Below are 57,671 nucleotides of genomic sequence, written 5' to 3' on the forward strand. Positions count from 1 at the left end.
TAAATTTGTATATTAAGAAAGATGGTAATTTAATACGTGCTCATCGCACAGGATTATATGGTAATAATCAGATTGGATATACTTTCAATATTCCTGAAAAAATAAAAGATTTTTCAACAACCTATGAGGGGTACTCCACTCTTTTCTTAACTGAAATGAATGAATTATATGCGGTGGGAAATAATTGGAATGGAGAGTTGGGCTTTCCGATGGGTACTAGCTTTCCTTATTATAGTAATGAGTGGGTAACTGACTATATATACTCACCAATGAAAGTACCTTTAGCATTTAAGGTACAACAGGTTTCAATGGGGCATCAGTTCACACATGTTGTTGCCGAAAATGGTAATCTATACGCTGTAGGACAAAATAAAAATGCGAATTTAGGTATTGCAACAAAAAATAATGTCCCTCAATTCACAAGAATTGAAGGCTTAAATATTCAATTTAAACGTAGTGCGAAATTTAAACAGCAGCCATCACCTATGTATATGACAACGTTTAGCAATAAGCAATTAAGCACATTTGATTTTGAAGATAAAATTAAAGATACAAAAGGCTATTATGTTGGAATTACAACAGAAGGAAATCGTGGAGCAGTAAATACAGTAGTATCTAATAACAGTAACAAAGGGACATTCATTGATATTGGTACATCACATACAAATGCGAACCTTCAAGCAAAAATAACGGAATTAGCGAACTATATTATTGCAAATCAAAATAACAATGCAGTAGAAGTTGAATTTTTACTTGATTCATCAGTTGGGATAAATGCTGCTACACTGGAAAGTAAAATTAACTCGATTGTAAAATCAAAAGTTGCAGGCAATTCATCAGTTCCGTTTATTAGTCGAGTGCGTATTCTTACAGAGGGCTTCAAATTTAATGAGGTTAGTTTAGAAACCAAAAACAAGTTTGTGGTAGCTGTAAAAAATAACTCGTATTCAGCAGAGTTAGAAAAACAGGTAACAGCGTCAAACCTTGTGAACAATGCACATTTCTTAGGAATGGGTACTGGTATCAATAAAGGACAGATTGACCGTATAATTGCTAAATCACTTAAAAAAGGCGCATATATTGATAATTCAAATATTGATGGAGCATTAAATGGAGTAGCGGATTATATTTTAGGTGAAATTGAAAATAGTCGAGGGAAAACAGAAGTATTTATTACTACAGATGAAAGTGTAGACTATGTTGCAAATTATTCTGATTATGAAAACGATCCTTTAATTGATAGTTATTGGAAATTCGATCATCAGTTAAATTTCTTTGAAAGCGAGAATGGGATTATTGCTGATAATCTACAGCAAAGACAAAGTCCATATCGTCATTTCGGATTGACAGGGCGTTATCAGGTATTTTATGCAGCACAGGATGATCCATTAACGCGTTATTTTGCACCAAATGCGTTTGCCCCATTTGTTGATTATCGCAAATGGTCAAACGAAGCAGATAATTTAAAGATTTATGTGCATAAAATGCCATCTGCTGACTTTACATTTACAGTGGATGAAATGACAGGAAAGGTCGACATACTATCTATTGCACATGACGAGGATAAAGCAAGTATTAATGTAGGTTTTGGGAATGGATTACAGTCGCAACAATTTGATTATCGTATAGAAGGTGGCGATTGGACAGATGGTGTACCAAGTCACCTAGAAGTAGGGGTAATAGTAGATGTACGAAATCGAGTCATCGATTTTCAAGGGAAGGCTGCTGAGGTGATCAAAACGTTATCGTTAGATAATTTGCCTCCTGTAGCAAAATTCGAAACAGACAAACCGATTTATGAGGTAGGTGACTATATTGTTCTTAAAAACACTTCCTACGATCCCAACAATGATAATCTAGTTGCTGAATGGTCCTATAAATTAAGAGAAGAATCAACTTATAAGCCATTGGGAACAGGGAAGTTCACTTCAGGTACAGCTGAAGAGGGGTGGCATACGATGATCCCTCGTATTGCATGTGAGAAGCCTATCGATGAATCTTGTTTTTACGATATACATCTCAAAGTAACAGATACACATGGCTTATTTGATGAAGCTGTACAAACAATTGAAGTGCAAAATGTAGAGAAAACAATCCCACCAGCAGAGGGGGCTGTTTATTGGGAATTACAACGTTTAAAGCCAAACGAAGATAGTTATGTTGTAATGTTCATGAACTTTGAAATACCTGAAGACAAGCATTATGCAATACAAAAACCATTACACACTTTGTTGTATGGCTCAAATAAAATTTCGCAGGAAAAAGCAATTAAAATTTCTGTACCAGGTGTAAGTGTTAAAGGACAAACGATGGCATATGAATTCACTTATGAATATGCTGAAGAACCAATTGGCTGGAAGGAAACCAGCTGTGTTAATGGCATTTGCGAATGGGAATTTGATTATATGCCTGATTGGGAAAAGGTGCAGGTAGTATCATTAAAAGGCTCTTTAGCGATTGACCATTCTATGAAAGATATAATTCAGGCTGATACATTTTCAGAAATTTTGACGAAACAATGGATTGTGGGGCGTCAAGCTGAATGGGACGTAGTAACTGAAGAACTTGTTCGTTCCGATGTATATCACGAAAGTTACAAGCAGGCTGTAGACAGTGTATATGAAGATCATATTCAATTAAAAACGCAAACAATGATGCCAATGACACCAGGTACATTACGTTATCAAGTAACATTACCTTCAGCGGCACACCAAGCAGATACGTTTTATCCATTAAAAAATACACAAAGCTATGGAACATATGTCGCAGCAGAATTGGATGATAGCCTTCAGGCGGAATTTGCAGATGGGGTAAAACTACAACAATTACCTTTTGAGGATAAAGGATTAACAGGTTCAAATCGTATCTTTGAAGCGAATTATGTATCTGATTTATTCTTTATTACAAAATCACTAGGCTTTATGTCAGGTTATCCGTATGCGGAACAAGTACAACAAGCGATTGTAAATAATCAACCGCTCCCAACTTATGAGCATGTTATGCGAGAAGGAATGGAAAAGGGCGAGGCAGATTTTGCGCGTTATACTGAAGGCACAGTACCGTTCAAGGATGATTGGATGTATACAGAGGATGAGTCGCAATTAGCTTCTTTACAGCGTTATGCGATTCCTGTTACACCGCTCTCTGAGCTTCATCCACATGAAGTGTATGAAAATACGTTTGAGCTAGTCGATATGGGCCTAAATGATGTGCGTTTCAAGTTTAATCAAACATTTACTTTTGAGCATTATTTGTTTGGGTCTGGCTATGATGATGCCTGGATTATTGCACAAATGGAATCACTTGGGCGTGTGGAAAAGGAGCAAATCGCCGGTACATTTATTATGACACGCCAACAAGTTCACGAGTTGGCCAAGCTTTATTATGAGCGTATGGAGAAACCATACTATAAAATTCATAATTTCCGCTATTTCGATCGTACTTACCCTGATCAAGTAAAGGAGATTTTAAATAATTAATTAGTTTAAACATAGGGATTCACCAAAAATGGTGAGTCCTTTTTCTTTTCATAAATAAGCAGAGAGAGGAGAGCTTTGGCTGTGAACGATCAAGAAATAATTGAAAAACATAAAATGTTAGATTCTATTTTGCATGTTAACGATGGCTTCATGTGGCAAGATGTGTTACGAACATTGGGCAGCGGTATTGTAATATCGCTTAGCTGGTTTAATCGAATGCTAGAAACGATAGTAACCAAAATCATAACATTAAATGACTTTTATAGTTCAGGAGCAGTTGGGGAGTTTATGGATAAGGCGCGACCTTTTATTTGGGTCGTGTTTTTTATTGCAATTTTAATACTTGGTTTTCAATTTATGATGAACAAGGTTGAAAAACGCAATGAAGTTCTATTGAATATTGTGTTGGCACTATGCTTTATCGTTATTATCCCTGATTTAATGTCTAATATGAAGGAAATTATCGGAGCTGGAATAGAACAAATTAAACCTGAGAAAGAATCGTTAGCAAGCAACATGATTAAAAGTAATGTAGCAGATGTTCTCTATTATGCAGAGAATGATTTTCAATTTTCTAATGGCAGGGGAGATGCCAATACACTACCTCGACCAGAGAATAAAGAAGATGGCTCAGGCACTTCGGATTATACGTATGCCAACAGGTTTTCAGCGAGTTCAGCGCTTTATATACCATTCACACAAAAGCTAGATTTTCATGAGGATGATGGATGGTTATTTAAAGCCGATTGGGTAAGGGGATTAAGTAACTCTACAAAAGAGGTGTTAAAAACAAAATCTGTGCCAACTGGCGTTGGTAATAGTTATCAAGTAGAAGAACTCGCAAAAAATAAGATTAGAGGAACTGAAATTGGGAGAGAAACATACTATCGCTATCACGTCAATTGGTTTACTTTAATTATTTCATTACTTGTAACAAGCTTTGCATTAGCTGTTACAGCGATTAAAATTGGTCGGTCAATTTTTGATTTAGCATTTCATCAGATTTTTGGGGTGTTTATAGCAGCTAGTGATTTGACAGGAGGACAACGGACAAAAAAAGTGCTTGTTGAAATTGTTAATACCTTTGTAGTAATGGTTGTGATGATTGCTTTACTGCAATTGTTTATTCTTTTTGCGAATTGGGCGAATAGTTGGCGTTATGAAATTGGTACATGGGGTGTAATCATTCTGTTAATTGCAGGAGCATGGGCATTAATTGATGCGCCAGATATTGTACAACGTCAACTAGGTATTGATGCGGGACTTCGTAATGGATGGCAAGCGATGATGGGTGCATATGCAGCGAGTAAAGTAGCTTCAGGAGGCGCAAAAGCTTTAGGGAATGCAGCAAAGAAAACAGCATCTGCGACTGGTGGAGGAATGAATTTTATGCGTAGAATGGCTGAAGGAATGCGGACACCTACGCCAAAAGAAAACCACCAACGAAATGGAGCAAGTATAACAAATATGCCAGGTAGTCAAAGTGGGAAGGGGTTACAACAAGCTGAAAGTCCAAATCAAGAAAATCAAGCGACGATGGCTACTCCAACAGAAATACCGTCGTCTGCCGAGATTGCATCCGAAGGAGCAATGAATGTTCCAAGAGATAATACCTATACACCATTACCATCTCAGAGTCCTACAACATCTGGAGAGACTAAACAACAAGGTGAAATAGCCCAAAGCCAGAATACGCAACAGAGAAAAAATACTTTATCAAATGAAGCATCATTAAAGGATCATGCGAGAATTCAGCCAAATACAAATATGCAAAATTCGAATAAAGTCCCCCTAAAACAAGTACCAAATGGTGAACAGCAAGGGATTGCGAAACAAAATGAAACGACAGCAATTCCTATAAATGAAGGTACTGCACCACTTAATAAAATAGGTATAAAAGAAATGCCACCGCAAGAAATAAGCTCGCAAGGTATGGCACATCAAGGAGTGACATCGATACCAGCGAGTGAAGTTGGTATTTTAGGAAAACAAAATGAAAGCAGTACTTCAGCAAATCAAGAAACAGCGGCTTCGCTCGCAAACGTACAACAAAAGGTCGCTGATATTTCTTCAAATAATACGGAAGGTAAAGCAGGTGCTATATCAAAACCACCACAAGATATAGGAAGCAAAGGACAACAAGGTATTCCATTATCAGAAGGAACTAAAGGCGTTAAACCAAAAAATCAAGCGGATAGGACAATGCCAGCTGCGCCACCAATCAATCTAGGGACAAGTTCTGACATTCAACAAGCTCCAACTGTACCAATAAACAATGAAACAGCACCATCTACACCTATTTCAGTTGAAGCAGGTTCAGGAATTCCATATCAGGATCAAGGTCAAAGTGGCCATCAACAGCATGTTGCACAGCGTGCTGATCAGCAAAGTACAGCGCAAAAACAAGTGAATGAGCAATCAAAGTCGAAACAAGCACCTTTTGGGCATCGTCAAGCTGTGCATACGAATACCATCATTGGTGGCAATCGACATATGCAGGAATTAAAAGAAAGTGTAACGAGAGCGGGGAATAGTGGCTTTAGTCTTGGCCAAAACATTCGACGAGCTACAAAATTTGTTTCACCAAAGAAGAAAAATAATGATGGAGGTAATAAATAATGTACGAAATTCCAAAGGAAATTAAAGCGAAACCTAAATTAATGGGTCTAGAATTAAAGGAGCTAATCATTGTCGGGGTTAGCTTCTTTTTATTTTTAACGATTTTTCGTGATTTAGTACATGGTGTACTAGTAATTCCATATTTAATAATAGCAAGTGGTACATTGTTTTGGCTTGTTTTACCTTCTGGTAATAACCCAAGGTTGAAAAATTATCAATCGATTCGTTTGTTTTTTCAGCATAAGCAATCTACTTATCATGCGTTAGCTGTTCAAAAGGTGTTAAATGACCAGCAGTTTGGAGAGGATGGGATGCTGGATGAGCAATGAGGAAGTAAAGCCAATTATTGTCCCTACTTATGCAGAAGAGAAGAAGGCTAAAAAGAAGTATTTTAAATTTTCATCGGGTAGTAAGAAAAAGAAGAAACCTGTTAAAAAAGAGTATGTGTTGCGTAAAACACCTGCTCTTTTGCCTTTTCTTGATATAACAGAGGATTATATATTACTGAAAAACGATATTTATATGGATATTTTGCAAATTACATCGACTGATTTACAGACGTTGACAGAGGATGAATTAAACAGGAATTTATTACTCGAAGCACGCTCTTATCGCAGTTTTGCCCCTAGTTATAAAATTATTGCGTTGAACTTTCCTTCCAACACAGGGCGTCAGCAGCAGTATTGGATACGTAAAAAAGAACGTGTAACAAACCCGCTATTATTACGTTTTATTAATCGTAAATTATTTGAATTGCGATTTTTAGAACAAGAACGTCCGAATCGAGAGTTTTTTGTCTTTTTGTATGCCCCATCATTGCAGCTATTAGAAGATGTCAAAAATCAGCTAAATAGAGGGATGCGTCAAACTTTTCCGTTACAGTCACTTTCTATCGAAAAACGGCAGGACGTGCTATTTCTATTGAATAATCAGAACTCTAAACTGTGAGAGGAGAGAAATGAATGCTATTAACGAAATCTAAGGAACTTGTATCAAAATTAAAGGGACAGCCTAAACAAAGTGTTGAAGAAACAGAAAAAATAGCAGCGCGTAATAAAAACTATAATTCAGCTTTTCTAGCGGCGATTCAGCCGCAGGGGGGTGTTCAATTTAAGGATAAGTACATTCAAAAAGGTGATGGATACGAGGCCTGTGTGCACCTTTGGGATTATCCTACGATGGTATCGCCACTTTGGTTAGAGAAATTGTTTTCGATGCGCGATGTTATTGTCACGATGGACGTTGCAACAATGCCGAAGGATGAAACGGTAAGTGCAATTAATAAAAGTATGCTGGAACAGACAATGCGTTTCTCCAACAGTAAGCAGCAGTCCGAGAAAATGGATGCGCAAAATAGTTATCAGGAATTGGAGCGACTTTATAATGAAATTGCACAGATGGGCGAAGTTGTTAAATTAGTAGATATTCGTTTATTTGTCCATGCGAAAAGTATCCATGAGCTAGAGCTGAAAATTCAAGCAGTCGAAACAGATTTACGCTCTTTCGGTTTTAAAGGAAGCATTTTCTTAAATGAAACAAGCTGGGAATGGCAATCGCTTTTTGCATCTTATGAGGAGCAACAGACATATCCAAATCGCAGAGAGGGAAAAGGGATGCAGGGGCTAACATTAGCTGCAGGGCTTCCCTATCATTTTGCTGAATTGAATGATCCTACAGGGAGTTATTTAGGAACCACATTTTCGGGAGGGAATGTGGTTTTTGATCTTTTCCATAAAGACAAACAAAGACGCTATTATAATGCGGTTGTTGCTGGAACGATGGGGGCAGGAAAATCAACGCTCTTAAAAAAATTAACAACCGATAATGCTTGTCGCCAAAATATCATCAGAGGGTTGGATGTAGTAGGTGAATTTGAAACGATTGTCAAAGAGTTAGGGGGGCATTTAATTAGCTTGGATGGCAGTCAAGGGATTATCAACCCCTTACAAATTTACAGACAAGAGGATGTTAGTGGAGAAAAAACAATCCAAAAAAGCGAAGAATTATGCTTCATGCAACACCTTTCAAAAGTGGCCAAGTTTTATCAATTTTTAGCTGGTCAATCTTTAGAAGATATTGAGGAGTTTAAGAAAGTATTACGGGCTTTTTATGCCTCTCTTGGTTTTTTAGAGCGCATTCAACAGGGCGAAAGTGTTTCACTGTTACCAAATGAATCCTATCCTATTTTCAGCGATCTGCTAAGCTATGTGCAGCAGGAGCTTTATGAGGACATTGGTAGACGTGTTATTCGTACAGAGTTGTCCATAGCACGTGCCAATCGTTTAGAGCGTATTGAGCTGATTTTGGATAATGTTGTGAATACCTATGGCTATTTATTTAATGGGCATACGTCCATTCCTGACTTTACGGATGAGCAAATTATGTTCTTTTCTGTACGTCAGTTAACAAACCTAGAAAAGAATATTTTTAATGCACAAATGCATAATGCACTAACACTTATTTGGGACAATTTGATTCAAATTGGTACACCACAAATGCGCGCCATGTATGAGGATGAAAACTTCAATATAGATGATGCGGTGCGATTTTTTACTGTTATTGATGAATCACATCGCTTTGTTCATGCGGATAATCCACTTGCGGTTGATTTTGTCCTTGATTACGAACGAGAAGCGCGAAAGTATCTAGGAGGAATTGTATTAGCGAGTCAATCGATTCGAGATTACGCGCCTGATCACGCAGATAATGAAGTTGTTTCTAAAATTCGTAAACTATTTGAGCTAACACAATATAAATTCATCATGCAGCAGGATGCCAATGCATTAGACGCTATGCGTACTATTTTTGAAGGACAAATATCCGAGAGTGAGTTAGCACAAATACCACAATTGCAGCAAGGGGAATGCTTGTTACTTATTAATGGTGTAGGGAATTTATTGTTTACGGTGGAAGCATCTGATGAAGAAATTGCCCTATTCAGAGGAGGTATGTAACATGAATCGCCCTACGATAGTTAAATTTACTTTACTATTCTGTATTGCACTAGTGATACTAGGACTTCTAATTTATACGCAACTTTTAAAAAAAGATGATGAAAATTTAGAATTGGAAAGCGGATATATCTATACAGATTCTGGATTTCCTGAAGAAAAAGAAGATGAGACAGTATTGACAGAGGAGATTAAAGAATCAGATCAAAAAGAAGTCTTACAAATGACTGACGTCAAAATAGTTGCTGGAGAAGTAGGTAAAGAGAAATTTAAAGAGCTTGATTTTGAAACAATTATTCAACAACGCGTCGGAAAAGAAGCGTATAAAATGATTTTACAACAGGCGGAGCAAGCGATAAACCTACTTGCTAGTGGTGAAAAGGAGGGATGGGAAGAAATCGCAACACCTTCATTCATTAATCGTATTTATTCAGATGAGGTTCAACTGCTCAGTTACTCAAAAGTCGATTCACTGGAAGTATTTGCGACAAAACAAGTCAATGAAAAAGACATCATTATCGGTTCAATTATTGAGGCGAGAGATGATGTAATGTCGTATCAGCTTATTTTTAGTGAGCAGCAAGGTGTTTATTTAATAGATGAGATTGTTCTTATGTGGAGCAATTAAACAAAGAAGTCTATGTACAAAACAAAGGCTTCTTTTTGTGAGGTGAAAGGATGTTTTTGAAGCATGTTGGAAACTTAATTAAAAAGAAGTTGCTATTGTGGATAGCTGGCACAATAGGCATAAGTGGAGCTGTTTTCATAGGTATTGCATTTTGCATTATGATGGTCATTTTAGCAATCATGGTAGGCGGTGGTGGGAAGTTTGCATGTGCAGAATTTCAAATCGGGAACATATCACCCCATGTAAAAAAATACGAGTATCTTGTATCGAAATATGCAGAAGAGCTAAACATCGAGGAGTATACACCTCTCATACTTGCTATTATGGAACAAGAATCTGGAGGTAATCCAGATGAGCGTGATCCCATGCAGGCATCTGAAAGTTTATGTGGTTTTATAGGATGTATTACTAATCCAAAGAAGTCAATTCAGCAAGGTGTTGAACACTTTAATTATATGCTACAAAGCGCAAATGGAGATGTTTTTCTAGCCCTTCAAAGTTATAACTTTGGTTCAGATTTTATTAAATTTGTTCGTACTGAAATGGGGGTAGATGCTGTCTATGAATTTAACATAAAATTCGAAGACGGAAAAGAAACATATGATATGGCAATTAAGTATTCACAAATAGAATATCAATTTCAAGTTTTAATTGGGAATGGTCATTTATATAAATGTTCACGAGAAGAAGCCAAAATGTACGGTGCATGTTTTGGAGATATCCTTTACGTATGGGCAGTGTTAAATTACGTAGAACGTGGAGTGGGATGTGGAGATGACTCATTTGGTACTGGCGGAAGAGGGACAGGTGTTCCGAATGCACAAGGATGGATTAAGCCACTAACAGGTAACTATCCAATTACTTCAGGATTCGGTTGGCGTGATTTAGGATATGGCCCAGAATTTCATAATGGTGTTGATTTTGGAGCACCTACAGGCACACCTGTTTATGCAGCGAAGGAAGGTGTTGTTATTTATGTTGTGCCAGCAACAGGGAATTACCCTGATTCATTCGGAAGTGTTATTTTCATCGATCACGGTGGAGGAGTTGTTTCGATATATGCACATTTAAGTGCAACTCATGTACGTGTAGGACAAAATGTTGAACAAAATCAGCCAATTGGCAATGTAGGTAGCACAGGACGTTCAACAGGGCCACATTTACATTTTGAAGTGAGGGTAAACAATCAACCAACAAATCCATTACCACTAATTCAGTAAATATAGAAGGGAGATATGTTGTTGAAAAGTAAATTAAATCGAGGATTTGAAAACTTCTTTTATAGAGCGTTTATCATCGTAATCACTCTAGGTTTTCTTCTTTTTTTTACATCTAAATTGTGGCTCTATGATGATAACCCAATCAAGCAAACGCCATTTAATAGAGATATTGCAGGGCTAGAACAAACAACACTTGTACTAAAGAAGTGGCATTACAATCCTGACAAACTCTTAATGGAAGTAATGCTTGAAACAAAACATACAGGTGCAGATCAAGTAAAGCCTACATTTGCTTTTGCTGCAAAAGCATCTCAGACACTGGAGGTTTATCCAGTAAAAATTGTCTATCAACAAAATAATCAATATGTTTTGCACATTTCGCAAGTCCCAGAAGATTACAAAGTAATCGGTGTATTTGTGAAAGAATTACGAGATCCTAAAATACTTGAGAGTGCCGCAAGAGATCAGCTTTTAGCAGAGAAAGGTTCAATAGATGAATCGATTGAATTAGAATTACCGAAGCCAAAAGAAAAAATTATTGTAGGTGATTATCGTGAAATACAGCTAGATAAGACCCTAGATGTTAAAACAGAATCAGCATATCAAGTAGAGTTTATTTCACTTGAAATCGCACAAATTGACCGACAAATTACAACACTTGAAACACAACAATTACCATTACAAGATGAAATTATCTCATCGATAAAAAATGAAATTACTCAACTTGAAAGTGAATTAGTTTATAAAACAGATGATGAAAAAGATGGGGTACAGCAGCAGATTGCAAAGAAAAAAGTAGCGATTGAAAATGTATTGGAGAAGCAAGAGCAATATGAACAACGCATAGAAGAACTGCAACAAAAACGTGTGAAATTGCTAGAGAAAATCGAAAAGATTCATGAAGGAAAGCAGTTTTAAGCAAGGAAAAGGAATATAGAAAGTATATAGAATAGAAAGTATGTTCGTATAGAAAGTATATAGAAATGCATTTTATCATGGGGACACCGAAATACTAGGCTCTGCCTAGTCTAGCACCCCAAGTGCTAGCAGATTTCCCTTATGCTCTTTCTCTCAATCCCCTGTTTTCACAGGGGATTTTCAATTATTGCTACAACACTCATATTTTTAGGAGGATGACGAGTGGCTGAAATCAAAGCAAGAGGGATTGATCCCTCCGTTAAAAAGAAAATAAGTAGCATGGCAAAACAAAAAAATATGTCTGAAAATGCATTTGTTTGTGCACATCTTGAGCGAATTGCGTTACAGGAAAATGTGTTTCAAGAAGAAAAGAATCGAATTGAAAAAATGTTGCTTACACATACAAATGCATTCGCTGCATTTGCAAAATCAAATGAAGAGTTGAAACAAAAAGTTGATGCTATTGAAAGTTTATTAATCAAAATTATAAGTGAGGAAGGAGTGCTTTAGTTGGGGATATATTAATTCGTGATGTTGATGAAATTGCTATAAGTAAATTAGATCAGGCTGCTAAAAAAGCGAAGGTTTCTAGACAAGTACTATTAAAAAATGCACTTGAACGTTATGCATATCACGAAGCATTTATTGAGGAGCAGTTGCATGTTGGAAAGGTGGTACGTGAGTCACAACAACAAATGACACATTTCTTACACCAGCAGCGTGATCTCTATCAAAAAATTATACGTATCGAATCGATTTTACATGCGTTATTTAATGTGGATGAGGATGAATTTAATAATCACCTAGATAAAATAATCGGAAAGGATCTGAAGGGTAGTGAAGAATGAGCAGCAAAAAAAGAAGCAAAAAAACTTGTCATTACGACCAGACACAATAAGCAAAATTTCGCAAATTGCAAGGGAAAGAAACTTAAAATATGATGCTGAAGTAGTGGAGTATTTAGTGACATCATATTTTGAGAATCGAACGGATGAAAGACAGACTTTATTAGCTGAAATAGATGGTCTATTGCAGAATCGATTACTGGAAGCAGTTGTTGAAGATTTAAGACGTATGCGCGTCATACTAAATGTTGTAGATCGTAACAGTAAAATGATGATGGAGTTTTGGAACCATTATTTCATTATGACAGGTGCGAAATCGTTAGGATCAACGGAGAAGTTTATCAGTGTACCAATACAAGAAGCTGAGCAGCTTGTGCGCGAACGAATTTCTCATAATCGACAAAAGAAGTTAGATAAAGAAATGCAGCGAACTGTTTCTAATCAGCCTAATAATTAATCAGAGCTTACCAGTTAGGTAAGCTTTTCATTTGGCAAGGAGTGAGTGCAATGACACCAGCTGTTGTTTTAAAAAGTCGTTTCGCCATGCCAAGTAGTGAGGAGTTTAAAGAATATATCAACTACATTGATCGCGAAGCTGCGAAGGTAAAAGAAGTATTAGTGATTAACGATGAAAATGAAACGTTTTCAGTTTTTTATCGCTACATGGATTATATGGATGATGAAGAAAAACAAGGCGCTCTTTTTACAAGGGAGGAAGACTTTACAAATGAACAGCAAAAGAATAGCTTAAAAAGATTATTCCAAATAGCACAGCAAAATGGCTCTCCACTTTGGCAAGATGTCATTAGTTTTGACAATAGTTGGCTAATAAAATGTAATATGATAGATGCAACTGGACAAGTCGATGAAGCAAAAATGAAAAATATTGTGCGAGTGGCGGTTGAAGAAATGCTAAAAGCAGAGCACATGGAAGATAGCGCTATATGGACTGCATCGATTCATTACAACACAGATAACATACATGTCCATATTGCGACTGTGGAGCCTGTACCTACTCGCAAAAAAGCATGGATTAAAGATAAAGAGACAGGGAGATGGGAAGAGCAATATAGAGCGAAGCGTAAACAAAGTACGTTGGATAAAATGAAATCAAGAGTAGCAAATTTGTTAATGGATCGAACAGAAGAACATAATTTAATTACTGATTTAATTCGCGGTAGTGTGAATCTAAAAAAGGAACAAGAAATTGATTTATCGAGCTTTCGTAAAACAAAAAGTTTATTTCAAAAGGCGCTTATGAATTTACCTGAAGATCGTTCACAATGGCGATATGGGTATCATTCCATTGATAAGGCAAGACCGTATATTGATAAAATTGTTGATCTCTATTTAGAGCATTACTATAAAAATGAAATGCAGGAGTTGCATATTTTATTAGATGAAGAAGCTGACGTATTGAGAGAGAAATATGGCGAGGGTAGCCGATACCAAAATTATAAACAAACAAAGTTAGATGATTTGAAAAAACGTATGGGTAATGCTGTTTTAACTGAATTGCGGGTGTATGATAAAGAAAAGACCAAACAACTTTATGGCAGCAGGAAATCATATAACAGACCTTCTCTTAAACAACATTATGAAAAAGCATCTACATTAAATTATGCATTAAACAATTTGAAATATCGTTTGCGAAAGACTTATCATGATTACCAGAGAGAGCGCAATTTAGCAGAGTTTGACCGTATGTTAGATGGATATGAACATTGATTGACAAAGTGCTTATCTTATGTGAGGTAGGTTCTTTCTTTATATAAGGGAAGTAGGCTTGAATACAATATTCAAGCCTACAAATGAAGCGGAGAAACATACGTTCCCCCTAAATAATTATATTATATTAGGAGGAAAAAAGATATGAAAAACATCTGTAAGAACACAATTTATAATATGGATTGTTTGGAGGGCATGAAACACATAACTGATAAATCGGTCGATATGATTTTGTGTGATTTGCCTTATGGTACGACTCAGTGTAAATGGGACTCAATTATTCCGTTCGATTTGTTGTGGAAGCAGTATGAAAGAATAATTAAAGACAATGGAGCAATTGTTTTAACAGCAAGTCAACCTTTCACAAGCAAATTAGTGATGTCTAACTTGAAATTATTTCGCTACGAGTGGATTTGGAAAAAGGGCAACCATACAACAGGCTTCCAGAATGCAAACCGTATGCCGCTAAAAAATCATGAAGCTGTTTGTGTTTTTTATAAAAAACTGCCTACGTACAACCCTCAAGGTGTACAACATATTAAGCCCATCTTGAGGAAAAATTCCCCCAAAATGAAAGTTTTGGGGGATAGTAATGAGACATTGAGTAAGCCGCATGTAGTTAAGAAAAAGAACTTCCCTAAATCAGTAATAGATTTCCCACGTGATAGTAAAACATTTCACCCAACACAAAAGCCTTTGAGTTTGTGGGAGTATCTCATTTTAACTTATACAAATGAAGGGGACACAGTGCTCGATACTTGCGCAGGAGGTTTAACGACAGCAGTAGGTTGCGATAATACAAAACGAAATTGGATTTGCTTTGAAACAGAAACTTCATTTTGTTTAAAAGGTAAAGAACGTGTTAATGAAAATAGACTAAATTTGGGCTTGCCACCTGTAGAAGTTTATTCAAATTTATATTTATAAACAATCTACATTTTTATAAAAGAATCCATTTCATCTGGAGTGGATTCTTTTTTTGTTGGTAAGAGAGAATTAAAACAAAAAAGATGAGAGGAAGGATATAACAATGAACAAGACAGTATTTGCATTTATTAAAGAACTAGATAGAGATTGCGCAATACTTCAAGCGAATAACCAGGAGGTAAAAGTAACATTAGACGAAGAAAATCGACAACTACTCTTTGAAGCAATTGATCAAGGGACGTATATTGTACCTTTCAATACAGGAAGCCAAAAAATAGTGTTGGATATTTCTTCTCTGCATTATTTTCCAGAAACGGGGCGACCAGAATTAAAAGATGCTGATTTTGTACCAGTAGAGTAGAAAATTGAACCTAAGGAGGACGTGTTATGACTGCTACAAGTAAAAAATATATAGTCAAGACAACAGAGGAAAAACAAAAAGAAATTGAAGAACTATCATCCCGAATGATGAACCAAATAAGCTCTTATTTTGTATCGGAAGAAGCATTAAAAGAGCATTTAGTCTTTATGTCAAGATTCTATTCGTATTCTTTGCGTAATATGGCACTTATTCAAGAGCAGTTTTTAGGTGCGCAATATGTGGGTTCTTTTAACTTCTGGAAAGACAAAGGGGTGTCAGTTAAAAAAGGAGAGAAAGGGATTCAATTATTTGTTCCAACGCCTGTTACGTATTTTATGCGAGCGGACGAATGGGTACAGGTTCGAAATGCGAATTCGACAGAAAAACAACAAATACAAAGTGGTGCAATAGAAACACAGCAAAAATTATTTTTTAAAATTGGTCATGTGTTTGAGTATACACAAACGAATGCAAGAGAAAAGGGAATGCCTGTTTCTGAAATTTTTAGTCAATACCATCAAGATGGTGTGATTCATAATGAAAAAGAAATGATGGAAGCATTGCGTATCATTTCAAAAAAATTAGATTTTGAAATACTCCAAGAACCTTTTGAAGAATTAGGAGTAGCCAAAGGAGCTGCATATCCGTATCTAAAGCAGATTGCGCTCAATCCTCGGAATACGGCTTATGAAAATGTAACAACGTTACTTCATGAATTAGCCCATGCAAAATTACACACGCCTGATGTGCGGGACAGTTTTACAAAGGCAGAACGCGAATTTCAAGCGGAAATGGTGGCTTATGTGGTGGCAAGCAGATATGGTGTTGATACAGAAGATTTTAGTCTATCCTATTTAGCTGGATGGACGCAGCAAGGAAAAAAACTAGAGGATAAAGAAATGCTGTTAAATGGTGTGAGAGAAGCAGCGTCCGAATTTATTGAAATAATTGATACTCATCTTCAGCTTTCAAAAGAAAATGAGCAAGATACCGTATTTGAACATGAAAAAAGCATTGTAAAAAATAAACGAAATAAACAGAGTAAATACGAAAGATAGGAAAACGCAGTCTATGGCTAGCGTTATTTTTATTGCCTCTTAATGAAGTAAACATAAACTTTTAGAGAGGAAAGACTTTTGATATAATAGCTATAGAGAAGCAGAATCCTATGGAGGTGTTTTGTGATGACAAAGCATAAACGATATGAGGATATGAGTATTGAAGAATTGAAGCAAGCAATTAAGGAAATGGAAAATAAAATGGGCTATATACCGAGGAAACTTAAAACAGGAGAAGACGGTGCTCTGTTACTTGACCCGAATAATCCACATGACCGAGAATGGTATGAAAACGATGAGGATTATAGCCTCTAAATAAAATAAAACAATAAACAGAGAATTCATCTTTAATAGATGGGTTCTTTTTTTGTTGGAAAGGAAAGTTTTTATGAATGAAGAAAAGCAGATGTTAGGGGAGAACAATACAGGCTTTCAAGAAGGTGATATTTTCTATGCATACGTTCATTTTATCGATGATATTGAACAAGGAAAAGAGAGACCTATTGTAGCCATGAAAGACCAAGATACAGATACTTGGAAAGCTTTTAAAATAACGAGTCGCATTGAAAAGAAGTTAAATCATAAATATGGTTATTTAATGGAGGACTGGGCAGAGTCAGGTCTAACAAAGCCTTCCATCATTAAATGTGACTTACAAAGTGTATATGATATTGACCCTAATAATATTATTCGAAAAATTGGTGATTTAACAGAGCTTGATTTAAAGGGGCTTCTTATGAAAATTGTAACAGTGCGTGAAATTGAATATCGTCGCGAACGGCAAAAAATACATGAAGCCGAACGATAGGACAAGCCAAAAGTGGAGAGTCTTTTTAACAATTAGAGGGGGTATAAGGATGTCAATTGAGACACAATCTGTAAAACATAAATTAATTATAAAAAACGCCGAGAAACCTTTGACAGAACGCGATGAATATGAACTGGCAGAAATCGTGGTTACAAATGGGTTTAATCAAAAGGAACATATCTATACTGTTTGGTGTGACGAATCGACATTTGTAGATCCGATTGAACTAGGCGCTTCTTATATATTTTTATATGAAATGGAAAGTTTTCAAGGTCATTTAAACCTATTAAAAGAGAGTAGAGAAGAGCTAGCAGAAACATTCCCTTCAACTCCCTATGCTATTGAAGATTTCATGGTAATAACAAAGCCACTTGAGCGAGCAATAAGAAGCAATCAATCATTTTTAATGGAAATTCCAGATGAACACATCAAACATAGCTTTCTACATCTTTTGCTTGTAGAGAGTGAGGCAGTGGACATAACATATAAAGCGCATAGCGGTGAGTTAACAAAGAAAGATTTAATCGATTTAGGAAAGCTGGTTGATCAAGAAGAAAATCAATACCAATTAGGTTTTTATGAAGATGCTTTTTGCTATTTACAACAGCCTATTGAAGAAATTCTGAAAAAGGAGAAAGTCAAAATATCTGAAAGAGCCTATCTGAAGCAAGCTTTTTCTACTTTACAGTTAGATTCCTTAATTCATCAAATCAGAAAAGATACAAATTTTGAAAGATAAACATGAAGGGGATTCACCAAAAATGGTGAGTCCTTTTCTATTCAAATAATGAAAGGATTGAGCTAATATGACGAAATTTAATATACTTTGCAGCATTGATGGATGGGTAACAACAAATAATATGAACAAAGTGGAAAGTTTTTTTGAGCCTTTAACTATACTTGCAAACTCAGATACTCATTTTACAGAAGAGCCTCCCTGTCAATTAGATACTTTCTGCGTATCTGTAAGAGCTACTAATTTAGAAAAGGCAGAAGAATTGGTAAGGGAAAAGCTCTTGCTTCTAAATGACGAACTCTTAAAAAAATTCCATAAATATGGAGTATTGAAGTTTAATAGTTATGAAGCTGAAGGAGGAGTTCTTGATATTGCAAAAGGAACTATTGATATTAAAAAGCTATCGTTACCAGCTGTCATTGAAAAATCGAAACTGCTACTGCTTGGAGAAATGAGATAATCAGTCAGCACAAAATACATCTTATTTTACTGAAGAAATTCATTAATAAAAGGAGCGATAACACATGAAAATAGTTATTTTAGCAGAGAAGCCAAGTCAAGCGAAGGCGTATGCAGAAGCATTTGAAGTTGTTAGCCATGAAGGTACACATATTACATTAAAGCCGAGTAATACGTTCCCTGCAGGAGCTATCATTACATGGGGAATTGGGCATTTAGTGAGCTTAAAAATGCCAAACGAGTATAAAGAAGAGTGGAAAACATGGAATCTAAAGCATCTACCAATTTTTCCAGAGGAGTTTGCGTATAAAGTAGATAATAGTAAAAAAGCACAGTTTAATGCTGTGAAAAAATTATTTAAAGAAGCAGATTTATTAATCAATGCTTGTGATGTGGATCGTGAAGGCAGCAATATATTTTATAGCATCTATGATATGGTAGGTGTGAAAAAGCCTGTCAAACGTTTATGGATTAATTCATTAGAAGTAGAAGAGGTACGCAAAGGCTTTGCAAACCTACAAAATAATGAAAAGGATTTGTTAATGTACCAGGAAGCAAAAGGACGGCAAATTAGTGATTGGCTTGTTGGGATGAATGCAAGTCAATTATATAGTTTATTGCTGCAGGAAAAAGGCTTGCAGATTGCTTTATCAGTCGGACGTGTACAAAGCCCACTATGCTATTTAATCTATCAACGACAAAAGGAAATTGCTAATTTTGTATCAAAACCATTTTTTGAGTTAATCGGTGAATTTAAAGCTGCAAATGGTGTATATAAAGGAAAAGCAAAAAATATAAAATTTGATACATTGGAGCAGCTGCACATGCTTTTAGCAGAAAAAGCAGCTGTTTTAAATAGTGAAATACCAGGTCTTATTTCATCGGTAGAGAAGGAAGAAAAACGTACAAAATCACCCAAACTTCATTCTTTGTCTACGCTACAAACTGTTGCGAATAAAAAATGGAAATACAGTCCTGCAAAGGTTTTAGAAGTGATGCAGTCGCTTTATGAAAAAAAGATTGTCACATATCCACGTACTGATACGAATTTTATTACAGAAAATGAATTTGCTTATTTGGTTACGAACCTTGATGCATACCAAAAGCTTGCTCGTGTAGAGTTTGAAGGAAAAACAGCACCAAGTAAACGCTTTGTAGACAATACAAAGGTACAGGAGCATTATGCCATTATTCCAACCAAAACTGTGCCAACTGAATCACAGCTTCATGCTTTAACAACAGAAGAGAAAAATGTTTATCAGGAAGTGCTACTCACAACGTTAGCAATGTTTCACAGTGATTATGTCTATGAAGAAACGAAGATTACCACGCTTGTGCAAGATATAGAATTTGAAACGGTTGGAAAAGTTGAAAAAAGCAAAGGGTGGAAAGCATTATTTTCTAGTTTGCATGAAGCGACAGAAAAAGCAACCGAAGATATAATTCTTCCAGGTGTTTTCGTAGATGAGGAAGTATCAAGTATGTTAACGGAAAAAGAAGGTCGTACAAGCCCACCGAAACCATATACCGAAGGGGCATTGATTAACTTGATGAAAGCGGCAGGGAAAATGGTAGAGGATGAGGCAGATTCTGAGATTTTAAAGGAAGTGGAAGGAATCGGAACAGAAGCCACACGTGCCAGCATTATCGAAACAATCAAAAAGAATGGCTACATTGACATTCAGAAAAACATCGTACACATCACTAAAAAAGGTGAGCTTCTTTGTGACGCGATTGAAGGAACCTTGCTTGCCAGCCCAACGATGACAGCTAAATGGGAAAGCCACTTGAAGAAGACTGGTAAAGGGGAAGCAACCACAGCTAAATTTGTTGAAAATACAAAGCAATTTATTCAGGAGTTATTACAAGCTGCGCCACAGAAAGTAGCTCAATTAAAAATTGAAGCCCCTGTAGCCACGCAACCTACAGGGCTGGGTACATGTCCAAGCTGTGGGAAAGGTAACATGATGGATCGTAAAACCTTCTTAGGATGTAGTGAGTATCGGAATGGCTGTAAGTTTTCAATTAACAAGGAAATCGCAAAGAAAAAATTAACGGAGAAGCAGCTAACGGATTTGATTACAAAAGGCTCTACAGGGATTATTAAAGGATTTACAAGTAAGGTTGGGAAGAAATTTGATGCGAAGTTGGTAATTAGTGAAGGGAAAATATCTTTTAAATTTAAGTAGTAGATTAATTTGGGTATTATGATAATCCATTTAATTAAATTTTTTGTATGAAATGATTTTGAATCTGATTGAAAGCTAAGTGTGGGAGAATATTTGAGGGATAAAAATATAGAGTAGAGGCTAGCTGCTACTCTATATTTACTCTACCGAATTTGCAATCTTTAAAAGTAATTCAATGGCTTGGTGAGAAACTCTTTGGTCAAGTGATAGAATGTATTGCCATTCATTTTCTTCAAAAATCAGGATGTGGAACCCTTGAATCTTTGTGCTGTAAATTGCATTGCTACCATTATTTAATTTTAATAGTTGAGTGATGTGAGTATCGTTTGTAGGAATCTTATGTATTATTGGTCTCATCTCAATTTTAAAATGATTTTCCGGTAAATCCTGGTTTATATATTTAATTTCAAGATAGGTGTTTGGACTTTCGTCTAAACTAATAAATCTACCAAAACAGTGTGTAAACTCTATCGGTGGAACTTCTCTCGGGAGTGTAATGGATTGTTGAAAGTATATTTCAGCTTCAGCAATAGCTTTGTCAATTTCCTTGTATCCTGTATCTAGAATGTTTTTCTCGAATTTGTATTCATTCGCAAGTGAAGAATTAATAAATAAAAGACAAATTGAAAATAATAATCCAATTTTTTTTATTTTAAACATCTCCTTCGAAATTAGAGGGTTTTTTAAAACATATACAATCTATATTTAAAACTATTAAAGATTTGGAGGCTAATTTACCAGAAGCTAATGCGTATTTTGCTTGTAGGGGGACACCACGTTGTGCTGATGCTAAATTACTATATGGACAAGTCGTATGTTCGTCCTCTACTGCTGTTTATTTTACGCAAGGAGAAACGATATATTATTCCTGGGAAAATGATAAACCAGGAATAATGCGTGTAACCTTTTATATTTCTAAAGGTGGTGTACAAGTTGGTGAGATGAAATTTGCAGCTAGAGAAGGAATGGACTATGGCTTTTATACTGTAAAAGAAAGTGGTTACTATTATTTAACAGGCGCGTGTAAGGTGGAAATGATACAAGATGCCAAGGGGGAGGCACTATTCAGCTTTGGTAATAGTGTAAAAAGTTTAATAAAGCTATTGTTTTTAAAATCCCTAAAATTTCCTTTAAGGGGTTTTCTATATTTATATACACTTTATGCTTGTCTAATACTTAAAAATGAATGGAATATTTTAAATCAAGTTATGTTGGTTGTAATAAAGTTGCACTGCTTCGCACTTGGAACAGATTAGACTTTATTTCAAGGTTACAATTTAGGATTTTAAGAACGATGATGCCGTTGGTCTTTTTATTGCTTATTAAAACTAAATAGATTATTCCATTTACATGCCGCCAAGTATTTATTTTGATAGATTAAAGCAGCCCCAAAACAGCCCCAATTGAATACCTTAACATACTTCATCATGCACAATTCTAAAATATGGAGTTTACGAAAAAGCTTGATATAATCGCATTTGCAACTACAAAATGCAATATTATGCATCTTGAAAATATTAGTATCTATAGTATATCATTGCGAACTAAAGCGCACGCATTTGCTGTATAAGTGAAAAAGGAAGAGGGTTTTTCGCGTTGCTCGAATATATGCTAACGATGCTATAATTAATAATAAATGAACTTCAAGTGAGGGGGGCTTGTCATGGAGCGATTACAGCAAATTAGCGAATGGTTAAAGGCATCTCAGCATACGGTCGTATTGACAGGGGCGGGGATGTCTACAGAGAGTGGGTTAGCAGATTTCCGCTCTAAAAGTGGCTGGTGGCAGCAGATTGACCCACGCACTGTCGCCACAACTGAGGCATTGGCACATAATTATGACCTTTTTCATCGATTTTATTCAGCGCGAATGAACGCGTTAGATGAAATTGCACCACATGAGGGACACTATATTTTAGCGGATTGGCAGAAGCGAGGACTCGTTCAGCATATTGCGACACAAAATGTTGACGGCTTACATACATTGGCAGGGGGCGCTAATGTAGATGAGTTGCACGGCTCTATTCGCTCGGTACGCTGTCAAAAGTGCGCGGCTATTGCTGAGAGTAGCCACTTTTTAGCAAAGGAGATTTGTTCATGTGGTGGTAAGCTACGACCGAATGTCGTACTATTTGGGGAAAGCTTACCGCAACGAGCATGGGATAATACATTATCTCATATGAAGGCAGCACAGCTTGTAATTGTTATCGGTACAAGCCTGGAAGTTTATCCGGTTAGCCAGCTACCACTGATGACAAATGGAAAAACAGTTTATATCAATTTAGAAATTGAGCATGGCCATTTCGATATGATGATTTCAGGCAAGGCTGGCGCAATGCTGAATGCCATTGATAAGCTCTTATAGCTTGCGTAAGTTGGATGTATTAACATAAAATGTAGAAAGAAAAGGAGCGATTAATGATGTTAAAAACAATTGTTTTTGAACAATTAAAAGTAGCAATGAGAGAAAAGGATGTAGTAGCGAAAGGCGTACTAACACTTGTTAAATCTGCGTTAGACCTTGCAGAGAAGGAAAAGGGAAACGAATTAACACAAGAAGAGGAAATTGCTATTGTTAACCGTGAAATAAAGCAAACGAATCAAGCTTTAGAAGGTGCAAAGTCAGCAGGTAGAGAAGACTTAATAGAGAAAGAGCAAACAAAGTTGGAAATTTTAAAACGTTTCTTGCCTAAGCAATTAACGGAAGAGGAAATCATTGCGGAGTTAACTGCGGCAGGGATTGTCAAAGGCATGAATATGGGGGAGGCAATGAAAATTGCTAAGCCACTTTTAGCAGGAAAAGCTGATGGTGCATTAATGTCGAAAGTTGTTAAAAGCTTAATATAATTTGAAGGCTGTTTAGAAAGCATGGCGAGTGCAGTGCTTTTTAAACAGCCGATTTTTTTCATTAATAGAAATCAGATTTTCAATATGAAAATTTGCTCAAAATATTTTTGAGTTCCTTGCTTAATGATTGTAGCTCATCCGCAGAGTGGGCAACGCTTTCGATTGCTCTATTTTGTTCATCAGCAGAAGCCGAAATTTCCTCTGTTGTGGCAGCAGTTTGTTCTGTAATGGCTGTCATGCTTTCGATAGCAGTAGCTGTATCATTTTGCAAGGATGAAATATTGCGCATGCCTTGTGATACTTCTGAAATAGAATGCTGTATCGTTTCAATCGCTTGATAAATTGTTTTAAAAGCGTGTTCTGTTTCGCTTGTTACTTGCTCCTGTTTGCTTGTAATCATTTGAGTTTGCTTTAAAGCATTGGAAGCATTTGTTGATTCCTTTAGCATAAGCTGAATCGTTTCGCGAATTTGTGTAGCTGCACTTGCGGATTCTTCAGCTAATTTTCTTACTTCATCTGCAACAACTGCAAAGCCTTTACCATGCTCACCAGCACGAGCCGCTTCAATACTAGCGTTTAATGCAAGTAGATTTGTTTGGTCTGCGATGCTAGAAATGACATCAATTACAGTGTCAATACTCGTTACCTTTGTAAGCAATTCACTCATTACCTCATGCACTTCAGATAACACTTTTGTGGAAGCGTTTGCAGTTTCACGTAGCTGTGCTACTTGCTTCATTCCTTCTTCGCTAGCAGTCGTCGCTTCATGTGATTGCTCCAGCATGCTGCTAGTCACGTCGGAAACAAGTTCAACCTGATAGGAGACCTCTTGTACTTTTTCGTTTGTCGTTTCTGCATCAATAGCCCCTTGAGAAGCCCCCTTTGCCATATCATGAATCGCATTTGAAATATTTTCAATCGAAACGGTTGTTTCTTCAACGACGGCACTAACAACATTGGACGTTTCGACAACATCTTCTGCTGCACGGTCAACTGACAGTACGAGTGTACGTAAATATTCCTTCATTGTATTGACAGAATCGGCAAGCTTGCCTAATTCATCACGACGGTTAAACTGTACGGTCTCTTCCGAAAGATGACCCTTCGCAATTTCCTCTGTTTCGCGCATAATTGTTGAAATAACATGGACAATTTTTGAGATTAAATTCACACCAATGAAAATAATGACGCCCATTATAATGACTAAAGTAGCGATAATAATTAGATTGTTTTGCTTGTTTATAGCATTTAAGCTATCCATTGATTGCTGTGCGTTAATGTTTATTAATTGCTCAATTTCATCCAAATTGCTACGTGCTGCTTCAAAAGTTACATCAATTTGCTCAATTGCTGCATATATACTGTTACGCGCGAAGCTATTCATTGATTGCATTTGCTGTATAGAAGGGGCAAGCTGACTTTGCCAAAGGGTGAAGCTTTCATGAAAATCATTAAAGCTCTGTTCCATTGTTTGTCCAGACTGCTCATGTATTAATGTAGTAAAAGCCTCTGTTTCCTGTAAAAGCTGGAATGCCGTTTGCACTCGACTTGATACTTGCTCAATATTTTCCTCATAGCTAGCATATTCGGTCTCATAATTTTGAGTGCTTGTACTTTCTAGCATGCGAATAATAGCTAAATGGGCTTGATATAAATCACGATCTGCCTCAATTAAGCTTGTTTCAGCAGTATACACTTTGTCATATAATAGTGTTTTTAATGCATTAAAGTTCTGTTGGTTTAAAAGCATGTTTAGAATGAGTATCGTGGTAAGAATGATGATAGGAATAAAAAATAATAAACCTATTTTGATACGAATTGACCAATGCTGCATAAAAGTTCGCTCCTTTAAGTTAGGCTTTATATTTTGATAGTAACATACTCATTCTATTTTTAGCGAAGTGTTTTTTTGATTGAGTAAATGTTTTTAAAGGTTGAGAAGAGCCTGTAGCTCAAGCGAAGAATTGCGTTCATATTTTTTTAGCTGTTTACTGGAAGTTAACCTAAAGCCGTCACGACAAATTGACCTGCGTCGCGCAGACCTCCCTTCAAAATTTATGACATCCGCAGGGAACATGGTGTTGCTACTCTGTTGTTATCTTAGCATGTACTTGTTTTAGACTGAGTGCCTCTTTATCAAGGCTGAATCAACACTTATAGAGGTGGCGAGAAGTCATCTTGCTATCGGTACAAAAGGAATTTGCTCCTGCGGTTACTCGTCGCCGCAAAAATTGCTGAAAGAAGTTAAAATTAGGTGCACAAACGTTTTTCATTATGCTATACTGTTACTACTTTGAATGAGAAAGGAAGATGGGTGGCCGATGTTAAACTAACCTGATTTTTTAATCATGATGAATAATTCAACATGAAAAAAACAGGATTAGTCTGCCCATTTTCAAATAAACATGCTGGAAACTAATGTTTTCACATAGGTGACAAGCTTATTAGCTTTACAATTATGTAAAGCAAGAGCAGCCCTATGGATTTTGATGCAAGCCTGCTTTAAAATCTATAGAGCGATGTTGGCAGCATCAGCGATTGGCGACTAATCCTTCCAAAATTATGGGAGGATTTTTTTCGTATACATTCAGACTGATTTTGAAAAATCAGCTATAGTAATTTTAGGATTGCTGGAATCGCAACGAAATTGATTCTCCCTATATTAAAGGGGGAGTTTCTATTATGGAACTATTGAAAATACATGATGTAACGATTGAATTAGAGCAGGCTATTTTACTGCAAAATGTAAGCCTATCACTTATTGAAGGGGAAATTGTCGGCATCGTAGGAAAAAACGGTGCTGGTAAATCTACCCTGCTGCATTTATTAAATGGAGAGCTTCGGCAAAGTGCAGGTGTACTACAATGGCAACGCCCTGTTGAGCCTGTATATATCGTGCAGGAGCAAGAAACGTATGATGAACAGTATAGCGGGGAGGCGGAGCTATTAGCAAAATGGCACGTACCTTCTAATGAGTATGCAACATTAAGCGGTGGAGAGAAGCTGAAATTACGCTTAGCCTATGGTTTTTCGAAGGCAAAGGATGTGCTGCTATTAGATGAACCAACGAACCATTTAGATAAAGAAAGTATCGAGCTATTAATTGAGCAAATAAAGGCATATAAAGGGACGATTTTAGTCGCTTCACATGACCGTGCATTTTTAGATCAAGTGGCAACAACAATTTGGGCAATTGAAAATACTAAAATTACGACTTATAACGGCAACTATACGCATTATAAAAAAGTGAGAGCAGATGAGCGAAAGGCGCAGCGGCATGCATATGAGCAGCAGCAAAAAAAGATTGAGCGCATTGAAGGGCAATTAACGAATTTAACCAATTGGTCAAATAAGGCACATGCTGCATCCACTAAGCAGGAAGGCTTTAAAGAATATCATCGAGTGAAAGCCAAGCGTACAGATGCCCAAATAAAATCGAAAAGAAAGCGTTTAGAGCAGGAGCTAAGGGTAGCGAAGGTGGAGCAGATAGCTAAGCCATATGAGGTGCAATTTGAAATAAATGCAACAACGAAGCGTGGCAAGCGATTTTTAGAGGTGACAGGAATCGAAAAATGTCTAGCGAACAAGCTACTATTTAGCAGTCAACATTTTACAGTTATGCATGGTGAAAAAGTAGCGTTAGTTGGCAGGAATGGTGCGGGCAAAACGACCTTTTTACAAATGATCATGGGCAAGGAGACTTATAGGGGCAAGCTTTGGTTATCACCAACTGCATCTATTGGCTATTTATCACAAAATGTTTTTGATTTACCTTTAGAGCAAACACCTGCACAAGTTTTCTATCGTGAAACATTTGAAGCAAGAAGTGAAGTCCAGCATTTAATGAAGCAGCTTGGCTTTACAGCGATGCACTGGCAAAATCCAATTGCCACAATGAGTATGGGGGAACGGGTCAAACTCAAGCTCATGCAATTTATTTTGCAAAATAAAGATGTTTTACTATTAGATGAGCCGACAAACCATTTAGATATTGAATCGCGAGAACAGCTAGAAGCAACATTGCAGCAATTTTCAGGAACCATTATTGCGGTCTCGCATGACCATTATTTCTTACAGCAAATTACGAGCGAGCAGCTAGTCATTCAAGATGGCGTACTAAGTAAAAATACAATAAAACAAGAAATTCAACAAAATACGAGTGTCTCATTATTGGCACTTGAGACAGAGCGGCAGGCGATACTAGGAAAACTAAGTCTTGCTAAACCGAATTCTACACAGTATATGGAGCTCGACAAGCGCTTCAACGCGCTAACAAAGGAAATAAATGCATTGAAAAAGAGTTAATATAGTCAATTATACCTTGGCTAACTTTAGCCTAGCTTCGACTTTGTACCGCCATAATATTAGTCACTCAGCCGTTGCTACAGAACGCGGTGTTCTAAGATTGAATCGCGAGGGCGTGTCTTAAAATAACTTTCTAGACACGCCCTTTTTTCTATTTCATTACAGCTTGTACTTTAAGAATATCGTTTTTTTGTGTAACATAAAGTGTTAGTTGAACCTATCAATTTTAGCAAGCACCAGCAACAAAGTATGTAAACGATTGAGAAGGAGTGTATTATGGAAAATTTCGATTTTATTGTTTTGATTAAGCACATTATTATTGGTTTAGTACAAGGATTTACGGAGCCAATTCCGGTTTCATCAAGCGGTCATGTTATGATTGCTAGTGAGCTACTTGGGATGGGGGAGCAAGGCTTTACATTTGCGATTTTAACAAATACTGCATCACTCATCGCCATTTGTTATATTTTTCGTGAAGATATTGCACGTCTTATCACGCATTCATTGCAGTATTTAAAAACGAAAGAGAAACGTTACCTATCAGATTTTAAATTTTCAATGTTTGTTATCGTCGGTACGATTCCAGCGGGCGTGCTTGGTGTGCTTTTAAGTGATGTTATCGCAGAAAATTCGAGCATGACGACGATTGCGATTACGCTTTTTATTACGGGGATCGCCCTTTGGTTAATCCGAAATTTACGTGGAACTAAGCGCGATGGTGATTTAAAATTAAAAGATGCCATTATTGTTGGATGTGGGCAGGCGGTTGCTTTAATGCCAGGGATAAGCCGTTCTGGGGCAACGATTATTTCCTCGTTAGCTGTAGGGATGAAGCAGGATACAGCTTTGCGTTTTTCATTTATGCTATATATTCCAATTAGCTTAGGTGGTGTTGTATTAGGCGTAAAGGATTTTATCGAACACCCTGCTGAACAAGCGCTTATTATTCCTTATGTTGCGACATTTATTGCAACAATGCTCATGACTTATTTTGCAATGCGATGGTTTATGGGCATTATGAAAAATGGAAAACTAGCTTACTTTTCATATTATTGCTTCATTGTCGGTGCATTGTTGTTAATTTTTTATTAAAGTATGAGCATACATAATTGTCTGCATATTTTTTTATTATTTCGAAACTTTAATGGAAGTTATTCGTAAATAAGGTAATACATAAGGAAGGAGGAGAATTTAGTTGTTTGGATTTTCACTCACAGCAGTTTATTTGACAGTGTTAATTGTCATCGGGAGTTGTACATTGCTCTATTTGGTATTTGCTGATTTAGCGGATGGCGTAGCTGAAGGTATCCCTTATTTTGATCCAGCCGTGATTCTTACCTTTATTTCGGTAACGGCAGCGGGCGGTTATTTACTTGAGCGCTTTACATCTTTAGCGAGCATTGTTGCTTTCATCATCGCCTTAATTATTGCGGCTATTTTAACAGCGCTACTGTATTTTTTCCTTCTCGTGCCACTGCGCTCAGCGGAGGTATCGCTCGTTTATACAGATGCCTCATTGGAAGGGCAAACAGCGAAGGTTATTGTACCAATACCAATAGATGGCTTTGGTGAAATTGTTATCGAATCAGTTAATGGTATTATTTCAAAGCGAGCAGCAAGCTACCAAGGTGAAGAAATTCCTTATGACATGAAAGTCTTGATTATCGAAGTAAAAGAAGGAACAGCTTTTGTGACATCTTATGACAAAGGTTTTACGAATGCATAGTTTAAAGGAGGAAAAACAATGATTGAAACTTTAGGTATTATTGGGGTTGTCGTAGTTATTATTCTTATATTTTTAGGAATTTATGTGGCAAAATATCGTACAGCAGGCCCAGACGAAGCATTAATTGTAACAGGGAGCTACTTAGGTTCAAAAAATGTCCACACTGATGAGACTGGAAACCGTATCAAAATTATTCGCGGGGGCGGTACATTCGTATTCCCGGTATTCCAACAAGCAGAGCCATTAAGCCTGTTATCAAGTAAATTAGATGTGACGACACCAGAAGTGTATACAGAGCAAGGTGTACCAGTTATGGCAGATGGTACAGCAATTATCAAAATTGGCGGTTCCATTTCTGAAATTGCTACAGCAGCAGAACAATTTTTAGGCAAGGAAAAGCATGAGCGTGAAATGGAAGCACGTGAAGTATTAGAAGGACATTTACGTTCGATTTTAGGCTCGATGACAGTAGAGGAAATCTATAAAAATCGTGATAAATTCTCACAGGAAGTACAACGTGTGGCATCACAGGACTTAGCGAAAATGGGTCTTGTTATCGTATCTTTTACAATTAAAGATGTACGTGACAAAAATGGTTACCTTGAATCACTGGGTAAACCACGTATTGCACAAGTAAAGCGCGATGCGGATATTGCAACAGCAGAGGCAGATAAAGAAACACGTATTAAACGTGCACAAGCGGATCAAGAGGCACAAAAGGCTGAGCTAGCACGTGCAACAGAAATCGCCGAAGCGGAAAAGGATAATCAATTAAAGGTTGCGGAATATCGCCGCGAGCAAGATATAGCACGAGCGCGAGCAGACCAAGCGTATGAGTTAGAAACAGCTCGCGCGAAGCAGGAAGTTACAGAGCAGGAAATGCAAGTACAAATTATTGAGCGTCAAAAGCAAATTGAGCTTGAGGAACGTGAGATTTTACGTCGTGAGCGTCAATATGATTCGGAAGTGAAGAAAAAGGCGGATGCTGAGCGCTATGCGATTGAGCAGCAAGCAGCAGCAGAGAAAATGAAGCAGCTAACGCAGGCAGATGCGGAGAAATATCGTATTGAAGCACAAGCTCAAGCGGAAGCAGAGCGTATTCGTCTTGACGGTTTAGCAAAGGCAGATGCGGAGCGTGCACAAGGTACGGCTGAAGCTGAAATTATTCGCCTGCGCGGTTTAGCCGAAGCTGAAGCGAAGCAAAAAATCGCCGAAGCATTTGAGCAGTATGGTCAAGCGGCTGTGTTAGATATGATTGTACGCATGATGCCAGAATATGCGAAGCAGGTGGCAAGTCCATTAGCGAATATCGACAAAATTACAGTTGTTGATACTGGCGGTGGAGAAGGCGGAGGAGCAAATAAAGTTACTTCGTACGCAACAAATTTAATGGGTTCCTTGCAGGAAACATTAAAAGCTTCATCAGGCATTGATGTTAAAGAATTAATTGAAGCATATGTGGGCAAAAGCGCTGTCAAACAATACGCACAGCAAATGCCTGTAGCAGTGCCAACATCGGTACAACCAAAAGAAGAGAAATCAGAAACAGTAGTAACAGAAGAGTAAAAAATAAAGAGCTGCTCGAAAAGTATATATCTTTTCGAGCAGCTCTTTGTATCTATATTAAATATTTTTGCGTTAGCCAAAATAAATTGTCACACGACTTCTTTCTATTTGTGTAAATAAAAACGGGGCTGTCCAAAAAGCCGTGCATAGCCGGCATTTTGGACAGTAGCGATGATGTTTCGCAAAATGTTGATTCATATAAGCAGAGAACGCCTCTTTTAAAAATGGGATGAACATTGGCTTTAGCAGCGTTATCCTTTAGTAAAAGGGCAGCGATGAAAACATTGATTTCAATGCAGTGTCAAAACAAAATGGACTTTTCGGACAACTCCGCTATCATTAGCTAGGAAAAATAATAGAAACTTTTCGCAATGTATTATTTTTCTCAAGGCTTAAAAAGTCAAGAAGAATGAATAAAAGCTATTAATTAGTCTTATTAATTGTAGTTTTACTGTACTTCCTGCGCGTTATCTAGTGCTTCTTGAGGAATTGTAATCGTTGTATTATTAAAATCTTCGTATTTTGTTGTTGATTTCTGGTCAATCTTCGCTGTTATGCCTTCCACTTCCATTGTAATAATCATATCCATTTTCATTTCTTTCATATCATACGTCTTTTTATCAATCGTTAATTGATAAGTAGTGTCATCAAAAGATAGATTTTCTAATTGTTCAACAGGCGCATCAGGCATTGTCATTGCTACTTGCTCTTCGATTAATTGTTTAAATTTATCGCCGCTAGCATTTAGTGTTAAAATATATTCATTATTCGTTTGCTCAAATGTAAAGTCATCAGCATATTTTTCTAACAATTTTAGTTGCTCAGAAGCATCTGCTTGTACCCCTGCTTGATTTAGTAATTCCTCTAATGAAGCTTCCTGCTGCAGCTTTAACCATGTTTCTGATGCGCTGTCGTAAGCATAAAAACCATCATTGGCAGTCATATACATTTTGAGTGGCATATCGAATTTTTCACCATTTGTTTGTTCTGTCATGGAAATTGAACCATCAACAAAAAATTGCATAGGTTCTTTTACTGCACCCATTTTTAAATTAGCTGTTGTATCGGCTTTTGAGCCATCTCCAATATCCATTACTTGTGTCATTGTAATTGTTGCATTAAAGCTTTGAATTTCACTTTGTCTCTCAACACTCTTTGTAAATACCTCTTCTAGTGATAAATCGCTTTTTTCAGTCGTATTTTCTTTCGGTGTCGCCGTTGTGCTACAGCCGGCAGCAATAACTGCTACACCGGTTAATGCTAACAACATTTTTTTCTGCATTTGTATTACAGCTCCTTTATACTTGAATACTATTTATACTGTTTTTTCTAGTAAAAGTTTCAAGAAAGCCGTTTTTTGATAGAAAAGTCCTGTTATTTACAAATAAAATAGCACACATCCTACCATACAAGCACAGCCTGCGATAACGAAAAGATGCCAAATTGCATGATTGTAAGGGAGTCGATGCCAAGCGTAGAAAATAGCGCCGAATGTAAAGAACAGTCCACCTGCTAGCAGCAATAAAAAGCCTTCCAATTGTAAAAATGCATAAACCGGCTTTATCACAAAAATGATGAGCCAGCCCATTGCGATATACAGGCCTAAAGAAAATGCCTCGAAGCGATGAATAAATAAACATTTAAAAACGACCCCAAATATCGCAATACCCCAAATAATACATAATAATGTAATGCTTAAAACGCCATCTAAAATAACGACTAAAAACGGTGTGTACGTTCCAGCGATTAAAATATAGATAGCTGAATGGTCAAGAATTGCAAAAAGGCGTTTAAAGCGTAAAGGCATGCTGTGTAGTAGTGTAGAGTTTAAAAATAATATGATAAGCGATGCCCCAAAAATACTGTATGAGACGACTTCGACAACGCCGCCTGTAGCAATAGCTTGTAAAATAAGAACGACACAAACAGGGATGCTGATAAATAAGCCAATACCATGTGTAATTGCATTCCATAGCTCTTCATTTTTTGATTTGTAATCGAAAACGATGTTTTGCATTGAAATCACTCCTTGTTAAATACTATAGTAAAATAGATATTTTTTAGACAGACATATTTGTCATTAGTTGTAACTACAATATGTCATATGGAAAAAAGACAATTATCAATGAATAGTGATTACATTTGTCACCTTTACAGTAGTAATTCAAGTTACTTATAATAGGAAAGAAGAATATAAAGGATGTGTCATTAGTGGGACGAATTCATATTGTAACTGATTCAACGTGTGATTTAACGAAAGAGGAAATTACGAAACATGGCATACATGTTGTGCCATTAACAATTTCAATTGGACAAAATACATATGTAGATGGGATAGATATAGAACCTATCACATTTATGGATATAATGAAACGTTCATCTGAGCTCCCAAAAAGTTCACAGCCTGCACCTGGGAAATTTAAAGAGCTATACGACGAGCTTGGAAAAGATGGCGACCAAGTTTTATCAATTCATATGACAGGTGGTATGAGTGGCACAGTTCAATCTGCTCGACAAGCTGCTGAAATGACGACTTCAGATGTGACAGTTGTGGATTCACGCTTTATTGCATTTGGTCTAGCATTCCAAATCCGTGAAGCGATTCGCTTACGCGATGAAGGCGCTTCAATGGAGGAAATTGTAGCGCGCTTAGATGTAGTGCGTGAGAATACGAACTTATATGTTGTTGTTGATACGCTAGAAAACTTAATTAAAGGTGGCCGTATCGGTAAAGGCAAGGGGATGATTGGTTCATTATTAAATATTAAGCCAATCGCTAGCTTAGAGGGCGGCGAATATACACCTGTATCAAAAGCACGTAGTCATAAACAGGTCGTCAATTATTTATTTAAACAGTTCCAAGAAGATACTGCTGGTAAAACAGTTAAAGGTGTAGGTCTTTCACATGCAGGTGGGTTACAGACGATGGGACAGCCGTTGTTGGATTTAATTAAATCAACAGGCTTTGATAATGCAGAAATTGCATTTACTTCACCAATTATTAGTACACATACAGGTCCAGGGGCAATTGGCTTTATTTATTTTGCGGAATAGGACTAGAAGTGGCGTCCAAAATGCCGTGCAGAAGCCGACATTTTGGACGCTTTCGTTGGTGTTTTGATAAAATGTTTGCTTATGACAATAGAGAGAGCTTTCTTTAGAATTGACAGAAGTACTGACTTTAGTGGTGTTTCTTCTAAGTAAAAAAGAGGAAAAAATCATTCTTTCAATACAATGTCAACATAAAATGACCTTAACGGATGTTTCCATTTAGTGTGTGCAGTGAAAGTTTAATTTCTGCTACTTAGAAGAAAATCCATTAAATCGGCTGTTTATCCTATCTTCAATGAATCCTTTTGCTATTTTCTTCGAGTGGATTTTTGGAAGAAACACCACTGACAGCATCCGATATGACGTCTGCGCACGGCATGTTGGATGCCCTCCCGTGTTTGTTTTCGTCATATCCTTTATAATGAACTATACATAAGTTAAAAATAGTAGTTTTAATATTTAAAGATTGGTAGGGAAGAGGAACGAATGAGGCTGTTTGTTAGTGTGTTATGTTGTTGCTTATTACTAGTTGCTTGCTCAGTGACGGTGGATGAGTCCGATATAACGCAGGAAGAGTATGAGAAATCGCTTGGTACGACGAATGTACCATTACCAATAGATGATGCCCTTTATATTGAACAAGTGAAAAGGGAAAGCATTGTAGATAAGCTCAGTGAAATTTTTCAATTAGACTGGCTGAGCCGAAAGGAAATAGATGCAAGGGATATAGAGTATATTGCACTAGGAGACTCTTTAACGGACGGCGTAGGCGATGAATATAAACGACAAGGATTTACTGAACGTTTGATTGAAAGGCTTGAGAAATGGCCTGCAATTGCATCTGTAACATTAGATAATCGAGGGAAAAGAGGGCGTCGCAGTGAGCAGCTGTTGGCACTTCTTGAAAAAGGGCATTATGATAAGGAATTAGCAACCGCCAATTTGGTTACGATAACAATGGGTGGTAATGATGTCATGAAAGTAGTCAAGACGGATATCTTTTCTTTAAAAAAAGAGATGTTTGATGAGGGAAAGGTAAATTTTAAAAATAATTACGAGCAAATTATTAAAAGAATTCGTGCTAAAAATACAGAAGCCCCCCTCATTTTAATTGGTTTTTATAACCCTTTCTCGATTGTCGTAGATGAAATCACTCCATTTGAAGAAATTATTGTAGAATGGAATCATGAAATTATCCAGTTAGCAGAAGAGGATGGGAACGCGTGCTTTGTCCCTGTAATGGACCTGTTTCATACGAATGAGGATTTAGTGTACCATACAGATTTTTTCCATCCGAATTCTAGAGGTTATGAGCGAATGACAGAGCGCATTGTATCCGCAATGACGGCATGTGGTATTGAAGAAATGACGGATGGCTTGATTGGATTTGAGGAGTGATACAATAGATGAATAAATGGAAAGTCGCCTTTTTTTTACTCGCAGGAGCGGTTATTTTTTCGATTGTTTTTATCGTTTATTTGGCGACTTCGAAAGTAGAAGGAAAAGCAATTCCAGAACAGCAACAAATAACTGGGCATGTGCTAACGGTTCAAACAACGGCAAAAGAATTTGAAGGAATCGCTAAAAAATATATGGGAAAAGGGCCGTTAGAGAAATCACCGGTACCTGTAGAAATAGAAGTAAACGAGCAAGTACAGTTATTTAGTGAGTTAATTGTCTTCGGTATTACAGTTCCTATTTCGATGGATTTTGAGCCTATTGTCAGCGATGGTAACATACGTCTAAAGCAAACAGAGGTAAATGTAGGAAAATTAAATATTCCACCATCGACTGTGCTAAAGCTCATGAAAGATGCGATTGAATTTCCGAGCTGGATGATTGTTAGACCGAATGAGGAGGAAATTTACGTTGATTTATCGCGAATCAATATTGCTTCTGGCTCGAGAGTTCGTGCTAAAGAAATTGATTTGAAAAATGATAAAATATTATTAGAAATCATAATTCCCGCAGAAGAGGTGAAATAAATGTTAGAATATGCAACGTTTGCAGGTGGCTGCTTTTGGTGTATGGTAAAGCCATTTGATGAAGTAGAAGGAATCGAATCCGTTGTTTCAGGTTACACAGGTGGACATGTGGAGAACCCGACATATGAGCAGGTTTGCTCTGAAACGACAGGGCATTTAGAAGCGGTCCAAATTTCCTTCAATCCAGCGTTATTTTCCTATGAAGAGCTTGTGGAGCTATATTGGACGCTTATAGACCCAACTGATGTAGGTGGACAATTTTATGACAGAGGGGAATCGTACACAACTGCGATTTTCTATCATAGTGAGGAGCAGCGTGAAATAGCTGAGCGCTCTAAGGCCGCCTTGCAAGCCTCTAGCAAGTTTGCTGCGCCCATTGCAGTGAAAATTTTACCCGCAAAACCTTTTTATGCAGCAGAGGCATACCACCAGCATTATTATCAGAAAAATCCTGCGCATTATGAGCGCTATGCAGTAGGCTCAGGGCGCGTCGCATTTAGAGAAAAACATTGGGGTGATGGACATGATAAATAAAGAGCAGCGATTGAAGGAATTAAATGAAATGCAATATTATGTAACGCAACAGCAGGGGACAGAGCCACCTTATCGCAATGAATATGACCAGCATTTTGAACAGGGGATTTACGTTGATATCGTTTCTGGTGAGCCGCTATTTTCTTCGCTTGATAAGTTCGATGCAGGCTGCGGTTGGCCAAGCTTTGCAAAACCGTTAGAGGAACAGGAAGTGACAGAGCATTTTGATACGTCGCATGGCATGCGACGTGTAGAAGTTCGGAGTAAAACAGCGGATTCCCATTTAGGACATGTTTTCCCAGATGGACCGAAGGATTTAGGAGGCATGCGCTATTGTATAAATTCGGCGGCATTGCGTTTTATCCCAATCGCGGAGCTGGAGGAGCAGGGCTACGGTAAATATAAAGCTTTGTTTGAGTAGTGATAGTAGACGGTAAAAACGTCCGAAAAGCAGTGCTTTTCGGACGTTTTTTATACTTTGAACTCTCCAACAACATTGCGTAAATCGTCTGCCTGCTTCGCTAATTCAGAAGCGGCTGCGTTAATTTCCTCCATTGATGCAGAGCCTTGCATTGCTGCAGAAGCGCTCGTTTCTGTGCTGAAAGCTGTGTGCTCTGCAATCGCATTTACTTCAACAAAGGAAGTATTCACTGCGTTGCTATAGTCTAATGTCACATTTATTTTCTCTACCATACGAGCAATAATTTCTGTTGTTCGCTCTGTTTGTTTTAAAATTTTATCAAGAGAATCATTCGTTTCATTTGCAACTTCTACGCCTTTAATAACAGATTGCACACCATCATGATTTTGCGCAATAATTGATTTTACTTCTGTTTGGATGGAAGAAATGATACCGGTTACTTCAAGTGCCGCTTTTTGCGATTGTTCCGCTAGTTTACGCACTTCATCTGCTACGACAGCGAAGCCTTTCCCGTGCTCACCAGCTCGTGCGGCTTCGATGGCTGCGTTTAGTGCAAGCAGGTTTGTTTGCTCTGCAATACCTGTAATCGTACTAATAATAGAAGTAATTTCTCCAGATTTTTTGCCAAGTGCTTCAACAGTCATTGTTGTATTGGCCATTGTTTCTTCAATGTCCATCATCACTGTTGAAGAATGGTTAACAGATTTGCTACCGTTATTTGCTACAATACGCATTTCCTCAGAGGCTTGATGAACCTCTGTTGCACCTTCATTTAAGTCACGCATCGATTGCTCAAGCAACTGCATATCTTGGGCAGCTTGTCCCATTCGCTTAATAATTGTATTGCTATCATTTGCAATATCCTGCGTAGAATGCGCAATGGAATCAATCATTCTTGCGTTTTCATCTGCTGCTGCCATTAATTCCTGAGAGCTTGCAGAAACATTTTCTGCTAAGCCAGAAACGCGCTTTACAAGTGTAGAAATTGAATGGATTAATGTGTTTGTTGAGTCAGCAATTTGCGCAAATTCATCATTTGTTTTAACACGTACACGTCGTGTTAAATCGCCACCAGTACTCGCAATATCTAAAATAGATGTATTGATAGAGTGCGTGTTACGTCGAATTGATTTAAACAATATGTAGCCAGATATAATCGTTAAAATCATTGCGATAATTGATAGCGTAAAGAATGATATTTTAGTAGCGCTTGCATATTGCTCAAGCTCTTTAATCAATTCTTCATTTTTACTTTCTAATAAATCGATTAAATTGACCGAATAATCGTCAATATATGCTTTTAATGATTGCCCACCCCCATTATGCATCAGCTTTTGGGCATTTTCAAAGCCGTACTTAGTGCGTGTATCAATCATATTTTGAGAATGTGTTAAATAAACGCTATAAAGCTGTTTGATTGAAGCTAGAATATTAGAAGCTTCTTCAAAATCCTCCAAAATTACTTGTAGCTCAGCAATATTCGTATTAATATTTTCTTTAACCATCTCGTAATGTTGTAAAGTTTCTTCTTTTCCTGTAATGATAAATGTCTGCTCATGACTGGAAAGCTTCGCAATATCGCTTGCTAAATTATTTATTGAAATTTGCTGCTGCAAATTTTCATCAGCAAAATCTCGCAAGCTTGTTTGTAATTTAGTAATATTAGTATACGATAGCACTTCCATGGCGAGAATAATCGCTAATAATAAAGAGAAAACAAGTAATATTCGTCCGCGAATAAGCTGATAAAATCTAGCCTTTTTCTTTTTCTCTACGGGTGCTTTTGGCTGCTTTTCTTTTTTTCGTTTTGCGAAAAGCTTTATTGGTGCAGCCCTTTTCAATTTATTCCTTTTTAATAGCAAATTTGTCACCATCTTTCTATAGGATAAATTATTCATCACTTTAATAAGTTTACCTATATATTAATGCTTTGTGAAGTAGATTTTTGTGAAAAGGAGAGAAATTTTTGAAAAAGTCTTTTTATTCTTACATTTTAACATACCGCGGCGGACTGGCAAATGATGCTAAGTCTCAGTTTGCGGAGGCATGTTTTCGTGACACTAGTTTTCCTAAAATATCGACATCTTTCGAGGAATTATCACAGTATATCGAGATGCAAGGAGACGATATTCTAACTGCGGCAACCTTCGATGAGCTTTGGTCTTTATATTTGGAGATATATGGTGAATAAAAAAACAAAAGCAAGACGTCTAACCTTGCGAAAAAAGCGTAAAACAAGTATGATGTGAAATGACTAATAATGAAACGAGGGACAAAATTATGAGTATTCATATTAATGCAAAACAAGGTGAAATTGCTGACATCGTATTACTTCCCGGGGACCCTTTACGTGCGAAGTATATTGCTGAAACTTTTTTAGAGGATGTTACATGCTACAACGAAGTACGAAATATGTTTGGCTATACAGGTACTTATAAAGGAAAGCGCGTATCTGTTCAAGGGACAGGCATGGGTGTACCATCTATTTCTATTTATATTAATGAGCTAATGGAAGAGTATGGCGTACAAAAATTAATTCGTGTAGGTACTTGCGGTGCGATTCAAAAGGATGTAAAGGTGCGTGACGTTATTTTAGCGCAAGCAGCATCGACAGACTCTAAAATGAATGAAATTATTTTCAATGGCATCGATTATGCTCCAACGGCTAATTTTGATTTATTATTAAAAGCTTACAATGCTGGTCAAGCAGCAGGCTTAAACCTTCAAGTAGGGAATGTTATGACAGCAGATATGTTCTATTCAGAGGAAAATCAAAATGAAAAATTAGCGCGTTACGGTGTATTAGCAGTTGAAATGGAAACAGCTGCACTTTACACATTGGCTGCTAAATATGGTCGCCAAGCACTATCTATTTTAACAGTATCAGACCACATCTTAACAGGTGAAGCAACTTCTTCGGAAGAACGCCAAACGACTTTCAATGACATGATGAAAGTAGCACTTGAGGCTGCGATTCAGGAATAGTTGATATAGCGGCGTTTAAAGTAAACCAAAAAGAGGCGAGTGACCAACTGTAGAAGGTTCATAAACAGGTCACTTGCCTTTTTAAAGTAATAAAGGGGGGAATGATGCTATTTTTTTGCGTTTTTAGGTTTATACTTTATGCCGATATTAGGTATTGTTTTCTGTTTAAATCTAGTGAGCATTATAAAAAAGACTAAACAAGATGATAAGACAGCTGTAAATACTTTTTGGTTAACCATTTCTTTTACATTAATAATTTGGATTATTGCTGTCCTTACTATGATAAGATAAAGTGCATAGCTAGCATTTTGGAAGCTGACGGTAGTGCTTCTGCAATGGGCTCATTTGTTAAAATAACAAGAGAGAGCGCTCCAGTCGTGTGATACAAACGCTATTTTAGTGGTATGTTATATTTTTCCTGTAGTAGTACATAACCGTTTACTTTAATAAGACAATTCAAACTCATAAATCCACCCAGTTTTACTGTCACCTTTGATATAGAACCATCGTCTTCAACGATGTTCCCCTGTAGCTTAACGAATGGAACGATTTGTTTGAACATGCTGTCGCGCTTTTTACAATCCACAATGATATTGTTGATGGCGAGTGTTTCTTCTGTTATTGCATTAACAACGCGTATTGTGTGACCATTATAGTCAATTTGCCAAACTTTAAAAGTATCCTTCGCCAAATCTTCCTGAACGATTTCCAATTCCTTCTTCATGTCTTCACGAAAATTTTTGAACAAAATAAAACCTCCATATTGCTTTCCTTAAAGTGCTATTAAAACTATATAATAGGCTTATATTTGGAACAAGTGAGTATCATAAATGTTAAGAAAAAATTGCTATAATTGTGAAACTAAATAAAAAAATGAACGTCTAATCTTTTCGAAGTGTGTATAAACTGTTAAGATAAGAATAGTGTGCCGTACATAGTGGAAAATGAGAGTGGTGAAAGTAATGGATGAACAACAACGAACTGAGGAACAGGTTCAGCAACAACCTATAAAGCCTGCGGGTAAATACATAAGCATAAAACCTTTTAAATTTATTATGCTGATGTTCCTAACGATTTTAGTAACAGCTGGTTTAACGATTTTCGCTTTAACATTCGGGGAGCAAAAGGTAGTAGAAGTAAAAGTCCCTGTGGAGCGTACAGAATTTAAGCAACTTTATGATGCTTTTGATGAACTGAAAAAAATTACTATGTAGAAATAGATGATGAAAAAGTAATTCATGGTGCAATTAATGGAATGTTTGATGCGCTTGAGGACCCATATTCAGATTATATGAACCGAGAGGAAGCAGCACACTTTAATGAGAGCCTATCGTCTAGCTTCCAGGGTATTGGCGCGGAAATCCAAGAGCGAGATGGCTATATAATGGTCGTGTCACCAATTAAAAATTCACCAGCAGAGAAAGCAGGTATTTTACCAAAGGATTTAATTTTGTCTGTTGATGGTGAGAGCTTGAAAGGTTTAAGTGCCTCAGAGGCAGTTTTACGTATTCGAGGTGAAAAAGGTACATCTGTTACATTAATGATTCAACGTGGTGATGGAGAAGAGCCTATTGAAATGAAGATTGTGCGTGATGATATTCCGATTGAAACTGTGCACGGTGAAATGGGAGAGGATAAAATCGCCCATATTTCAATATCATCATTTAGTGAGCAAACAGCGAAAGAGGTAGCTCAAAATTTAGCTGCATTTGAGAAGCAAGGAATGAAGGGGCTTGTGCTTGATGTACGGCAAAACCCAGGTGGCTATTTAACGGCTGCATTAGAAATTTCAAACTTCTTTGTAGAAGAGGGCAAGCCAATTCTACTTATTCAAAGTCGTACAGGAGAACCTGAAGCAATGGTTGCAGAAGGTGGGAAAAAATATGATATTCCTGTCACAGTGCTAATAGATGAGGGCAGTGCATCTGCCTCTGAGATTTTAGCAGGCGCATTACAAGAGTCTGCAGGAGCAAAAATCGTCGGTAAACCATCGTTTGGTAAAGGAACAGTGCAAACAGTAACCGATTTACCAGACGGCGCAAACTTGAAATTTACAACTAGTAAATGGCTAACACCAAATGGTAATTGGATTAATGAAAAAGGAATTGTACCGGATATTGATGTAGATACAGCAACTTACGCGTCATTACCTTATATTGATCCGAAGCAAGAGTTAAAGTTAGAAACGAATTCAAAGCTTGTCAATGCAGCCGAGCAAATGCTTGAAGTGTTAGGCTACGAGGTAGGAAATGTCGACAATCTGTTTGATGAAGAAACTGAAGAAGCAGTAAAGCAATTCCAAGTAGCAAATAATCTAGAGGATACAGGTGTTTTATCTGGAGAAACAACATATGCATTAATGGATGCATTACGCGAGAAACTTCGTACGGATGACCCACAATTATTGGAAGCGAAAAAGCTTTTAATTGGTGAGGAGCCAGAGACAGAAGCAAGTGATGAATAAGAAAGAGCGTGTCTGAAAAGTCATTTTGAGACACGCTCTTTGTAAATAACGGGCTGTTAGGAAGGGTAAAACCTTTTCTGACAGCCCCTTTCTAGAGGTGAGAAATAATGAAAGATGTCTATTTATTAAGTGGATTTTTAGGAAGCGGTAAAACATCGCTATTAATAGATGTGATTCGACAGTTTAAGGAGCAGGGCTTGAAGCCAGCAGTGATTATGAACGAGCTTGGCAAACTACCTTTCGATTCACAGGCGGTGGAGAAAGATGTTCCATTAAAGGAAATGCTAGAGGGCTGCATTTGCTGTACAGGGGCCGAAAAGACGGAGGCACAAATTCAATCATTATTATTTGATCAGCAATTCGATGTATTGTTAATTGAAACGACAGGAGCAGCTCATCCTGTGGAGGCATTAGATGCAGTGTTTTCTCCTTTATTCGCGGAGCAATTGAATATTAAAGGAATTGTAACTGTAGCAGATAGCAAGCTATGGCTAAATCGTTCCACATTATCACCACAGGCACGCTCTCTATTTATGGAACAAATTCGTCATGCACATATACTACTTGCCAATAAAATTGATTTATTGTCGGAAGAAGAACAAGCGCAAGTAGTTTACGAGTTACAAAGCTTTAATGCGCATGCCGCGCTATTACAAACAACAAATGGTCGAGTACCAATTCAATTTTTACAGCAAATGCAGTCGATGATTCAGCCATCTAAAGATGAGGTTACACCAGCAAAAATCAGCAAAAGCTTTAATTTAGGCTCACGTTTAGTGCAGTTTACGACAAGCTTTAGCGAGGAGGAGTTTGAGGCGTGGGTACGCTCATTGCCTGAAACCGTTTATCGCATGAAAGGCTATGTGCCAATTGCCGGTGCACGTAACCCGATGCTATTCCAATATGCATATGGGATGGTGCAATGGCTACCTGAATACGTAAAAATGGAGCCGAAGCTCGTTATTATTGGAGAAAATATTAACGAGATATCAATAATCGGTAATTAAAAATCTACTAATTTTAAAAAGTGTCAACAGCTTTTAAAGTGTAACTGTTTCATAGAATGGCAAATCGTACCTGATAAACGGAAGAACAAACATTGATTTTTCAATAATTTTTGCTCTCTATGGTTTCATTGGTAAAGTTTGGTCATAAATGGCGTAAATTTTTCTTGTATGCTTACTAGCGTAAAGGAGGAATTGCAAAATGAAAAAAACATTAACAGCCGTTTTTGCAACTTTTTTAATAGCAGCACCAATCCAAATGGCGTCTGCTTCAGCAAATGTTTCTGATGGGCAGCAAGTACAAGTAAAGCAAGTAACAAATTGTAAAGTAATATATAAATGGTCAGATCATAAATGGCAAATAGTTATGCCATTGAAGGACAAGCAAACAGGGAATAAGTGGTCGAACACTGTGCCAACAGCACCGACTACAGAAAAACCATCAGATTCAAACGAGGTTACAGAAAAACCATCAGATTCTAATACGGTGACAGAAAAACCAACTGTACCGTCAACACCAGTTACGGAGAAACCATCTAATACAAATCCAACTACGGAAAAACCATCTACATCGACAAACCAAACAGTCAGTGCTTTTGAGCAAGAGGTTGTAAAGTTAACGAATGTAGAGCGTGTAAACGCTGGTTTAAAACCATTTGAAATGGATGAAAAGTTAATGGCAGCAGCACGTGAAAAATCACAGGATATGCAAAGCAATAAATACTTTTCACATACAAGCCCAACACTTGGTTCACCATTTGAGCGTATGAAAGCACTAGGTATTACGTATAAAAGTGCAGGGGAGAATATTGCACAAGGTCAGCGTACACCACAAGAGGTCGTTCAAGCATGGATGGATTCACCAGGGCACCGTGCGAATATTTTAAATGCTCAATTTACACATATCGGCGTCGGTTATGTTGAAAATGGTAACTATTGGACACAACAATTTATTCAAAAATAAAGCGAAGCTTAGATTAGTGGGAATTTTAGCCGGCACTTGTTCAACGCCGATTAGCTAATGTTCGCAAATTAGAAATAACTTTAAATTAACGCAATATGTTTTACACTATAAGGCCGCCTAGAAGATAATTTATTCTAGGCGGTCTTATTGTTTCAGTTAGGGGGCATAGCCATTTGAACAAATCTAAAAATCACAGATTTTCTTTAAATTTGATGGCTATAGAGGCTCTTGTTTTACTTTTGTTGACCGTATTTACTCCTTGAATTTCCTATATCATCTATATCTTTTCCGCTGCATATAGTACAATAAGGTGTTGTAAATCATTGTACTGGATGAAAAGTGAAGTTAAAGCCTCTGGCAGATGGCAGGAATTCAGTGAGGAGCTCTTAAAAAGAAGGTCAGTCTCTAAAAGTGTCATATCGTGCAATAATGACTGATTGACCTATAACGCATGTCTAAAGCTGAATTCAGAATAGAGCTAGCCAAGGTATAATTGATTCAATATAAGTTTGAAAGAATAGGGGAATTGATGTGAAACAACAAACAATTATTTTAACAGGTGGAGGGACCGCGGGGCATGTGTCGCTTAATGAAGCAATTATTCCTTCGTTAATGAAAGAGGGATATGAAGTTCATTATATTGGTTCTTACGACGGTATAGAAAAAGAGTTAATTGGCAGTAATTTCCCTGAAATAAAGTATCATAGCATTTCAAGTGGGAAATTACGTCGCTATTTTTCCGTCAAAAACTTTACAGACCCATTTCGTGTTTTATATGGTATCACGCAAGCCTTTTCGATTATTCGAAAAGTAAAACCTACTGTTATTTTTTCAAAAGGAGGCTTTGTTTCTGTTCCTGTCGTAATGGCAGCGAAATTAGCAAACATTCCTGTCGTTGTACATGAATCTGATGTAACACCAGGTTTAGCAAATAAGCTAGCTTTACCGTTTGCCTCACATGTTTTTACTGTATTTAAAGAAACGATGCAGCATTTACCAAGCGATAAAGCTACATGCACAGGTTCAATTATTAGACAACAATTGTTTGAAGGGTCTAGAGAAAAAGGGTTAGAGCTCTGTCAATTCGAGCAAACAGCGAAAAAAGTATTGCTCGTTATGGGAGGAAGCTTAGGCTCAGTTGTTTTGAATGATGCATTGCGCATGAATTTATCCAATCTACTAGAGCGCTATCATATTATACATTTATGTGGTAAGGGAAATGTTGATGCATCATTAACATCTCTAAAAGGCTATAAGCAATTCGAATATGTGACAACGGAGTTGCCTAATTTATTGCATGCAGCAGACTATGTTGTTTCTCGTGCAGGTTCAAACTCTATTTTTGAATTTCTAGCACTACAAAAGCCGATGTTACTTATTCCGTTATCCGCAAGTAAAAGTCGTGGTGACCAAATATTAAATGCAAATTTATTTAAAAAACAAAAATTTGCCCATGTGTTGGAGGAAGAGGCTTTAACGAAGCAATCATTTATCGATGCACTAAACTATGTAGTCGAGCATGAAAGTGAAATGATTGATGCGATGGCTGATGCTGAGCGACCTAAAACACCAGATGAAATGGTTGTGCTGATTACACAGTATGAAAAATAATGCAAAGGCTGTAGAGACGCAGGCACAAGCCTGCTTTTTCTACAGCCATTTGCTTATCCTAATTGTATGAGATTATTACACATTGTTGGGGAAATATAAATTAAAAAAGCTGACAAGTTTTGCAAACTATGTCAGCCTTCTATTCACATTGCTTGCTCTTCAGAATCAATTTGTGCATGGGCAGTTGTTAAATAAAATAAATCTTTTGGAATTTTAAATAAATCGAATTGAGCTTCACCGCGATTAATTTGCTCAAAAAGTGCAGGGTGTGATTCCTCTGCACAGGCTACATATGGTAGCTTAAGTGCCGCCGCCTTTGAACGGCTGTTTTCTTTCCGAATACGTAAAAAAACTGTATGGAAATCATATTGGAAAAAAAGCTCTTGTAAAAACAATAATTTGGCTTTTTGATTGTAGCCCATTCCTTGAAATGGCTGCCCAATCCAAGTGCCTAGGAAGCCCGCACCATCTTGAATATCATAAACGCTAATTGTTCCGATTGGCTGCCCCCAATCATCTACTATTGTTCGGGAAATCGTAATACCATTCTGTTCTTCCTCGATAAGCTGCTTTGTCATAAACAAATATTCCTCAGCCGATGCTGCTTTTTGGCGGACATAAGGAAAAACAGATGGATGGCTTAATAGTTGATAGAGTTCAGTTGCTTCATGTACATCACGGGGTTTCAACATGCGAAACGCCTCCTTTAATAGGGGATAGGTAAAAAATCACAAGGCATGCATTTCGAACTTAACTCCTATATAACCTAGACATCGTACTATGTTACAACCTTTAGTTACTCGCTACTTTGCATATGAAATTACGATTAATGTTGCCGCGGCAGAATTTTCAATGTTAAAAAAAGTTGAAAAATAACCGTTATAAAATCACCAACGGTTATGGACATCCCAAATATGTGCCAAAGGCTATCTTTTGCTGCTGCAAGCATATGTATACTTGCTAACAAAAGAGATATTTTCGTGAAAATATCATATAATATTATAGGTTGTTTCTGCAAGCATTTTTCTCGAAAAAATAAAAATAACTTAAGTGAGATTTTCTACTCTGAATATTCAGATATGCGAGAATTGTTAATATTAAATAACAGTAAATTCACACTGTTTTTTCCATAAATAATTATTTTATTAAGGCGATGAAAATTGCTATAATATATAACAAAAATGCATTTTCTATTTATACTTATTGCCTTTTTTATCGATTTTCAAACATTTTTTTAAATGCAAATTTTAGTAAAAAAGGCGTGGGTAAATAGGGATATGATATATTCATTCTAGTTTAACTTCCTTTAGAAAAAGTCTCCCTCAATAGGCGGTCGTATATTAGGCTCAATTCGGCGAACATCAAAATAACCGCTGACAAAGAGGAACTAAGTCGAAGAATACCACATATGTGGTAACGACTCGATGACCAATATTATGTTGGTCTAAGCTTTGGCTGATGTCACAGATTTTGAAAAGCTCTGGACTAGAGTTAGCCAAGGCTTAATTGAAAATAAAATTTCATAAACTCGCTTAGAAAATTAAAGCTTGAATTTTCTATAGCATAATGGATATAGGGCAGGTGTCACGAATGATGGTGCAACCATTTCTTTCAGAAGTGCAATTTAATATAATGTTTAAAGATAGCAAAGATATGGTCTTTTTTATGAAGAAAAAGGACGAGGATTTTGAGTACGTATATACAAATACTGCTGCAAGTCGTCTTTTTGATGTTGCTCCATGCGGAAAAAAAGTTGCTGAAATCATGCCCAAACACTTAGCAAAAACAATTTTGCATTATTATCATTTAGCTGTTGAAACAAAAGTACAGCAAAATTTTCAGGACTATGATTATTACACGAACGAAGTGAGGAAGCATGAAACGACGGTTTTTCCGATTTTTGTTCATGATGAAATCTTCATTTTAGCAATATCAAAGGAAATCGCCTTTGATCGTGATTTGCAAGATAAATACTTATTTATGCGCTCGGTGTTCTTTAAAACATTTTTATCAACTGTTTTAATATCGAATGATTTGATGTTTTTAGAGGCAAATGAGCGTTTTATTGATGATTTTGGCATTTGTGCAAAAAGCATGCAAGGTCAACCATTTCTAAGTCTACCTCTAATTAGAGAGCCTTACGTAGCTGAGTGGCAGAGCTACTTAACAGATGCGCAAAGCGGCGATAATTTTACTTCAAAGATTGTTAAATTCATAGATAAAGAAAATAAAATACGAAGCTTTACTGCGACATTTTCACCGCTAGCAAATGAAAACGGTAGCGTTATTGCGATATTTTTAATTTTGCAAGAAATTACAGATTTTATTGAGCAGCAAAAAGAACTGCGCGAAACATCACATGGCTTAGCAATAATAAAAAATGCTATTAATAATGCTGTAGAATTATCCATTATTGATAGCGATAAAAAAATTATTGATTTAAACGACCGCTTTATTGCTCGTACTGGCTATACAAGAGAGGAGTTAATTGGTCAAACACATGATGTATTAGATTCTGGCTATCACCCACCCGAATTTGGTGAAAAAATGTGGGATACGCTACGCCAAGGTGATATATGGCAAGGTGAAATATGCAATCGTTCAAAGCAAGGTGAATTATATTGGGTAGAAACAACCATTATTCCTTTAGTAAATGCAGATGGTGAGATTGATAGCTATTTTTCGGTTAATTATGATTCCTCTGATAAAAGGCGCTTGATGGCAGAGCTCCAAAACATTGAGCGGACTTTCCGTATGATTACTGAAAATATGAATGATTTCATTGTCATAATGGATGAAAACGGTGTTATTGAATACGCTTCACCATCATATGCTCACACTTTTGAATATGTAGAGGAAGAGTTAATTGGCAAAAGCTATTCTTCCTTTTTAACAAGAGAAAGTGAAGCAACATGGCTATCAGAATTGAAGAATGTGGAATGCAATGAAATGACAATTGAGCTAGCATTGCAGACAAAAAAAGGTCTTATCATTTGGACGGAAGGGAAATATAAGGCTGCAAAAGATGAGCGAAAAGAAAATGCCTATCAAATCATTATGGTATCACGCGAAATTACAGAACGTAAAAAGCTTGAAAATTCTCTGCGTTTTATGGCCTATCATGATAATCTAACACAGCTTCCGAATAGAAGGTATTTAGAAGAGGAATTTCCACGTGTTCTTAATTTTGCAAAGGAAAATGCCCGCTCCATCGCAGTTTTATATATTGATGGTGATAATTTTAAGGCGATTAATGATCGATACGGTCATGATGTTGGGGATGAATTTATTAAATTGACAGGCGAGCGCATTGCAGCAAGTATTAGAGCTAGTGATTTTGCTGTGCGAGTGGGCGGGGATGAATTTGTTGTAATTTTAGCGGATCTATCTATTATAGAAAATGAGCGGAAAAAGGTGATTAATGACATTATCGCCCGCATTCAAGAAAACCTGCTGCTCGGTGCAATTATTCAAGGGAATCATTTTAAGCCAACCGTATCAATTGGTGCTAGCTATTACCCTGACCATGCTACAACATTAGAAATGTTGTTAGAAAATGCTGATAAGGCATTATACAAGGCGAAAATGGTAGAAAAAAATGGCTTCAAAATTTATGATGACGTACAATAAGGTTAGAGGTTGATTCGGGGCTGTCCGAAAAGGGGTAGCCCTTTTTGGACAGCCCTAGCTATTTACTAAAAATGAATTGTCGTTAACTACGGCTTCTGCCAGAGGCTATATTTATCTCATTGGATGAAAATACAACCGCCTTAAAAACTTTTGTAAAGTTATTAGAGCATTTTTAAGGTCTCCGAAGTGAGAACAGTCGAGCATGAATATATATTTCTGTAGAAATAAATAAGATGGTGATATAGATGAAAAAAATACTGTTAGTGGAAGACGAAAAAAATATTTCACGATTTATTGAATTAGAATTGAGGCATGAGCAATTTGACGTAAAGTGTGTATTCGATGGACGAGAAGGCTTATCAGAGGCACTTACGGATAATTATGATTGTCTATTGCTAGATGTAATGTTACCACAATTAAATGGGATTGAAGTATGTAGACGGGTTCGTCAGCAGTCTAATGTCCCGATTATTTTGCTGACGGCTCGTGACGCGGTAATGGACCGTGTTGCTGGACTGGATGCAGGGGCGGATGATTATATCGTCAAGCCATTTGCGATTGAGGAGCTACTAGCTCGCATTCGTTCTATTATGCGACGTGTTAGCAAGCAAGCTACAGAAAATTTGCTCGTATGCCGCAGTTTAGAAATTGATTTAGAAGCTTACGAAGTAGCTTTTGAAAATAAAAAACTAGATTTGACAAAGACAGAATATGATTTATTAGTGTTTTTAGCACAAAATATAAATAAAGTCTGTACGCGTGAACGCATTTTGGAAGCTGTTTGGGGCTTTGATAGTGAGGTGGAGACGAATGTCGTAGATGTTTATATACGCCATTTGCGCACCAAGTTGAAGACGGAGGAGCAGCCCTATATAGAAACGGTACGCGGCGTCGGCTATGTAATGAGAGGCTAAGCAATGAAACAACTATATAATCAATTGTCACTAAAAGAGAAATGGATGCTTTCAACCGCTGTCACCATCTTTATTAGTTATGCGGTTATTTGTGTGATTTTATATATATCATTGCACACGTGGCTCTTAAATAATGAGGAGCGCAATGCTCTAAGAACAGCGGATGATATTAGCGTGTTTTTTGAAACGCCGGCAATTACAATCCAGCTATTGCAACGTGATCCAGACTTAAAATCAATTATTCATCAAGAGCAAACAGTGCGGATTATGAATTTTGATGGGATAGAGCTTCTTCATTTTGGCAATGACGTATTGCCCGCAGCACCAACAGCGACGACCTATGAGGAGCTTTTAGGAACGGTCGTTCGTAAGTCGGATATTCAAGGGACAGATGCCTATATCATCGAGCGCATTGTACAAATTGGGTCATTTCAAGGTTATATGCAATTAATTCACCCACTTACAACCTTCGAAAAAATGATGCAATATGTTTTAACAACAATGACGATTGTAGGAATAGGTGCATTATTGCTTGTCGCTTTTATTAGTTATTATTTAGCAAATCGTTTAGTTCGACCACTTCAACAGCTTAGGGATTCAATGCGATTAGTACGAGATAAAGGTTTAACAGAGCGCGAGGCTTTTACTTATCATGCAGACGATGAAATTGGCGATTTGCTAAAAATGTACGATTCGATGTTAGAGGAGCTAAAGATTTCTTTTACACAGCAACAGCAATTTGTTGCAGATGCCTCTCATGAACTACGCACACCCATTCAAGCTGTCGAAGGGCATCTATCCTTGTTAGCACGCTGGGGGAAGGACGACCCACAAATCCTAAATGAATCTATCGAAAGCTCGCTTAATGAAGTGAAAAGAATGAAAAAAATGATTGAAGAGTTATTGCAGCTTGCAAGACGAGAGCAAGGGGGAGCCGCACAAGCTGATGTTGTTTTAGTAATCAGTCAAGTAATAAATGAATTAAAAGCGGTATACCCGCATGCTATATTTCAAATAGAGGAAATTAAGCAAACCGATTTACTTCCAATTTCACCTGAAGCACTTGCACAAATATTGCGCAACATTATTGAAAACGGAATAAGATATAATAAAGCTGTTCCTGAAATTACAATTTCAACAGCTCGATTGGATGATTGCTTTTATATTGAATTGAAGGATAATGGTATAGGGATTGCTGAGGAGCACTTGCCTTTTATTTTTGACCGTTTTTACCGAGTGGATGAATCACGTCAGCAAAATGGAGGGGGAACTGGACTCGGTTTAAGTATTACAAAAATGCTTGCAACGAAATATCATGTTGTGCTCGAAGTACAAAGCAAAATCCAACAAGGAACAACATTTTTGTTAAAAATCCCTTTGAAAAAGTGAGGAATTTCGGTCGGAAGGTTTTGTTTTTCTATAGTTAGCTAAAAATTTGACTTATTTATTGAAAAATAGTTGTATTTTTTGTAGAGAGTAGTAAGATTGAAGTGGAAAAATGTTCTCTGTTCAATAATAGAGAATATGAGTATACAAAAAATAAATAGGCTCAGCTATGTTATCTTGATGCGGTTTGTGTTTAGAAGCACATTATATCAAAATAAAGACCTAGGCGGATGTCGCGGAATTTGGAGTGAGGCTTGCTTGAAGCAGGTCGGTTAACTCTAAGGGCATGTGTCGTGATTAACTTCTAACAGCACCTCAAAATCTGAACTAAAGTTAGCCAAGATACATAGTAGAGAGCTCAAAAATGTTTATTTTAAAATGGAACTGCCATGCAGGCAAAATTTGGAGGTTATTTTCATGTCGAACAATGTATTACATGGTTCACCTTGGTCAGCGTTTGCAGGCCCTAACTTAGGTTACGTCATGGAGCAATACGACTTATTTCTACAATCTCCCGAAGAAGTAGAACCAGCTTTAGTTGAATTGTTCCAACAATTTGGAGCGCCTGTTGAAGGTGAAGTTGCTGTAACTGGAGGCACAGTTACTTCACAAGTTGATTTTAGCAAAGTGTTAGCAGCTGTAAAATTAGCAGAATCAATCCGGGTTTATGGTCATTTAGCTGCCGATATTTACCCGTTAAAAAACCGTGCACTTGCTACTGCGAAAGTCGAAGAAAGCGCATTTGGCTTGAGTCAAGCTGATTTAGCTGAAATTCCGGCTACAGTATTCTTCAAAAATGTACCGGCGGGTATCCAAAACGGTCGCGATGCAATTGCTTATTTAAAAGCTGTTTATACGGATAAGATTGCGTTTGAATACAACCATGTAGGCACAGTTGAGGAGCGTGAATGGTTCCAATCTCAAATCGAATCAGGGGCGTTATCAGTAGCTGTTTCTACAGATGAAAAGAAAGCGCTATTAGACCGCTTAACACATGTTGAAAACTTTGAAAAATTTATTCATAAAACATTCGTAGGTCAAAAGCGCTTCTCCGGAGAAGGGTTAGACACACAAATTGTCTTATTTGATGAAATTTTAAAAACTGCTGAAGCAAGAAATGTGAAAAATGTACGAATCGGTATGGCACACCGTGGGCGTTTAAACGTGTTAACGCATATTTTGAATAAGCCATATGATATGATGTTCTCTGATTTTGCACATGTTTCAAACGATTTATTTATACCGGAGCATGGGCGTTTACAAATTACAAAAGGTTGGACTGGTGATGTAAAATACCATATGGGTGCGACGTATGTGCGCGAATCAGGTATGAACGTAAAACTTGCTTACAACCCGTCTCACTTGGAAATTGGTAACCCAGTAGTGCTAGGTTCGACTCGCGCGGCGCAAGACAATGTATCAGTAAATGGGTATGCTCAGCATGACGCTACTTTAGGTTTAGGTATTTTGGTGCATGGTGATGCGGCATTCCCGGGGCAAGGTATCGTGACAGAAGTGATGAACTTTGCAAAAACAGAAGGATTTACAACTGGAGGGACAATTCATATTATCGCAAATAATATGATTGGCTTCACAACAGAACTGTATGATTCTCGTTCATCAACTTATTCATCAGACCCTGCGAAAGGCTATGATATTCCTGTTATCCATGTCAATGCAGACCACCCAGAGGCAGTAGTGCAAGTTGGGCGCTTTGCAACAGAATATCGTCAAAAATTCGGCAAAGATATTATTATCGATTTAGTTGGTTACCGTCGTCACGGTCATAATGAAACAGACGACCCAACAGTGACAAACCCTGAAACTTATAAAATAGTATCGAAACACGACCCAGTACGTGTGCTTTATGGTGCAAAATTAGTTGCTGAAGGTCTTGTAACGGAAGAACAAGTGAAGGCACTTGATAGCGCTGCGTATGCAGAAATGCAAGCTGCGTATGATCATGTGAAGGAAATGGCAGAAAAAGATGAGCATAAGCAACTTGAAATGCCAGAAGAATTAAAAGTGGATTTTCCACAAATTGATACAACGACAAGTGTAGAGCGTTTGCAGGCAATTAATGAAGATTTATTAGTATTTACAGAAGGTTTTGAGCCGCAAAACAAGCTTGGTAAAATTCTGGAAAAACGCCGTGATGCATTCGCTACAGGTAAAATCGATTGGGGACATGCAGAAACATTAGCATTTGCTACAATGCTTCAAGATGGCACGCCAATTCGCTTCACTGGTCAAGATGCACAGCGTGGTACGTTTGCTCAGCGACATTTAGTACTGCACGATAAAAATAATGGCAGCGAATATACGCCATTACATCATATTCAAAATGCAAATGCATCATTCACAGTTTATAACTCGCCACTAACAGAGGCAGGGGTAGTTGGCTTTGAATACGGCTATACTTTGGAAAATGAGAATGTTTTAACGATTTGGGAAGCACAATTTGGTGACTTTGCCAATATGGCACAAGCAATGTTTGATAACTTCATTTCAGGCGCTCGTGCAAAGTGGGGACAAAAATCAGGCTTAGTTATTCTATTACCTCATGGCTATGAAGGTCAAGGCCCTGAGCATTCATCAAGCCGAATTGAGCGCTATTTACAAATGGCTGCGGAAAATAACTGGTTTATTGCGAACTGCTCAAACGCAGGAAACTATTACCATTTATTGCGTCGTCAAGCAGCAATGTTAGGAACAGAGGGTGTACGTCCATTAGTCGTGGCTTCACCGAAGTATTTACTGCGTCACCCATTGGCCGCTGCAAATGCAGAGCAACTGGCAGAGGGCTCATTCCAAGAAATCATTGAACAACCTGGTCTAGGTACTAAGGCGGAGGCGGTAGAGCGCATCGTATTAGGTACAGGGAAAGTAATGATTGATTTAGCGGATCGCGTGAAAGATGGTGAAGGCTTTGACCACTTACACATCATTCGTGTAGAGCAATTATATCCATTCCCGAGTGCGCAAATCGCTAATATTATTGCGAAGTATCCAAATGCTAAGGAAGTTGTTTGGGTGCAAGAGGAGCCGAAAAACCAAGGTGTATGGAATTACGCGCTTGAAAGCTTATACGAGCTTTCAGAAGGTAAAAAACTACGTTATGTAGGTCGCCCTTCAATGAGTTCAACATCTGAAGGTGATGCGGATGCTCATAAGGAAGCGCAAGCAGCAATTATAGCGGAAGCCGTAACAGAGGCAGTTAAAGTAAAATAATAGTATAATGTTGTTGGATGCATGAAAAGGCTACCAGCCTTATGTGCAGTAGCCTTTCTATATGTTGTTTAATTTAAAGGAGGAAATGAAAGTGGCTGAAATTAAAGTCCCTGAATTAGCAGAATCGATTACAGAAGGAACAATTGCCCAGTGGGTGAAAAAAGTTGGAGACCAAGTTGAAAAAGGCGAGTTTATCGTTGAGTTAGAAACAGATAAAGTAAATGCAGAAATTATTTCTGAAGAGGCAGGCGTATTAACACAAATACTGGCTGCAGAAGGCGATACTGTACTTGTTGGACAAGTAATCGCAGTAGTGGAGGCTGGGGAAGGCGCAGCGCCCGCACCAGCGGCTGAGGAAGCAGCACCGGCACAAGCAGCACCAGCACAGGAAGTCCCAAAGGCTCCTGCAGCTCCAGCGCCAGTTGCTGAAACAACTTCAAATGAGCGTGTAGTAGCAAGCCCAGCAGCACGCAAATTAGCACGTGAAAAAGGTATCGATTTAGCGGCAGTTTCTCCAGTGGACCCACAAGGTCGCGTTCGTGTTCAAGACGTAGCAGCTCACGGTACAGCACCAGTTGCAGTAGCGCCAATTGCAACAACAAACGGTCCTGTTGTATTTGCTCCTGCAGCAGAAACTGATCGTGTAACAATCGAGAAAATGTCTCGTCGCCGTCAAACAATTGCTAAGCGTCTATTAGAAGTGAAGCAATCAACAGCTATGTTAACAACATTTAACGAAATTGATATGACAAATATTATGGCATTGCGTAAACGTAAGCAAGAGCAATTCGTTAAAGATAACGATATTAAACTAGGCTTTATGTCATTCTTCACAAAAGCAGTTGTAGCAGCACTTAAGAAATATCCTTATGTGAATGCACAAATCAGCGGTGATGAAATTCACTTAAATAACTTCTTTGATATCGGTATTGCCGTGTCTACTGAAGAAGGTTTAGTTGTACCCGTAGTACGCGATGCAAATAGCAAAAACTTTGCAGAAATCGAAAAAGATATCGCTGAATTAGCGAAAAAAGCACGTGACAAAAAATTAGGCTTAAATGATATGGCAGGCGGTTCATTCACAATTACGAATGGTGGTGTGTTCGGTTCATTAATGTCTACACCAATTATGAATGGTACACAAGCTGGTATTCTAGGTATGCACTCAATCGTTCAACGTCCAGTAGCGATTAACGGTGAAATCGAAATCCGTCCAATGATGTACGTTGCATTATCATATGACCACCGTATTATTGATGGTAAAGATTCAGTAGGCTTCCTAAAAACAGTAAAAGAGCTAATCGAAAATCCAGAAGATTTATTATTAAATTCTTAATGGGGAGGGCGTCCAAAAAGCCGTGCAGTAGCCGGCATTTTGGGCGCTTTTTGTGATGTCGGCTTGTCCCAAAAGCCGTGCAGTAGCCGGCGTTTTGAACAGTAGTAATGATGTTTTACAAAATATTGACTTGTCTAAATAGAAAACGCCTCTTTTAAAAATGGGTGAACATTGGCTTTAGCAATGTCTCTCAGTAAAAATAGAGCGATGAAAACCTTTATTTCTATGCTCTGTCAAAACAAAATAAAAGCCCCTTCACCAAATTTATTCCAAAATTCCCTTTCGTCTTTTAGAAGATTCTTACTACATACATTAAAAACAGCCTTCAATCGATAAATGTTGATTGAAGGCTGTAGCTTTGTACAAGGCAGGAAAACAAAACTATTTTGGGACATACCAGAACTTTGGTAGAGGGGGAGGGATTATACCTAATGTAACATGTTGAATATAATAGCCATTATTGTTCCAATTGCAGACTTCCCCTACCCCATATAAGGCAAATATCACTGCAGCAAAAGCAGGAGAGAGACCAGCGATAGCGGCTAGACCAGCAACACCTCCACCAGCAGCTAAAACTTTTTGAATTTTACTAGCTTCATCAGCACTAACTGATAAAATTAGACCATACTTATAGTTTATTGGAGGTTAATACGCGCACGAAAGCGGTGTTAAAGGTGAAAGATTGGAAATTAATTTGAAGAAAAGACAACCTCGTTTTGCTAGTGTAGTAAAAGTTTGATTTTGCTGTGTCACTTTCACTTGCAGAGATGCCCGTGGAAAAATTT

Annotated in this window: 49 protein-coding genes and 1 pseudogene (1 of these 50 only partly in view); 43 read left to right on the top strand and 7 right to left on the bottom strand. The window is 37.4% G+C overall.

The features are described 5' to 3' along the window. From MHH70_RS01915 to topB, 20 genes are all read left to right on the top strand, one after another. Positions 1-3,479, top strand: partial view of a PKD domain-containing protein gene (locus MHH70_RS01915; protein WP_342472392.1) — the 3' portion only. 3,085 nt of this gene lie to the left of the window's left edge; the window shows 3,479 of its 6,564 coding nt (coding positions 3,086-6,564); its start codon lies off the left edge, out of view; its stop codon occupies positions 3,477-3,479. Between the two features lie 81 nt (positions 3,480-3,560). Beyond that, on the top strand, positions 3,561-6,098 hold the full coding sequence (locus MHH70_RS01920) for a pLS20_p028 family conjugation system transmembrane protein (RefSeq protein WP_342472393.1): 2,538 nt from the start codon (positions 3,561-3,563) through the stop codon (positions 6,096-6,098). Then, positions 6,098-6,427: a DUF5592 family protein gene (locus tag MHH70_RS01925; RefSeq protein WP_342472394.1), complete on the top strand. Its 330-nt coding sequence runs from the start codon at positions 6,098-6,100 to the stop codon at positions 6,425-6,427. The genes MHH70_RS01920 and MHH70_RS01925 overlap by 1 nt, the downstream gene beginning before the upstream one ends. Further along, positions 6,417-7,046, top strand: a complete 630-nt coding sequence (locus tag MHH70_RS01930; RefSeq protein ID WP_342472395.1) for a hypothetical protein — start codon at positions 6,417-6,419, stop codon at positions 7,044-7,046. The genes MHH70_RS01925 and MHH70_RS01930 overlap by 11 nt, the downstream gene beginning before the upstream one ends. A gap of 14 nt (positions 7,047-7,060) precedes the next feature. After that, positions 7,061-9,052, top strand: a complete 1,992-nt coding sequence (locus MHH70_RS01935; RefSeq protein ID WP_342472396.1) for a type IV secretion system protein VirB4 — start codon at positions 7,061-7,063, stop codon at positions 9,050-9,052. Position 9,053: 1 nt separating this feature from the next. After that, a complete protein-coding gene (locus MHH70_RS01940; protein WP_342472397.1) occupies positions 9,054-9,677 on the top strand; it encodes a hypothetical protein in 624 nt (207 codons plus the stop codon). Positions 9,678-9,727: 50 nt separating this feature from the next. Further along, complete coding sequence (locus MHH70_RS01945; RefSeq protein WP_342472398.1) at positions 9,728-10,897, top strand: lysozyme family protein; 1,170 nt, start codon at positions 9,728-9,730, stop codon at positions 10,895-10,897. 21 nt (positions 10,898-10,918) lie between these two features. Next, complete coding sequence (locus MHH70_RS01950; RefSeq protein ID WP_342472399.1) at positions 10,919-11,815, top strand: hypothetical protein; 897 nt, start codon at positions 10,919-10,921, stop codon at positions 11,813-11,815. A gap of 222 nt (positions 11,816-12,037) precedes the next feature. Beyond that, the gene (locus MHH70_RS01955; protein WP_342472400.1) at positions 12,038-12,325 is read left to right on the top strand and encodes a hypothetical protein; all 288 of its coding nucleotides are present in this window, start codon (positions 12,038-12,040) and stop codon (positions 12,323-12,325) included. Between the two features lie 146 nt (positions 12,326-12,471). Then, positions 12,472-12,663, top strand: coding sequence for a hypothetical protein (locus tag MHH70_RS01960; protein WP_342472401.1), 192 nt, complete (start codon positions 12,472-12,474; stop codon positions 12,661-12,663). Between the two features lie 25 nt (positions 12,664-12,688). Next, positions 12,689-13,117, top strand: coding sequence for a hypothetical protein (locus MHH70_RS01965; protein ID WP_342472402.1), 429 nt, complete (start codon positions 12,689-12,691; stop codon positions 13,115-13,117). A gap of 50 nt (positions 13,118-13,167) precedes the next feature. After that, positions 13,168-14,388, top strand: coding sequence for a MobP2 family relaxase (gene mobP2, locus MHH70_RS01970; RefSeq protein ID WP_342472403.1), 1,221 nt, complete (start codon positions 13,168-13,170; stop codon positions 14,386-14,388). Positions 14,389-14,532: 144 nt separating this feature from the next. After that, positions 14,533-15,315, top strand: coding sequence for a DNA methyltransferase (locus tag MHH70_RS01975; RefSeq protein WP_342472404.1), 783 nt, complete (start codon positions 14,533-14,535; stop codon positions 15,313-15,315). Positions 15,316-15,418: 103 nt separating this feature from the next. Beyond that, positions 15,419-15,676 (top strand): hypothetical protein, encoded by a 258-nt coding sequence (locus MHH70_RS01980; protein ID WP_342472405.1) that lies wholly within the window; start codon positions 15,419-15,421, stop codon positions 15,674-15,676. 26 nt (positions 15,677-15,702) lie between these two features. Then, positions 15,703-16,734 (top strand): ImmA/IrrE family metallo-endopeptidase, encoded by a 1,032-nt coding sequence (locus MHH70_RS01985; protein ID WP_342472406.1) that lies wholly within the window; start codon positions 15,703-15,705, stop codon positions 16,732-16,734. A 126-nt stretch (positions 16,735-16,860) separates the two neighbouring features. Then, complete coding sequence (locus tag MHH70_RS01990; RefSeq protein WP_342472407.1) at positions 16,861-17,049, top strand: hypothetical protein; 189 nt, start codon at positions 16,861-16,863, stop codon at positions 17,047-17,049. 73 nt (positions 17,050-17,122) lie between these two features. Then, positions 17,123-17,542: a type II toxin-antitoxin system PemK/MazF family toxin gene (locus MHH70_RS01995; protein WP_342472408.1), complete on the top strand. Its 420-nt coding sequence runs from the start codon at positions 17,123-17,125 to the stop codon at positions 17,540-17,542. Positions 17,543-17,591: 49 nt separating this feature from the next. Continuing rightward, complete coding sequence (locus MHH70_RS02000) at positions 17,592-18,281, top strand: hypothetical protein (protein ID WP_342472409.1); 690 nt, start codon at positions 17,592-17,594, stop codon at positions 18,279-18,281. Between the two features lie 67 nt (positions 18,282-18,348). Beyond that, positions 18,349-18,738, top strand: a complete 390-nt coding sequence (locus MHH70_RS02005; protein WP_342472410.1) for a hypothetical protein — start codon at positions 18,349-18,351, stop codon at positions 18,736-18,738. A gap of 64 nt (positions 18,739-18,802) precedes the next feature. Beyond that, complete coding sequence (topB, locus tag MHH70_RS02010; protein ID WP_342472411.1) at positions 18,803-20,926, top strand: DNA topoisomerase III; 2,124 nt, start codon at positions 18,803-18,805, stop codon at positions 20,924-20,926. Between the two features lie 138 nt (positions 20,927-21,064). On the opposite strand, the gene MHH70_RS02015 is transcribed toward topB, so the two are convergent. Then, complete coding sequence (locus MHH70_RS02015) at positions 21,065-21,586, bottom strand: hypothetical protein (protein ID WP_342472412.1); 522 nt, start codon at positions 21,584-21,586, stop codon at positions 21,065-21,067. A gap of 62 nt (positions 21,587-21,648) precedes the next feature. Between MHH70_RS02015 and MHH70_RS02020 the strand changes: the two genes are divergently transcribed. The 3 genes from MHH70_RS02020 to MHH70_RS02030 all read left to right on the top strand — a co-directional run bounded on the left by MHH70_RS02020 (position 21,649) and on the right by MHH70_RS02030 (position 23,773). Further along, positions 21,649-22,182 carry a hypothetical protein gene (locus MHH70_RS02020; RefSeq protein WP_342472413.1) on the top strand — a complete coding sequence of 178 codons (534 nt, stop codon included), beginning with the start codon at positions 21,649-21,651 and terminating at the stop codon, positions 22,180-22,182. 407 nt (positions 22,183-22,589) lie between these two features. Then, positions 22,590-23,291: an NAD-dependent deacylase gene (locus MHH70_RS02025; protein ID WP_107942799.1), complete on the top strand. Its 702-nt coding sequence runs from the start codon at positions 22,590-22,592 to the stop codon at positions 23,289-23,291. A 56-nt stretch (positions 23,292-23,347) separates the two neighbouring features. Then, positions 23,348-23,773 (top strand): GatB/YqeY domain-containing protein, encoded by a 426-nt coding sequence (locus tag MHH70_RS02030; RefSeq protein WP_107942798.1) that lies wholly within the window; start codon positions 23,348-23,350, stop codon positions 23,771-23,773. A 79-nt stretch (positions 23,774-23,852) separates the two neighbouring features. Here the strand turns inward: MHH70_RS02030 and MHH70_RS02035 are convergent, their stop codons facing one another. Then, entirely contained in the window at positions 23,853-25,607 is a 1,755-nt protein-coding gene (locus MHH70_RS02035) for a methyl-accepting chemotaxis protein (protein WP_342472414.1), read from the bottom strand. A gap of 845 nt (positions 25,608-26,452) precedes the next feature. On the opposite strand from MHH70_RS02035, the gene abc-f reads away from it, so the two are divergent. The 4 genes from abc-f to MHH70_RS02055 all read left to right on the top strand — a co-directional run bounded on the left by abc-f (position 26,453) and on the right by MHH70_RS02055 (position 31,370). Continuing rightward, the gene (gene abc-f, locus MHH70_RS02040; RefSeq protein ID WP_342473146.1) at positions 26,453-28,078 is read left to right on the top strand and encodes an ABC-F type ribosomal protection protein; all 1,626 of its coding nucleotides are present in this window, start codon (positions 26,453-26,455) and stop codon (positions 28,076-28,078) included. A gap of 276 nt (positions 28,079-28,354) precedes the next feature. Then, the gene (locus MHH70_RS02045; RefSeq protein WP_066162872.1) at positions 28,355-29,170 is read left to right on the top strand and encodes an undecaprenyl-diphosphate phosphatase; all 816 of its coding nucleotides are present in this window, start codon (positions 28,355-28,357) and stop codon (positions 29,168-29,170) included. Between the two features lie 103 nt (positions 29,171-29,273). After that, the gene (locus MHH70_RS02050; protein ID WP_066162877.1) at positions 29,274-29,804 is read left to right on the top strand and encodes a hypothetical protein; all 531 of its coding nucleotides are present in this window, start codon (positions 29,274-29,276) and stop codon (positions 29,802-29,804) included. An 18-nt stretch (positions 29,805-29,822) separates the two neighbouring features. Continuing rightward, entirely contained in the window at positions 29,823-31,370 is a 1,548-nt protein-coding gene (locus MHH70_RS02055) for a flotillin family protein (RefSeq protein WP_066162880.1), read from the top strand. A gap of 448 nt (positions 31,371-31,818) precedes the next feature. On the opposite strand, the gene MHH70_RS02060 is transcribed toward MHH70_RS02055, so the two are convergent. Further along, entirely contained in the window at positions 31,819-32,652 is an 834-nt protein-coding gene (locus MHH70_RS02060) for a DUF6612 family protein (protein ID WP_342472415.1), read from the bottom strand. Positions 32,653-32,748: 96 nt separating this feature from the next. Next, positions 32,749-33,387, bottom strand: coding sequence for a hemolysin III family protein (locus MHH70_RS02065; protein ID WP_342472416.1), 639 nt, complete (start codon positions 33,385-33,387; stop codon positions 32,749-32,751). 194 nt (positions 33,388-33,581) lie between these two features. On the opposite strand from MHH70_RS02065, the gene MHH70_RS02070 reads away from it, so the two are divergent. The 5 genes from MHH70_RS02070 (at position 33,582) to msrB (ending at position 37,361) form a co-directional block, all read left to right on the top strand. Next, positions 33,582-34,424 carry a DegV family protein gene (locus tag MHH70_RS02070; RefSeq protein ID WP_342472417.1) on the top strand — a complete coding sequence of 281 codons (843 nt, stop codon included), beginning with the start codon at positions 33,582-33,584 and terminating at the stop codon, positions 34,422-34,424. A gap of 483 nt (positions 34,425-34,907) precedes the next feature. Next, positions 34,908-35,819 (top strand): GDSL-type esterase/lipase family protein, encoded by a 912-nt coding sequence (locus MHH70_RS02075; protein WP_342472418.1) that lies wholly within the window; start codon positions 34,908-34,910, stop codon positions 35,817-35,819. Positions 35,820-35,827: 8 nt separating this feature from the next. Continuing rightward, on the top strand, positions 35,828-36,406 hold the full coding sequence (locus MHH70_RS02080) for a YpmS family protein (protein ID WP_342472419.1): 579 nt from the start codon (positions 35,828-35,830) through the stop codon (positions 36,404-36,406). Further along, a complete protein-coding gene (msrA, locus tag MHH70_RS02085; protein ID WP_342472420.1) occupies positions 36,407-36,940 on the top strand; it encodes a peptide-methionine (S)-S-oxide reductase MsrA in 534 nt (177 codons plus the stop codon). It begins immediately after the preceding gene. Further along, positions 36,930-37,361, top strand: a complete 432-nt coding sequence (gene msrB, locus MHH70_RS02090; protein WP_342472421.1) for a peptide-methionine (R)-S-oxide reductase MsrB — start codon at positions 36,930-36,932, stop codon at positions 37,359-37,361. Before msrA ends, msrB begins: the two co-directional genes overlap by 11 nt. Before the next feature lie 50 nt (positions 37,362-37,411). On the opposite strand, the gene MHH70_RS02095 is transcribed toward msrB, so the two are convergent. Beyond that, positions 37,412-39,259: a methyl-accepting chemotaxis protein gene (locus tag MHH70_RS02095; protein WP_342473147.1), complete on the bottom strand. Its 1,848-nt coding sequence runs from the start codon at positions 39,257-39,259 to the stop codon at positions 37,412-37,414. 68 nt (positions 39,260-39,327) lie between these two features. Here MHH70_RS02095 and MHH70_RS02100 point away from each other — a divergent pair, with 68 nt between their 5' ends. Beyond that, positions 39,328-39,552 carry a YozE family protein gene (locus MHH70_RS02100; RefSeq protein ID WP_342472422.1) on the top strand — a complete coding sequence of 75 codons (225 nt, stop codon included), beginning with the start codon at positions 39,328-39,330 and terminating at the stop codon, positions 39,550-39,552. An 89-nt stretch (positions 39,553-39,641) separates the two neighbouring features. Beyond that, positions 39,642-40,346 carry a purine-nucleoside phosphorylase gene (deoD, locus tag MHH70_RS02105; RefSeq protein ID WP_342472423.1) on the top strand — a complete coding sequence of 235 codons (705 nt, stop codon included), beginning with the start codon at positions 39,642-39,644 and terminating at the stop codon, positions 40,344-40,346. 391 nt (positions 40,347-40,737) lie between these two features. Here deoD and MHH70_RS02110 read toward each other — a convergent pair whose 3' ends face one another. After that, on the bottom strand, positions 40,738-41,094 hold the full coding sequence (locus MHH70_RS02110; RefSeq protein WP_342472424.1) for a hypothetical protein: 357 nt from the start codon (positions 41,092-41,094) through the stop codon (positions 40,738-40,740). A gap of 214 nt (positions 41,095-41,308) precedes the next feature. Here MHH70_RS02110 and MHH70_RS02115 point away from each other — a divergent pair. The 4 genes and pseudogenes from MHH70_RS02115 to MHH70_RS02130 all read left to right on the top strand — a co-directional run bounded on the left by MHH70_RS02115 (position 41,309) and on the right by MHH70_RS02130 (position 46,389). After that, positions 41,309-42,810, top strand: a pseudogene (locus MHH70_RS02115) (S41 family peptidase). A 107-nt stretch (positions 42,811-42,917) separates the two neighbouring features. After that, positions 42,918-43,817 carry a CobW family GTP-binding protein gene (locus tag MHH70_RS02120; RefSeq protein WP_342472425.1) on the top strand — a complete coding sequence of 300 codons (900 nt, stop codon included), beginning with the start codon at positions 42,918-42,920 and terminating at the stop codon, positions 43,815-43,817. A 199-nt stretch (positions 43,818-44,016) separates the two neighbouring features. Continuing rightward, the gene (locus MHH70_RS02125) at positions 44,017-44,778 is read left to right on the top strand and encodes a CAP domain-containing protein (RefSeq protein WP_342472426.1); all 762 of its coding nucleotides are present in this window, start codon (positions 44,017-44,019) and stop codon (positions 44,776-44,778) included. A 531-nt stretch (positions 44,779-45,309) separates the two neighbouring features. After that, complete coding sequence (locus MHH70_RS02130; RefSeq protein WP_066162917.1) at positions 45,310-46,389, top strand: undecaprenyldiphospho-muramoylpentapeptide beta-N-acetylglucosaminyltransferase; 1,080 nt, start codon at positions 45,310-45,312, stop codon at positions 46,387-46,389. Positions 46,390-46,532: 143 nt separating this feature from the next. Here the strand turns inward: MHH70_RS02130 and MHH70_RS02135 are convergent, their stop codons facing one another. Then, a complete protein-coding gene (locus MHH70_RS02135) occupies positions 46,533-47,081 on the bottom strand; it encodes a GNAT family protein (RefSeq protein WP_342472427.1) in 549 nt (182 codons plus the stop codon). 898 nt (positions 47,082-47,979) lie between these two features. On the opposite strand from MHH70_RS02135, the gene MHH70_RS02140 reads away from it, so the two are divergent. From MHH70_RS02140 to odhB, 5 genes are all read left to right on the top strand, one after another. Then, on the top strand, positions 47,980-50,019 hold the full coding sequence (locus MHH70_RS02140) for a diguanylate cyclase (protein WP_342472428.1): 2,040 nt from the start codon (positions 47,980-47,982) through the stop codon (positions 50,017-50,019). Positions 50,020-50,264: 245 nt separating this feature from the next. Continuing rightward, positions 50,265-50,933 carry a response regulator transcription factor gene (locus MHH70_RS02145; protein WP_082798916.1) on the top strand — a complete coding sequence of 223 codons (669 nt, stop codon included), beginning with the start codon at positions 50,265-50,267 and terminating at the stop codon, positions 50,931-50,933. Positions 50,934-50,936: 3 nt separating this feature from the next. After that, the gene (locus MHH70_RS02150) at positions 50,937-52,322 is read left to right on the top strand and encodes a HAMP domain-containing histidine kinase (RefSeq protein ID WP_342472429.1); all 1,386 of its coding nucleotides are present in this window, start codon (positions 50,937-50,939) and stop codon (positions 52,320-52,322) included. Between the two features lie 414 nt (positions 52,323-52,736). Beyond that, complete coding sequence (locus MHH70_RS02155; protein WP_066162940.1) at positions 52,737-55,550, top strand: 2-oxoglutarate dehydrogenase E1 component; 2,814 nt, start codon at positions 52,737-52,739, stop codon at positions 55,548-55,550. A gap of 91 nt (positions 55,551-55,641) precedes the next feature. Beyond that, on the top strand, positions 55,642-56,886 hold the full coding sequence (odhB, locus tag MHH70_RS02160; RefSeq protein WP_066162942.1) for a 2-oxoglutarate dehydrogenase complex dihydrolipoyllysine-residue succinyltransferase: 1,245 nt from the start codon (positions 55,642-55,644) through the stop codon (positions 56,884-56,886). Positions 56,887-57,671 lie beyond the last annotated feature (785 nt).

Source organism: Metasolibacillus sp. FSL H7-0170 (assembly GCF_038593115.1).
GTDB classification, from domain to species: Bacteria; Bacillota; Bacilli; order Bacillales_A; family Planococcaceae; genus Metasolibacillus; species Metasolibacillus fluoroglycofenilyticus.

What these genes read in the sequence shown, in the direction of transcription:
- MHH70_RS02030 (WP_107942798.1), top strand. Translation starts at nt 23,348, where the DNA reads ATGTTAAAAACAATTGTTTTTGAACAATTAAAAGTAGCAATGAGAGAA.
- MHH70_RS02120 (WP_342472425.1), top strand. Translation starts at nt 42,918, where the DNA reads ATGAAAGATGTCTATTTATTAAGTGGATTTTTAGGAAGCGGTAAAACA.
- MHH70_RS02125 (WP_342472426.1), top strand. Translation starts at nt 44,017, where the DNA reads ATGAAAAAAACATTAACAGCCGTTTTTGCAACTTTTTTAATAGCAGCA.
- deoD (WP_342472423.1), top strand. Translation starts at nt 39,642, where the DNA reads ATGAGTATTCATATTAATGCAAAACAAGGTGAAATTGCTGACATCGTA.
- topB (WP_342472411.1), top strand. Translation starts at nt 18,803, where the DNA reads ATGAAAATAGTTATTTTAGCAGAGAAGCCAAGTCAAGCGAAGGCGTAT.
- MHH70_RS02055 (WP_066162880.1), top strand. Translation starts at nt 29,823, where the DNA reads ATGATTGAAACTTTAGGTATTATTGGGGTTGTCGTAGTTATTATTCTT.
- MHH70_RS01995 (WP_342472408.1), top strand. Translation starts at nt 17,123, where the DNA reads ATGAATGAAGAAAAGCAGATGTTAGGGGAGAACAATACAGGCTTTCAA.
- MHH70_RS01945 (WP_342472398.1), top strand. Translation starts at nt 9,728, where the DNA reads ATGTTTTTGAAGCATGTTGGAAACTTAATTAAAAAGAAGTTGCTATTG.
- MHH70_RS02135 (WP_342472427.1), bottom strand. Translation starts at nt 47,081, where the DNA reads ATGTTGAAACCCCGTGATGTACATGAAGCAACTGAACTCTATCAACTA.
- MHH70_RS02140 (WP_342472428.1), top strand. Translation starts at nt 47,980, where the DNA reads ATGATGGTGCAACCATTTCTTTCAGAAGTGCAATTTAATATAATGTTT.
- MHH70_RS02000 (WP_342472409.1), top strand. Translation starts at nt 17,592, where the DNA reads ATGTCAATTGAGACACAATCTGTAAAACATAAATTAATTATAAAAAAC.
- MHH70_RS02080 (WP_342472419.1), top strand. Translation starts at nt 35,828, where the DNA reads ATGAATAAATGGAAAGTCGCCTTTTTTTTACTCGCAGGAGCGGTTATT.
- MHH70_RS02035 (WP_342472414.1), bottom strand. Translation starts at nt 25,607, where the DNA reads ATGCAGCATTGGTCAATTCGTATCAAAATAGGTTTATTATTTTTTATT.
- MHH70_RS01925 (WP_342472394.1), top strand. Translation starts at nt 6,098, where the DNA reads ATGTACGAAATTCCAAAGGAAATTAAAGCGAAACCTAAATTAATGGGT.
- MHH70_RS02095 (WP_342473147.1), bottom strand. Translation starts at nt 39,259, where the DNA reads ATGAATAATTTATCCTATAGAAAGATGGTGACAAATTTGCTATTAAAA.
- msrA (WP_342472420.1), top strand. Translation starts at nt 36,407, where the DNA reads ATGTTAGAATATGCAACGTTTGCAGGTGGCTGCTTTTGGTGTATGGTA.
- MHH70_RS01975 (WP_342472404.1), top strand. Translation starts at nt 14,533, where the DNA reads ATGAAAAACATCTGTAAGAACACAATTTATAATATGGATTGTTTGGAG.
- MHH70_RS02145 (WP_082798916.1), top strand. Translation starts at nt 50,265, where the DNA reads ATGAAAAAAATACTGTTAGTGGAAGACGAAAAAAATATTTCACGATTT.
- MHH70_RS02045 (WP_066162872.1), top strand. Translation starts at nt 28,355, where the DNA reads ATGGAAAATTTCGATTTTATTGTTTTGATTAAGCACATTATTATTGGT.
- MHH70_RS02025 (WP_107942799.1), top strand. Translation starts at nt 22,590, where the DNA reads ATGGAGCGATTACAGCAAATTAGCGAATGGTTAAAGGCATCTCAGCAT.
- MHH70_RS01980 (WP_342472405.1), top strand. Translation starts at nt 15,419, where the DNA reads ATGAACAAGACAGTATTTGCATTTATTAAAGAACTAGATAGAGATTGC.
- MHH70_RS01940 (WP_342472397.1), top strand. Translation starts at nt 9,054, where the DNA reads ATGAATCGCCCTACGATAGTTAAATTTACTTTACTATTCTGTATTGCA.
- MHH70_RS01985 (WP_342472406.1), top strand. Translation starts at nt 15,703, where the DNA reads ATGACTGCTACAAGTAAAAAATATATAGTCAAGACAACAGAGGAAAAA.
- MHH70_RS02060 (WP_342472415.1), bottom strand. Translation starts at nt 32,652, where the DNA reads ATGCAGAAAAAAATGTTGTTAGCATTAACCGGTGTAGCAGTTATTGCT.
- MHH70_RS01930 (WP_342472395.1), top strand. Translation starts at nt 6,417, where the DNA reads ATGAGCAATGAGGAAGTAAAGCCAATTATTGTCCCTACTTATGCAGAA.
- mobP2 (WP_342472403.1), top strand. Translation starts at nt 13,168, where the DNA reads ATGACACCAGCTGTTGTTTTAAAAAGTCGTTTCGCCATGCCAAGTAGT.
- MHH70_RS02150 (WP_342472429.1), top strand. Translation starts at nt 50,937, where the DNA reads ATGAAACAACTATATAATCAATTGTCACTAAAAGAGAAATGGATGCTT.
- MHH70_RS02075 (WP_342472418.1), top strand. Translation starts at nt 34,908, where the DNA reads ATGAGGCTGTTTGTTAGTGTGTTATGTTGTTGCTTATTACTAGTTGCT.
- MHH70_RS01935 (WP_342472396.1), top strand. Translation starts at nt 7,061, where the DNA reads ATGCTATTAACGAAATCTAAGGAACTTGTATCAAAATTAAAGGGACAG.
- MHH70_RS02005 (WP_342472410.1), top strand. Translation starts at nt 18,349, where the DNA reads ATGACGAAATTTAATATACTTTGCAGCATTGATGGATGGGTAACAACA.
- MHH70_RS02065 (WP_342472416.1), bottom strand. Translation starts at nt 33,387, where the DNA reads ATGCAAAACATCGTTTTCGATTACAAATCAAAAAATGAAGAGCTATGG.
- MHH70_RS02155 (WP_066162940.1), top strand. Translation starts at nt 52,737, where the DNA reads ATGTCGAACAATGTATTACATGGTTCACCTTGGTCAGCGTTTGCAGGC.
- msrB (WP_342472421.1), top strand. Translation starts at nt 36,930, where the DNA reads ATGATAAATAAAGAGCAGCGATTGAAGGAATTAAATGAAATGCAATAT.
- MHH70_RS01990 (WP_342472407.1), top strand. Translation starts at nt 16,861, where the DNA reads ATGACAAAGCATAAACGATATGAGGATATGAGTATTGAAGAATTGAAG.
- MHH70_RS02015 (WP_342472412.1), bottom strand. Translation starts at nt 21,586, where the DNA reads ATGTTTAAAATAAAAAAAATTGGATTATTATTTTCAATTTGTCTTTTA.